The organism is Plantactinospora sp. B24E8, assembly GCF_039871735.1.
Taxonomy (GTDB): domain Bacteria; phylum Actinomycetota; class Actinomycetes; order Mycobacteriales; family Micromonosporaceae; genus Plantactinospora.
Genome location: NZ_JBDPMH010000014.1, coordinates 113,047 through 170,717 on the forward strand (window position 1 = coordinate 113,047; position 57,671 = coordinate 170,717).

General features: G+C 72.9%; 38 protein-coding genes (2 of these 38 only partly in view). 21 read left to right on the forward strand and 17 right to left on the reverse strand.

From position 1 onward, the window contains the following. Window positions 1-293, reverse strand: the beginning of a protein-coding gene (locus ABGB21_RS21095) for a LacI family DNA-binding transcriptional regulator (RefSeq protein WP_347679154.1). Its footprint begins 787 nt before the window's first position; 293 of the gene's 1,080 nt are visible here — the first part of the coding sequence; it begins with the start codon at window positions 291-293; its stop codon lies off the left edge, out of view. Window positions 294-693: 400 nt separating this feature from the next. On the opposite strand from ABGB21_RS21095, the gene ABGB21_RS21100 reads away from it, so the two are divergent. The 4 genes from ABGB21_RS21100 to ABGB21_RS21115 all read left to right on the forward strand — a co-directional run bounded on the left by ABGB21_RS21100 (window position 694) and on the right by ABGB21_RS21115 (window position 6,109). Continuing rightward, a complete protein-coding gene (locus tag ABGB21_RS21100) occupies window positions 694-1,692 on the forward strand; it encodes a sugar ABC transporter permease (RefSeq protein WP_347652591.1) in 999 nt (332 codons plus the stop codon). Next, window positions 1,685-2,551, forward strand: a complete 867-nt coding sequence (locus ABGB21_RS21105; protein WP_347679156.1) for a carbohydrate ABC transporter permease — start codon at window positions 1,685-1,687, stop codon at window positions 2,549-2,551. The genes ABGB21_RS21100 and ABGB21_RS21105 overlap by 8 nt, the downstream gene beginning before the upstream one ends. Before the next feature lie 61 nt (window positions 2,552-2,612). After that, window positions 2,613-3,905, forward strand: coding sequence for a sugar ABC transporter substrate-binding protein (locus ABGB21_RS21110; protein WP_347679158.1), 1,293 nt, complete (start codon window positions 2,613-2,615; stop codon window positions 3,903-3,905). Next, the gene (locus ABGB21_RS21115; protein ID WP_347679160.1) at window positions 3,902-6,109 is read left to right on the forward strand and encodes a hypothetical protein; all 2,208 of its coding nucleotides are present in this window, start codon (window positions 3,902-3,904) and stop codon (window positions 6,107-6,109) included. The genes ABGB21_RS21110 and ABGB21_RS21115 overlap by 4 nt, the downstream gene beginning before the upstream one ends. 27 nt (window positions 6,110-6,136) lie before the next feature. Here the strand turns inward: ABGB21_RS21115 and ABGB21_RS21120 are convergent, their stop codons facing one another. The 3 genes from ABGB21_RS21120 to ABGB21_RS21130 form a co-directional block, all read right to left on the reverse strand. Then, window positions 6,137-6,928: an ABC transporter ATP-binding protein gene (locus ABGB21_RS21120; RefSeq protein ID WP_347652647.1), complete on the reverse strand. Its 792-nt coding sequence runs from the start codon at window positions 6,926-6,928 to the stop codon at window positions 6,137-6,139. A 115-nt stretch (window positions 6,929-7,043) separates the two neighbouring features. Beyond that, window positions 7,044-8,108 carry an iron chelate uptake ABC transporter family permease subunit gene (locus tag ABGB21_RS21125; RefSeq protein ID WP_347679162.1) on the reverse strand — a complete coding sequence of 355 codons (1,065 nt, stop codon included), beginning with the start codon at window positions 8,106-8,108 and terminating at the stop codon, window positions 7,044-7,046. A gap of 5 nt (window positions 8,109-8,113) precedes the next feature. Next, window positions 8,114-9,184, reverse strand: coding sequence for an iron chelate uptake ABC transporter family permease subunit (locus tag ABGB21_RS21130; protein WP_347679164.1), 1,071 nt, complete (start codon window positions 9,182-9,184; stop codon window positions 8,114-8,116). A 436-nt stretch (window positions 9,185-9,620) separates the two neighbouring features. Between ABGB21_RS21130 and ABGB21_RS21135 the strand changes: the two genes are divergently transcribed. The 3 genes from ABGB21_RS21135 (at window position 9,621) to ABGB21_RS21145 (ending at window position 28,414) form a co-directional block, all read left to right on the forward strand. Continuing rightward, window positions 9,621-10,643 (forward strand): iron-siderophore ABC transporter substrate-binding protein, encoded by a 1,023-nt coding sequence (locus ABGB21_RS21135; protein WP_347652585.1) that lies wholly within the window; start codon window positions 9,621-9,623, stop codon window positions 10,641-10,643. Window positions 10,644-10,713: 70 nt separating this feature from the next. Further along, window positions 10,714-28,176 (forward strand): amino acid adenylation domain-containing protein, encoded by a 17,463-nt coding sequence (locus tag ABGB21_RS21140; RefSeq protein ID WP_347679166.1) that lies wholly within the window; start codon window positions 10,714-10,716, stop codon window positions 28,174-28,176. A 1-nt stretch (window position 28,177) separates the two neighbouring features. Continuing rightward, a complete protein-coding gene (locus tag ABGB21_RS21145; RefSeq protein ID WP_347652583.1) occupies window positions 28,178-28,414 on the forward strand; it encodes an MbtH family protein in 237 nt (78 codons plus the stop codon). A gap of 5 nt (window positions 28,415-28,419) precedes the next feature. On the opposite strand, the gene ABGB21_RS21150 is transcribed toward ABGB21_RS21145, so the two are convergent. From ABGB21_RS21150 to ABGB21_RS21170, 5 genes are all read right to left on the reverse strand, one after another. Next, a complete protein-coding gene (locus ABGB21_RS21150; RefSeq protein WP_347652582.1) occupies window positions 28,420-28,896 on the reverse strand; it encodes a macro domain-containing protein in 477 nt (158 codons plus the stop codon). Window positions 28,897-28,996: 100 nt separating this feature from the next. Continuing rightward, window positions 28,997-30,931 carry an ABC transporter ATP-binding protein gene (locus ABGB21_RS21155; protein WP_347679168.1) on the reverse strand — a complete coding sequence of 645 codons (1,935 nt, stop codon included), beginning with the start codon at window positions 30,929-30,931 and terminating at the stop codon, window positions 28,997-28,999. Continuing rightward, window positions 30,928-32,622: an ABC transporter ATP-binding protein gene (locus tag ABGB21_RS21160; protein ID WP_347679170.1), complete on the reverse strand. Its 1,695-nt coding sequence runs from the start codon at window positions 32,620-32,622 to the stop codon at window positions 30,928-30,930. Before ABGB21_RS21160 ends, ABGB21_RS21155 begins: the two co-directional genes overlap by 4 nt. Window positions 32,623-32,734: 112 nt before the next feature. After that, window positions 32,735-33,058 carry a hypothetical protein gene (locus ABGB21_RS21165; RefSeq protein ID WP_347679172.1) on the reverse strand — a complete coding sequence of 108 codons (324 nt, stop codon included), beginning with the start codon at window positions 33,056-33,058 and terminating at the stop codon, window positions 32,735-32,737. 48 nt (window positions 33,059-33,106) lie between these two features. Continuing rightward, window positions 33,107-34,105 (reverse strand): LLM class flavin-dependent oxidoreductase, encoded by a 999-nt coding sequence (locus ABGB21_RS21170; protein WP_347652578.1) that lies wholly within the window; start codon window positions 34,103-34,105, stop codon window positions 33,107-33,109. Window positions 34,106-34,295: 190 nt separating this feature from the next. Here ABGB21_RS21170 and ABGB21_RS21175 point away from each other — a divergent pair, with 190 nt between their 5' ends. From ABGB21_RS21175 to ABGB21_RS21185, 3 genes are all read left to right on the forward strand, one after another. Beyond that, the gene (locus ABGB21_RS21175; protein WP_347679174.1) at window positions 34,296-35,342 is read left to right on the forward strand and encodes a LacI family DNA-binding transcriptional regulator; all 1,047 of its coding nucleotides are present in this window, start codon (window positions 34,296-34,298) and stop codon (window positions 35,340-35,342) included. Window positions 35,343-35,574: 232 nt separating this feature from the next. Next, complete coding sequence (locus ABGB21_RS21180) at window positions 35,575-36,489, forward strand: SDR family NAD(P)-dependent oxidoreductase (RefSeq protein WP_347679176.1); 915 nt, start codon at window positions 35,575-35,577, stop codon at window positions 36,487-36,489. Window positions 36,490-36,499: 10 nt separating this feature from the next. Next, window positions 36,500-36,997 (forward strand): MerR family transcriptional regulator, encoded by a 498-nt coding sequence (locus ABGB21_RS21185; protein WP_347652575.1) that lies wholly within the window; start codon window positions 36,500-36,502, stop codon window positions 36,995-36,997. An 86-nt stretch (window positions 36,998-37,083) separates the two neighbouring features. Here the strand turns inward: ABGB21_RS21185 and ABGB21_RS21190 are convergent, their stop codons facing one another. Then, window positions 37,084-37,680 (reverse strand): TetR/AcrR family transcriptional regulator, encoded by a 597-nt coding sequence (locus ABGB21_RS21190; RefSeq protein WP_347652574.1) that lies wholly within the window; start codon window positions 37,678-37,680, stop codon window positions 37,084-37,086. A gap of 309 nt (window positions 37,681-37,989) precedes the next feature. Here ABGB21_RS21190 and ABGB21_RS21195 point away from each other — a divergent pair, with 309 nt between their 5' ends. After that, a complete protein-coding gene (locus ABGB21_RS21195) occupies window positions 37,990-38,550 on the forward strand; it encodes a hypothetical protein (RefSeq protein WP_347679178.1) in 561 nt (186 codons plus the stop codon). 1 nt (window position 38,551) lies between these two features. Next, window positions 38,552-39,988 carry an NAD(P)/FAD-dependent oxidoreductase gene (locus ABGB21_RS21200; protein WP_347652572.1) on the forward strand — a complete coding sequence of 479 codons (1,437 nt, stop codon included), beginning with the start codon at window positions 38,552-38,554 and terminating at the stop codon, window positions 39,986-39,988. A 301-nt stretch (window positions 39,989-40,289) separates the two neighbouring features. Here ABGB21_RS21200 and ABGB21_RS21205 read toward each other — a convergent pair whose 3' ends face one another. Continuing rightward, complete coding sequence (locus ABGB21_RS21205; protein ID WP_347652571.1) at window positions 40,290-41,669, reverse strand: endo-1,4-beta-xylanase; 1,380 nt, start codon at window positions 41,667-41,669, stop codon at window positions 40,290-40,292. A gap of 344 nt (window positions 41,670-42,013) precedes the next feature. After that, entirely contained in the window at window positions 42,014-43,192 is a 1,179-nt protein-coding gene (locus ABGB21_RS21210) for a low temperature requirement protein A (protein WP_347652570.1), read from the reverse strand. Between the two features lie 309 nt (window positions 43,193-43,501). On the opposite strand from ABGB21_RS21210, the gene ABGB21_RS21215 reads away from it, so the two are divergent. Next, window positions 43,502-43,669, forward strand: a complete 168-nt coding sequence (locus tag ABGB21_RS21215) for a hypothetical protein (RefSeq protein ID WP_347652569.1) — start codon at window positions 43,502-43,504, stop codon at window positions 43,667-43,669. Window positions 43,670-43,769: 100 nt separating this feature from the next. Here ABGB21_RS21215 and ABGB21_RS21220 read toward each other — a convergent pair whose 3' ends face one another. Beyond that, entirely contained in the window at window positions 43,770-44,906 is a 1,137-nt protein-coding gene (locus ABGB21_RS21220; RefSeq protein ID WP_347652568.1) for an acetate kinase, read from the reverse strand. Window positions 44,907-45,108: 202 nt separating this feature from the next. On the opposite strand from ABGB21_RS21220, the gene ABGB21_RS21225 reads away from it, so the two are divergent. Further along, window positions 45,109-45,507: a helix-turn-helix domain-containing protein gene (locus tag ABGB21_RS21225; protein WP_347652646.1), complete on the forward strand. Its 399-nt coding sequence runs from the start codon at window positions 45,109-45,111 to the stop codon at window positions 45,505-45,507. A 51-nt stretch (window positions 45,508-45,558) separates the two neighbouring features. Here the strand turns inward: ABGB21_RS21225 and ABGB21_RS21230 are convergent, their stop codons facing one another. Beyond that, entirely contained in the window at window positions 45,559-47,154 is a 1,596-nt protein-coding gene (locus ABGB21_RS21230) for a restriction endonuclease (RefSeq protein ID WP_347679180.1), read from the reverse strand. A gap of 417 nt (window positions 47,155-47,571) precedes the next feature. Between ABGB21_RS21230 and ABGB21_RS21235 the strand changes: the two genes are divergently transcribed. Then, on the forward strand, window positions 47,572-48,069 hold the full coding sequence (locus ABGB21_RS21235; RefSeq protein WP_347652566.1) for a hypothetical protein: 498 nt from the start codon (window positions 47,572-47,574) through the stop codon (window positions 48,067-48,069). Between the two features lie 118 nt (window positions 48,070-48,187). Here the strand turns inward: ABGB21_RS21235 and ABGB21_RS21240 are convergent, their stop codons facing one another. Beyond that, entirely contained in the window at window positions 48,188-49,057 is an 870-nt protein-coding gene (locus ABGB21_RS21240; RefSeq protein WP_347652565.1) for a YcnI family protein, read from the reverse strand. A 204-nt stretch (window positions 49,058-49,261) separates the two neighbouring features. Between ABGB21_RS21240 and ABGB21_RS21245 the strand changes: the two genes are divergently transcribed. The 3 genes from ABGB21_RS21245 (at window position 49,262) to ABGB21_RS21255 (ending at window position 52,630) form a co-directional block, all read left to right on the forward strand. Next, window positions 49,262-50,443 (forward strand): monooxygenase, encoded by a 1,182-nt coding sequence (locus ABGB21_RS21245; RefSeq protein WP_347652564.1) that lies wholly within the window; start codon window positions 49,262-49,264, stop codon window positions 50,441-50,443. Between the two features lie 163 nt (window positions 50,444-50,606). Beyond that, complete coding sequence (locus tag ABGB21_RS21250; protein WP_347652563.1) at window positions 50,607-51,518, forward strand: DUF2726 domain-containing protein; 912 nt, start codon at window positions 50,607-50,609, stop codon at window positions 51,516-51,518. A gap of 20 nt (window positions 51,519-51,538) precedes the next feature. Further along, the gene (locus tag ABGB21_RS21255) at window positions 51,539-52,630 is read left to right on the forward strand and encodes a PIN domain-containing protein (protein ID WP_347652562.1); all 1,092 of its coding nucleotides are present in this window, start codon (window positions 51,539-51,541) and stop codon (window positions 52,628-52,630) included. A gap of 40 nt (window positions 52,631-52,670) precedes the next feature. Here the strand turns inward: ABGB21_RS21255 and ABGB21_RS21260 are convergent, their stop codons facing one another. Next, window positions 52,671-53,072, reverse strand: coding sequence for an NUDIX domain-containing protein (locus ABGB21_RS21260; RefSeq protein ID WP_347652561.1), 402 nt, complete (start codon window positions 53,070-53,072; stop codon window positions 52,671-52,673). Window positions 53,073-53,173: 101 nt separating this feature from the next. Between ABGB21_RS21260 and ABGB21_RS21265 the strand changes: the two genes are divergently transcribed. Continuing rightward, complete coding sequence (locus tag ABGB21_RS21265; RefSeq protein ID WP_347652560.1) at window positions 53,174-54,328, forward strand: low temperature requirement protein A; 1,155 nt, start codon at window positions 53,174-53,176, stop codon at window positions 54,326-54,328. Between the two features lie 20 nt (window positions 54,329-54,348). Here the strand turns inward: ABGB21_RS21265 and ABGB21_RS21270 are convergent, their stop codons facing one another. Then, window positions 54,349-55,473: a lytic polysaccharide monooxygenase gene (locus tag ABGB21_RS21270; protein WP_347652559.1), complete on the reverse strand. Its 1,125-nt coding sequence runs from the start codon at window positions 55,471-55,473 to the stop codon at window positions 54,349-54,351. Window positions 55,474-55,678: 205 nt separating this feature from the next. Between ABGB21_RS21270 and ABGB21_RS21275 the strand changes: the two genes are divergently transcribed. Both ABGB21_RS21275 and ABGB21_RS21280 read left to right on the forward strand, forming a co-directional pair. Beyond that, entirely contained in the window at window positions 55,679-56,671 is a 993-nt protein-coding gene (locus tag ABGB21_RS21275; protein WP_347652558.1) for a LysR family transcriptional regulator, read from the forward strand. A 103-nt stretch (window positions 56,672-56,774) separates the two neighbouring features. Beyond that, window positions 56,775-57,671, forward strand: partial view of a condensation domain-containing protein gene (locus ABGB21_RS21280; protein WP_347652557.1) — the 5' portion only. Its footprint extends 489 nt past the window's final position; the window shows 897 of its 1,386 coding nt (coding positions 1-897); its start codon is at window positions 56,775-56,777; its stop codon lies off the right edge, out of view.

Here is a 57,671-nt window from a genome sequence, read left to right on the forward strand (position 1 = left end):
AGATCCGGCACGATCAGCGACACCGTACTGGTCCGGCCGAGGGCCAGGCTGCGGGCAACCGGACTGGGCTGGTAGTCCATCGCCTCCGCGACCGCTCGGACCCGGGCGGCGAGGTCGGGGGCGACGGTGGGGCTGCCGTTCATCACCCGGGACACCGTCGCCCGGGACACCCCGGCCGCCTCGGCGACCCGGCCGATCGTCGCCGGGGCACGGTCCGCGCCGGTGCGGCCCCGGCCGGACGTACGCGGCACCGGCCGGTCCGATCCGGTGGGACGTTTGCCGGTCAGGCTCATCTCGACTCTCCCCATGCGCCGGCACGTCGCCTGCCACCCGGTCAGCCGGGGACCCGGTGCGGGCGTGGGTCACCACCGGCCCGGCCTCCGGCGCGACGGATCCGGTGCCCGGCGGTGACACAGGTCTGGTCGGTGGCCCGGGTGGTGGCCCTCGGCGTCTTGCGGAACGCCGTGCGGCCACCGAAGATACCGGTTACCCGATCTTGGTGGCAACCGGTTTCCTGTGCCCTTTCCGGGCTGCTGTCACGACGTTTTCACAGCTAGTCGACTTGTGGTCGAGTCGTTGACAGTTGATGTTGGCTTTGTTAGAAACTGGTTACTCAGCCCGGGTGTGGGCCCTGCGGGTACGACGCGCGCACGGTCGATCCTCCACTCGCGACATATCCCGAAGGGTGCTCTGATGAGCGATCGCATGGGCACACGTCTCTCCGATCCGGTGTCGGAACCCGTACCTCCGACGCCGTCCCCGGCGGCCGGTGCGGCGGTCCGGCTCCGGCGGTCGGACGGAGCACGGCAGGCCGGTCTCCGGCGCCACGAGAACCGGGTGGCGTACGGCTTCCTCGCGCCGTGGATCGTCGGCATGGTGGTCTTCACCATCGGACCGATCCTGGCCTCGCTGTACCTCTCCTTCACCGACTACACGCTGCTGAGTCCGCCGCAGTGGCGGGGGTGGGAGAACTACCAGCGGATGCTGGAGGATCCCCGGCTGCACAAGTCGCTGCTGGTCACCTTCCAGTACGTCTTCGTCTCGGTGCCGCTGCAGCTGGCGTTGGCCCTCGGGTTGGCGCTGCTGCTCAACCGGGGCGTCCGGGGCCTGAGCTTCTACCGGTCGGTGTACTACCTGCCGTCGCTGCTGGCCGGAAGCGTCTCGATCGCGATCCTGTGGCGGCAGATCTTCGGCAGCGACGGACTGATCAACCAGGTGCTCGGGCTGTTCGGCATCGAGGGCACCAGTTGGGTGGCGCATCCGGACTTCGCCCTCGGCACCCTGGTGGTGCTGAACGCCTGGACGTTCGGCGCGCCGATGGTGATCTTCCTGGCCGGGCTCCGCCAGATCCCGGGCATGTACTACGAGGCGGCGTCGGTCGACGGGGCCGGCACACTGTCGCAGTTCTTCCGGATCACCATCCCGCTGCTGACCCCGATCATCTTCTTCAACATGATCCTGCAGATGATCGGCGCCTTCCAGAGCTTCACCCAGGCGTTCGTGGTCAGTGGCGGTTCCGGCGGACCGGCCGACTCGACCCTGCTCTACACGCTCTACCTGTACGACCGGGGCTTCGGCTCCTTCGAGATGGGCTACGCCTCGGCGATGGCCTGGGTCCTGCTGGTCATCATCGCCGTGCTGACCGGTCTCAACTTCCTCTTCGCCAAGCGATGGGTCTTCTATGGTGACTGACACGACGACCTCGGACGCCGTACGGCCGGGGGGCGGTGGCTCGGCGACGCGTCGGGTCGCCAAGCACGCACTGCTGATCGTCTGTGGCGTGGTGATGATCTACCCGTTGCTCTGGATGCTCTCCAGTTCGTTCAAGCCGACGGAGGTCATCTTCCGCGACCCGTCGCTCTGGCCCGGGGAGTTCGACCTGACGAACTACACCGAGGGCTGGACCGCGCTGGGCAAGCCGTTCCAGCACTACCTGTGGAACTCGGCGGTGGTCGCGATCGCCTCGATCGTCGGCAACCTGCTCTCCTGCTCGCTGGCGGCGTACGCGTTCGCCCGGCTGGAGTTCCGGGGGCGGAGGATCCTGTTCGCCGCCATGCTCGCCACGCTGATGCTGCCGATCCACGTGCTGATCGTCCCGCAGTACGTGCTCTTCTCCCAGCTCGACTGGATCAACACCACGCTGCCGTTGATCGTGCCGAAGTTCCTCGCCACCGACGCGTTTTTCATCTTCCTGATGGTGCAGTTCATCCGGGGTCTGCCCCGGGAGTTGGACGAGGCGGCCCGGTTGGACGGCTGCGGACACCTCGGGATCTACTGGCGGATCATCATGCCGCTCTCCGTGCCGGCGCTGGCCACGTCGGCCCTGTTCACCTTCATCTGGACCTGGAACGATTTTTTCAGCCAGCTCATCTTCCTGACCAACCCGGACCTGTACACCGTCCCTGTCGCGCTGCGGTCGTTCATCGACGGCCAGGGCGAGAGTGCCTGGGGTCAGCTCTTCGCCATGTCCGTCGTCGGGCTCGCGCCGATCTTCGGCTTCTTCCTCGCCGGGCAGCGCTACCTGACCCAGGGCTGGCGACGACCGGCCTGAAGTGAACCGCTTGTTGTCCGTGACTGAACCGTTTCAACCCACCATCCCCCAAGGAGTTCCGATGAGTGCCAGATCGTTCCGACACCGCCTCGCGGCGGTCTGCGTCTCGGCCGTGACACTGTTGGCCACCGCCGCCTGTGGCGACTCGGGCGGCGACGGCGGCCCCGTCCAGTTGCGCTTCTCCTGGTGGGGCAACAACGACCGGGCGGCGACCACCCAGAAGATCATCGAGGCGTTCCAGGCGCAGCATCCCGACATCAGGGTCACCGGCTCCACATCCGACTTCAACGCGTACTTCGACAAGCTCGCCACCGAGGTCGCCGCCGGTGACGCGCCGGACGTGATCACCCTTGGCGGCGCCTACCCCCGAGAGTACGGCGGCCGGGGCGCCCTGCTCGACCTGGCCAGGGTCGGCGACGTCCTGAAGACCGACAAGATCGACGCCGCCGCACTCGGCAACGGGAAGTTCGACAACAAGCAGTTCGGGGTGCCGACCGGCGTCAACAGCTTCGCGGTCGTGGTCAACCCGGCGGTCTTCGAGGCCGCCGGCGTGCCACTGCCCGACGACAGCACCTGGACCTGGCAGGACTTCGTCCGGATCGCCAACGAGATCAAGGCGAAGGCGCCGAAGGACACCTACGCGGTCGCCGACCCGACCAAGCCGGACACCCTCGACCTCTACTCCCGGCAGCGTGGCGAAGGGCTCTACACCCCGGACGGCGCAGTCGCGATCACCAAACAGACCCTGGTCGACTGGTGGACCATGACCACCGGGCTGCGCGACTCCGGCGCCGCCCCGCCGGCCTCGCTCACCACCGAACTGGAGGGCCAGCCGGCGCCGGAGCAGACCCTGATGGGCCGTGGCCTCGCCGCCATGCAGTTCGACTGGAGCAACCAGCTCGGCGCCCTGCGCAAGGCCTCCGGCAAGCCGCTGGAACTGCTCCGGGCACCGGGGGAGAGCGCCGGCCGCCCCGGCATGTGGCTGCAGGCGTCGCAGATCTACACCATCAACGCCCGGACCAAGCACCCGAAGGAGGCGGCGAAGTTCGTCGACTTCCTGATCAACAGCCCGGAGGCCGGGAAACTCGTCCGCACCGACCGGGGTATCCCGGCCAACCACGACGTGCTCGCCGCGGTGACCCCCGAACTCGACCCCGACCAGGCCGCCCAGGCGACGTTCATCGAGAAGATCGGCCCGCTGGCCGGCCCGCCGCTGGTGATCGGGCCGACCGGTTCGACCGACACGCTCGGCATCCTGCAGCGGCTCAACGCCGAGGTGCTGTTCAACCGGCAGCCGGTGGGCAAGGCGGCGGACGAGTTCATCAAGCAGGTGGCGGCGGCGATCCGCAGGTGAGCGACGCCGGGGAGAGGTCCGGAATCGACCGGCGCGCGCTGGTCGACCGGCACGCGGTCGAGGTCACCCGCATCCTGCCGGCCGCGCCGCTGTCGGTGGGCAATGGCGAGTTGTGTTACACCGTCGACGTCACCGGGCTGCAGACCCTGCCGGACCTCTACCCGGTGGCCGGGCACGGCGACGCCGCGCCCGGCACGCTGCTCGCCACCCAGTCCCAGTGGGGCTGGCACAGCGTGCCGGGCGCCCGGCGGTACGACCTCGCGGAGACCGTCCGCGAATACCACACCCCACGCGGTCCGGTGTCGTACGTCGACATGCGCGGCGAGGTCACCGGCACCGGCGAGGCGCCGGAGTCGGCCGCCGAGTCCTGGCTGCGTAACAACCCGCACCGACTCGACCTCGGCCGGATCGGGCTGGTGCTGACCGGCCGGGCCGCCGACCCGACCCGGGCCGGCGCCGGAACCGCCGACGGTGTTGCCCCGGCCGGGCCGGTACGGGCTCCCCGGGCCGACGAGCTGACCGACCTTCACCAGCGGCTGGACCTCTGGAGCGGCACCATCACCAGCCGGTTCCGGCTGGCCGGCGCGCCGGTACGGGTCGAGACGCTCTGCCACCCGGACCGGGACGTCCTCGCGGTGCGGATCGAGTCCGGGCTGCTCGCCGACGGCCTCGCGATCCGGATCGCCTTCCCGTACGGCGCCGAGGCGTGGAACAACGCCGCGGACTGGTCCCGGCCGGAGGCGCACACGTCGACGTCGTACCCCACCGGCCGGGGGCACCTGGTGCGCCGGGTGCTGGACGACACGACGTACGAGGTGGGAGTCGAAGCCTCGGCCGAGGCCCGGTTCGTCCGGACCGACCGACACGAGTTCCTGGTCAGCACTGGTCGGAGCGTCCTGGAACTGGTCATCGGCTTCACGCCCGGCGCTGGAGGCGTTCCGGTCGGTGTCGGCCCGGCTGGCGAGGGAGCCGCCGGCACCCGTCCGACCGAACTGCCGTCCTGGGACGCGGTGGCGGCGGCGTCCCGGCGGCACTGGCCCGGCTTCTGGTCCCGGGGCGGCGCCGTCGACCTGGCCGACAGCCACGACGGGCGCGCCCCCGAACTGGAGCGGCGGGTGGTGCTCTCCCAGTACCTCACCGCGGTGCACTGCGCTGGATCCCTGCCGCCGCAGGAGACCGGCCTGATGGTGAACAGCTGGCGTGGCCGGTTCCACCTGGAGATGCACTGGTGGCACGGCGCGCACTTCCCGCTCTGGGGTCGGGCCGACCTGCTGGAACGCAGCCTCGGCTGGTACGCCCGGATCCTGCCCCGGGCCCGGGAGACCGCCCGGAGCCAGGGCTGCGCCGGGGCCCGGTGGCCGAAACAGGTCGGTCCCGACGGCCGGGAGAGCCCCAGCCCGATCGGGACGTTCCTGATCTGGCAGCAGCCGCACCCGATCTACCTCGCCGAACTGGTCCGCCGCACCACGGACTCGGCGACCGCGCTCCGCCGCTACGCCGACGTGGTGCTGGAGTCGGCGGCCTTCATGGCCGACTACCCGGTCCGCGGCGTTCGCGGATACCAGCTTGGGCCGCCGCTGGTCCCGGCCCAGGAGTCGTACGCCTCGCTGCGGGCGACGGCCACCAACCCGACGTTCGAGCTGGCGTACTGGGCGTGGGGACTGCGGGTCGCCCAGCGTTGGCGCCGACTGCTCGGCCTGCCGCCCGAGCCGGCCTGGGAGAAGGTCGCCGCCAACCTGGTCCGCCCGCACGTCCGGGACGGCGTCTACACCGCGATCGACGTGCCCCCGTACACCGTCCGGGACGACCACCCGTCGATGCTCTACGCGCTCGGCGTGGTGCCGCCGACGGACCTGGTCGACCCGGAGATCATGCGGGCCACCCTGCACGCCGTGCTGGCGGACTGGAACTGGGACTCCACCTGGGGCTGGGACTACCCGGCCATCGCGATGACCGCGACCCGGCTCGGTGAGCCGGCGACCGCGCTGGACGCCCTGCTGCACCCGGCGGAGAAGAACGGGTACCTGCCCAACGGACACAACCGGCAGACCGACCTGCTGCCGATCTACCTGCCCGGCAACGGCGGGCTGCTCGCCGCGGTCGCGCTGATGACTCGGGGCGCCGACGCCGGCCGCCCCACGCCGGGTTTTCCCACCGACGGCAGCTGGACGGTACGCCACGAGGGGCTGCACCCGATGCCGTGACCGGGCCGGACGAGCACCCGCCGCCGGTCATCCCGCCGAAGCGGTGTGGTGCCGGCTGGTCGGGATGACCAGGGGAGTACCGGTCAGCGGGTCGACGGTCACCGCGCAGCGGACGTCGAAGACCTCCTCGACGAGGTCCGCGGTGACCACGTCCGCCGGAGCCCCCTGGGCGACGATCCGCCCGGCCTTCATCGCGATGACGTGGTCGGCGTACCGGCACGCCTGGTTCAGGTCGTGCAGCACCATCACCACGGTCCGGCCGTCCCGCCGGTTCAGGTCCACCACGAGGTCGAGCACGTCGATCTGGTGCGACAGGTCGAGGAAGGTGGTCGGCTCGTCCAGCAGCAGCACCGGGGTCTGCTGGGCGACCGCCATCGCGATCCAGGCCCGCTGCCGCTGCCCGCCGGAGAGTTCGTCGACCGGACGGTCGGCCAGGTCGGTGACGCCGGTGGCGGCCAGCGCCTCGGCGACCGCCGTCTCGTCCGCCGTGGACCACTGCCGCCACCAGGTCTGGTGCGGGGACCGGCCGCGACCGACCAGGTCGAGCACGGTCAGCCCGTCCGGGGCGACCGGTGCCTGCGGCAGGATGCCGACCTGGCGGGCCACCTGCCGGGTGGGCAGGGTGTGGATCGCCCGGCCGTCGAGCCGTACGCTGCCGGCGGTCGGGTCGAGCAGCCGGGCCAGAGCCCGGAGCAGCGTCGACTTGCCGCAGGCGTTGGCGCCGACGATCACACTGATCTTCCCGGGTGGGACCACCAGGTCGAGGTCGTCGACGACGACCCGGTCGCCGTACGCCAGGCGTAGGCCCTCAGCCCGCAGTTCGGGGTGTGCTCCGGCCGGCACCGTGGCGGCGGGGGTGGGCGGGGGAGCGGTCAGCGACGCGGGCGTGGCCGGGTCGGTCCCGGTCCCGGTCAGCAGCGGATGAAGGGTCACGTCAACCTCCAGAACCGGCACGGTTGGTCCGGACGAGCAGCCAGAGCAGGAACGTGGCGCCGAGCGCCCCGGTGACCACCCCGACCGGCAGGTCCACGTCGGGAATGAGCCACCGGGCTACCAGGTCGCTGGCGGAGACCATCAGCGCGCCGGTCAGCGCGCTGGCGACCACCGGGGGTGCGGGCAGCCCGGCGAGCCGTTGGGCGATCTGCGGCGCGGCGAGGGCGACGAAGAGCACCGGACCGGTCGCCGCGGTGGCGAACGCGACCAGCGCGACGCCGACCAGCACCAGGCAGAGCCGGGCGAGTTGGACCGGGGTGCCGAGGCCGCGGGCGACGTCGTCGCCGAGGTGCAGGGTGCGGGTCCACCGGCCGAGCAGGATCGCCGCCGGCAGCAGGACGACCACCGCGACGGTCAGCGGGCGTACGCTCTCCCAGCCCCGGCCGTTGAGGTTGCCGACCAGCCAGCCGACCGCGCTCTGCGCCTCGGTCAGTTGGGCCCGGGTCAGCAGGTAGTCGGTCGCGCTGGCGCACATCCAGGAGACCGCGATGCCGACCAGGACGATCCGGTATCCGGTCGCGCCGCGTCGCCAGGCGAGCAGGTAGATGAGTCCGGCGGTGGCCAGCCCGCCGGCCAGGCCGAGTGGCGGCAGGGCCAGTCCGCCCCCGCCGAGCACGATTCCGGCCACCACGGCGGTGGTGGCGCCGGCGTTGATGCCGATCATGTCCGGGCTGGCCAGCGGGTTGCGGGTGATGGTCTGGAAGATCGCGCCGGAGACCCCGAACGCGGCTCCGGCCAGCACCGCGGTCAGTGCCCGGGGCAGGCGCAGCTCCTGGACGATGAAGACCTGTCCGGCGTCGCCGGCGCCGAACAGCGCCGGTACGACCCGCAGCGGGCTGACCGGGTAGTCCCCGGTGGCGATGCCGACGCAGCAGAGCACGAAGAGCAGCGCGGTGAGGCCGACGCAGCAGAGCAGCAGCCGGGGCCGGACCACGCCGGAGACCGCGGGCCGGGCGAGCCGGAACGTGGTGCGTCCGGCGGTCCGGGACAGTTCGAGCAGACCCATCCGGCTCACAGCTCCGCCAGCCGGCGCCGACGGACCAGCGCGATGAAGAACGGCCCACCGATGAACGCGGCGATGATGCCGACACCGACCTCGCCCGGCCGGGCGACCACCCGGCCGACCACGTCGGCCAGCATCAGCAGGCTCGGGGCCAGCACCATGGTGAGCGGCAGCAGCCAGCGGTGGTCGGGGCCGGTGATCAGGCGGGCCACGTGCGGGACGACGAGTCCGACGAAGACGATCGGGCCGGCGACCGCGACCGCCGCCCCGGCCAGCAGGGTCACCGCCAGGGTGCCCTGGAGGCGGACCAGCCGGACCCGGCGGCCCAGCGCGGTCGCGACGTCGTCGCCGAGCGCGAGGCTGTTCAGGGCGGGGGCGGTGGCCAGGGCCAGGACCGTGCCGATCGCGAGGAACGGCAGCACCTGGAGCACCGTCGTGCCGTCCGGTCCGGCGAGCGAACCGGCCGCCCAGAACCGGTAGCGGTTGAGCGACTCCGGATCGCGCAGCACCACGGCGTTGGTCACCGAGTTGAGCAGGAAGGTGACCGCCACCCCGGCCAGCGCGACCTTGACCGGGGTGGAGCCGCCCCGCCCGAGGCCACCCAGGAAGTAGACGACGAGGCTGGCGACGAGTGCGCCGACGAAGGCGAACCAGATGTAGCCGTAGATCGCGGCGATGCCGAAGCCGCCCACCGCGACGACGATGCCGAGCGCGGCGCCGGCGCTCACCCCGAGCAGGCCCGGGTCGGCGAGCGGGTTGCGGGTCAGCCCCTGCATCAGCGCCCCGGAGAGCCCGAGCGCCGCGCCGACCAGCAGGCCGAGCAGGGTGCGGGGGAGTCGTACGCCCCAGATGATCGCCTCGATCTGCGGGTCGATCCCGGGAGCGTGCCGGTCGACCAGGGCCCGGACCACCTCGTCGAGCGGGATGGACCGGCTGCCGACCGCGATGGAGACCAGTGACAGGACGACCAGGACGGCGGTGGCGACCAGCAGCATGGCCAGCGGGCCGGTGGGTCTGCGGGCCGACGGGCCGGGCCGGGGCGGGCCGAGGCCGGTCGGGGCTGCCTGGTCAGTTGTCACGCGGTCCTCACGTTGGCTCAGGGGTCTGTTGTGCTCAGGGGTAGGACCGACCGGAGGGGCGATCTTATTAGGGTAGGTATACCTTAGTTCGCCGCTCGGACGGGTCCTGCTGTGCGGAAATCCGAATCGGTTGAGGTTAGGTAAGGATTACCTTACTATCACCCGGAGCGGGCTCGCCGACCCTGGTCGACCCGGCGCCGGGTCGACGTCGACCCGGCGTGTCCGCAGCCCGATCCGACGCTTCCGCACCGGGCCCCGGGGGACCACGCGCCGGTCCGGGTGACCGCACACCAGACCGGGTGACCACCCGGGCCCGGCGACCCACGCCGGCGCCGGTCGCCGCTCACCACGCTCGCCTGTCGTTGTCCCCCGGCGCCCTCGGTCGCGCCGACCGTCGGTCCCGGACGTCCACCAGCCGACCCTCGAAGAGGAGCCGATGTCCAGCACACCCGCCCGCCCGATCCACCGCCGGCCGGTCGGCCGGTTGGCCGCGGCCCTGGTTGCCCTCACCCTCGGCCTCGTCGGCTGCGGCGGCGACACCAGGAAAGACGAACCCGGGCCCGCCCCGGCCCCCGGTGCCTTCCCCGTGACGGTGGACCACAAGTACGGCAGCACCGAGATAACCCGCCAGCCGACCCGGGTGGTGACACTCGGGCTCAGCGACCAGGATCCGGTGCTCGCCCTCGGGACCGTGCCGGTCGGCGCCGTCGACTGGTTCCTGGAACGGCCGTACGGGAAGTGGCCCTGGGCGCAGCAGCTGTGGGGCGGCACCCCACCCGAGATCGTCGGCGAACGGGACGACTACAACCTGGAGAAGATCGCCGCGCTCCGGCCGGACCTGATCATCGGTCTCTACTCCGGCATGACCGAGCAGCAGTACCAGCAGCTGTCCCGGATCGCGCCCACGGTCGCACAGCCGAAGGGCCACGCCGACTACGCCGCGCCGTGGCAGGAGCTGACCCGGCAGGCCGGCCGGGCCCTCGGCAGGGCGGACCGGGCCGAGCAGTTGATCGCCGACGTCGACGCGCGGTTCGCCAGAGCCCGCCAGGAACATCCGGAACTCGCCGGGAAGACCGTCGCGGTGGTCGAGCCGTACGAGCCGGGCAAGTACGCGGTCTTCGCGCCGAGCGACCCGAAGGTGGTCTTCATGACCCAGCTCGGCCTCACCGTGCCGCAGACCATCGTGCAGGCCGCCGGCGACGAGTACGCCGCCGAGATCGGCTCCGAACGGCTCGACCTGGTCGACGTCGACCGGCTCTTCTTCCTTACCTCGGACGCCTCCGCCGAGCCCCGGGTCAGGGCCGACCGGGTGTACGCCACCCTCGACGTCGCCAAGCAGAACCGGGCGGTGTTCCTGCCGTACGAGAATCCACCGCTCGGCGCCGCGCTCTCCTTCAGCACCGTGCTGAGCGTCCCGTACGCGCTGGACCAGATTCTGCCGCTGCTCGGTACCGCCTGAGCCGCCCGCCAGGTCTCCACCTCGTCCACCCGGTCTCCGGCCACCCGCTCCCGAGAGGCGGTACCTCGTCGTGCCCACGATCGACCTGAACAGCACCGACGACGAACTGAACACGGTGGAACGACACCGGATCCTGGTGGAGTGGAACGAGACCGTGACACCGGCGCCCCCGACAACCTGGCCGCAACTCTTCGAGGAGCAGGTCCGCCGGGCGCCGGAGGCGGTGGCGCTGGTCTTCGAGGAGACCGAGTTGACGTACGCCGAACTGAACCGGCGGGCGAACCGGCTGGCCCACGCGCTGATCGTCCGGGGGGTGGGGCCGGAACGGGTGGTCGCGCTCTGCCTGCCCCGCTCGATCGGGATGATCGTCGCCGAGGTGGCGGTGCTCAAGGCCGGCGGCGCCTACCTGCCGCTGGACCAGGACTATCCGGCCGAGCGGATCGGCTACATGCTGGCCGATGCCCGCCCGGTCTGCCTGGTCACCACCGTCGAACTCGCCGCCACCCTGCCGGCGACGCCGGATCTGCCCCGCCTGGTCCTGCCGGACGAGGCGGAACCTGGTCCGGCCGCCGGTCCGGTCGACGGTGCCGTGACCGGCACCGGTTCGACCGATGTGGACCCGGACCGGACCGAGGACCCGACCGACGCCGACCGGGGTGTGCCGCTGACACCGGAGAACACGGCCTACGTCATCTACACCTCCGGCTCCACCGGCCGGCCCAAGGGCGTCGTGCTGTCACATGCCGGGGTCACCCAGCTGGTCGCCACCCAGCGCGCCCGGCTCGGCGTCGGCCCGGAGAGCCGGGTGCTGCAGTTCGCCTCGCCCAGTTTCGACGTCGCGTTCTGGGACCTCTGCCTCGGCCTGCTCTCCGGCGGGCGGCTGATCGTCGTACCGGCGGAGCGTCGGGTGCCCGGCCCGGCGTTGACCAGCTACGCGCACCGGCACGGCGCGACCTTCATGATCCTGCCGCCGGCGCTGCTCGCCGCCCTGCCCCGGGACTGCACACTGCCGGCCGGCGCGACCCTGCTCGCCGGCACCGAGCGGGTCTCCCCGGAGCTGGTCGCCCGCTGGGCGGTCGACCGGCCCATGTTCAACGCCTACGGGCCGACCGAGGCGACGGTGAACTCGACCCTCGGCGAGTGTGATCCGCGGACCCCGCCCGGCGGGGTGGTGCCGATCGGCCGGCCCGACCCCGGTACCCGGTGCTACGTGCTCGACGCGGCACTGCGCCCGGTGCCGGTCGGCCAGACCGGCGAGCTGTACCTCGGTGGTCCGGGGCTGGCCCGCGGTTATCTCGGCCGGCCCGGACTGACCGCCGAGCGGTTCGTCGCCGACCCGTACGGGCCGGCGGGTGGGCGCCTCTACCGCACCGGTGACCTGGTCCGGTGGCTGCCGGACGGGCGGTTGGAGTTCCTCGGTCGGGCCGACGACCAGGTGAAGATCCGTGGTTACCGGATCGAGCCGGGCGAGGTCGAGTCGGTGCTCGCCCAGCATCCGGCGGTCGGCCAGGTGGCGGTGGTGGCCCGCCCGGGACCGACCGGTGAGCAGCGGCTCGCCGCGTACGTCGTACCGGCGTTGGAGCGCGGGGACCGACCCGTCCCGGTCACCGGACACTCCCCGGGGCGGGACGTCGAGGTCGAGTCCGACCGGGTCGCGGACTGGGAGCGGCTGCACGAGCTGCTCTACGCCGCCGGGCGTACCGAGGAGTTCGGCGAGAACTTCACCGGCTGGCACAGCAGCTACGACGGGTTGCCGATCCCGCTCGCCGAGATGCGGGAGTGGCGGGACGCCACCGTGGAGCGGATCCTGGCGCTGCGCCCGCGTCGGGTCCTGGAGATCGGGGTCGGCAGCGGGTTGCTGTTGGCCGGGGTGGCGCCCCGGGTCGAGGCGTACTGGGGCACCGACCTGTCCCGGGCGGCGGTCGAGGCGGTGCGGGCGCAGGTGGCGGGCCGGCCCGAGCTGGCCGGGCGGGTGGAGTTGCGTACCCAGCCGGCCGACGTGCGCGACGGGCTGCCCGCCGGGTTCTTCGACACCGTCGTGCTCAACTCCGTCGTGCAGTACTTTCCCAGCGCCGACTACCTGCTCGACGTCCTTCGTGGACTGACCAGCCTGCTCGTCCCGGGCGGGGCGCTGTTCGTCGGCGACGTCCGCAACCTGCGGACGCACCGGTTCCTGCGAGCCGCCGTCGAGATCGCCCGGCGGCGGCCGGACGAGGCCGGCCGGACCGCCGCCCGGGCCGCCGTCGAACAGGGCCTGGCCTGGGAGGGGGAGCTGCTGCTCGACCCCGACTTCTTCCCCGCGCTGGTCGGGGCGGTACCCGGGATCGACGTCGTCGACCTGCGGGTCAAGCGCGGCCGGGCGCACAACGAGCTGACCCGCCACCGGTACGACGTCGTGCTGCGCACCGGATCCGACGTCGTGCTGCGTACCGGTTCGACCGCCGGCGCCCCGGCTCCCGCCGCGTCGCCCGGCACCGTCGCCGTCCGGGAGGTCACCTGGTCCGAGGTGGTCGGCGGGCTGGCCGGCCTGGCGGAACTGCTCGACCGCGTCGACCTGACCGACGCGACAATCGACGGACTGCGGGTCACCGGCGTGCCCAACGCCCGGCTGACCGCCGACCGGCACGCGCTGCGGAGCCTCACCGACCCGGACCCGGTCACCGGGCCCGCACCCGCTGCCGCCGGCCCGGCCGTCGACCCGGAGGCGGTGCACGAGCTGGCCGGCCGGTACGGCCACGAGGTGGTGGTGACCTGGTCGGGCGACGGTACCGAGGGCGAACTCGAGCTGCTCTTCACCCCGCTCGGGACGGTGCCCCCGCCGGCGTACCGGCCGGGGCGGGAACTGACCGCCGACCCGACCCGGTACGCCAACCGCCCGGCCCCGTTCCGGGACGTCACCGCTCTGATGGCGGAGCTGCGCACGTACGCCCGGGGTTGGTTGCCGGAACACATGGTGCCGGCGGCGTTCGTGCCGCTGCACCGGCTGCCGGTCACGCCGAGCGGCAAGCTGGACCGGGCCGCGTTGCCGGCCCCCGACTTCGCCGCCCTGACCGGCGGCACCCGCCCCCGGGACGCCCGGGAGGAACTGCTCTGCGCGCTCTGTGCTGAGGTGCTCGGGCTGCCCGAGGTCGGGGTGGACGACGACTTCTTCGCGCTCGGCGGGGACAGCATCGTCTCCATCCAGCTGGTCATCCGGGCCCGGCAGGCGGGTCTGGTGCTGACCCCGCGTCAGGTCTTCCAGCTGCGTACCGTCGCCGAGCTGGCCCCGGTCGCCACCTCGGCGCCGGGGCGGGCCGGCGACGACCCCGAGGCCGGCGTCGGTTCGCTGCCGCTCACCCCGATCCTGCGCTGGCTGGACGAGTGCGGTGGTGAGATCGACGCGTTCAACCAGTGGCTGCTGGTCAGGGTTCCCGCCGAGGTGACCGCCGACGGGCTGGTCGCCGCGCTGCAGGCGGTCGCCGACCGGCACGACGTCCTGCGGTCCCGGTTGGTCCGATCCACACCGGATGGTGCCGGTCGGCTGGAGGTGCCGCCGCCCGGCACCGTCCGGGCCGCCGACTGGCTGCACCGGATCGAGGTCGGCGAGCTGGCCGGGGCGGCACTGCGGGCCCGGGCCGAGGACGCCGCCCGGCAGGCCGGGCGACGACTGGCCCCGGAGTCCGGCCTGATGGTCCAGGTGGTCTGGCTCGACGCCGGCCCGGAACGGCCCGGACACCTGGTGGTGCTGGTGCACCACGCGGTGGTCGACGGCGTCTCCTGGCGGATCCTGCTGCCCGATCTCGCCGCCGCCTGGGCCGACGTCTCCACCGGCCGTACGCCCCGCCCGGCACCGGTCGGTACGCCGCTGCGGCGCTGGTCCGAGCTGCTGCACGCGGACGCCCACTCGGCGCGGCGGCTGGCCGAGCTGCCGCTCTGGACCCGGACGCTGCGCGGCCCCGACCCGGCCCTGGCGGCGCGTCCCCTCGACCCGGTCGGCGACCTGGCGAGCGTGTCCCGGCTGACCCTGCGGCTGCCGGCCGACCGGACCGCTCCGCTGCTCGGCACCGTGCCTGCGGTGTTCCACGCCGGCGTCAACGACGTCCTGCTGACCGCGTTCGCCCTGGCCCTGGCCGACTGGCGGCGTCGCCGGGGCGTGACCGAGCCGGTGCCCGCCCTGGTCGCCCTGGAGGGACACGGCCGGGAGGAACAGGTCGCCGACGGCGTGGACCTGTCCCGGACCCTCGGCTGGTTCACCAGCGTCTTCCCGGTGCGACTGGAGACCGGGCCGATCGACCTGGACCGGGCGCTGGCCGGCGGCCCGGACGCCGGCACCGCGCTGAAGCGGGTCAAGGAACGGCTCCGGGAGATCCCCGACCACGGGCTCGGCTACGGCCTGCTGCGCCACCTCAACCCGGAGTCCGCCGCCCTCCTCGCCGCGCTGCCCACGCCGCAGATCAGCTTCAACTACCTCGGCCGGTTCGCCGTGCCGGCCGACCCGGACACCACCTGGAGTCCGCTGCCCGGGATCGGGCTACTGGCCGGCGGCTTCGACGACGCGATGCCGGTGGCGCCGTACACCCTGGAGGTCAACGCCTTCACCGAGGACGGCCCGGACGGGCCCGGGCTCGGGGTGACCTGGGCCTGGCCGGCGACCCTGCTCGGCGAGGCGGACGTCCGGGAACTCGCGAAGGGCTGGTTCACCGCGCTGGACGCGATCGTCCGGCACGCCGCCGCGCCGGGCGCCGGTGGGCACACCCCGTCGGACTTCCCGCTGGTCCGACTCGACCAGCCACAACTCGACGCGCTGGCCGCCGCCGTACCGGGGCTGGTCGAGGTGCTGCCGCTGACCCCGTTGCAGGAGGGGTTCTACTTCCACGCGGTCGCCGACGGCCCGGACGCCGGGGCGGACCCGTACCGGGTGCAGCAGGTGATCGAGCTGACCGGCCGGCTCGACGCCGCCGCGCTGCGGCGGGCACTGCGCGGCGTACTCGACCGGCACGCCCCGTTGCGGGCCGCGTTTCCGCAGCTCGCCGACGGGCGACCGGTGCAGGTGGTGGCGGACCGGCTCGACCCGCCGTGGCGCGAGGTCGACCTGACCGGGTACGCCGCCGACGAGCGCGACGCCGCGTTCGCGGCGCTGGCGGACGCGGAGCGGGCCGCCCCGTTCGACCTCGCCCGCCCGCCGCTGCTGCGCGGCGTACTGGTCCGGTACGCCGGTGACCGGCACCTCCTGCTGCTCACCCACCACCACATTGTGACCGACGGCTGGTCCGCCGGACTGACCCTGCGGGATCTGCTCGCCGGCTACGCACCGGACGGCGAGCCGGACCGCCTGCCGCCGGTCGCCCCCTACCGGCGGTACCTGGAGTGGCTGGCCGGCCGGGACGACACGGCGGCCCGGGAGGCCTGGCGGGTGGCGCTGGCCGGGCTCGACGACCCGACCCGGCTCGCCACCGGTGCCGGCTGCGCCGACGCCGCCACCGGTGCCGGCGACCCGGTTCGGCCCGGCGGCGCCGCCCGGTCCGACGTGGCACTGCCGGCCGAGGTCGCGACCGGACTGCGGACGCGGGCCCGGGACGCCGGACTGACCCTCGGCAGCGTTGTCCACGCCGCCTGGGGACTGCTGCTCGGCCAGCACACCCGGCGGCGGGACGTCGTCTTCGGCAGTACGGTCGCCGGCCGGCCGGCCGAGGTGGACGGTGTCGAGGCGATGGTCGGCCTCTTCATCAACACCCTGCCGGTTCGGCTGCGCTGGAATCCGGCCGAGCCACTCGCCGAACTCGTCGCCCGACTCCAGCGCGAGCAGGCCGAACTCCTCGACCACCAGCACCTCGGGCTGCCCGCGATCCAGCGGCTGGCCGGGATCGGGGAGCTCTTCGACACCCTCGTCGTGGTGGAGAACTATCCGCCGACCGGCGACCTGCGGGACCGGTCCGGCCTCGTCGAGCTCAACGGCGTCGAGTTCCGGGAGGCCACCCACTATCCGGCGACCCTGCTGGTGTCGGCGGCCGACCAGCTCAGCCTGACCATCGAGTACGACCCGGCCAGGATCGGCGCGGCGACCGTACGGCGGCTCGGCGCCGGACTGGCCCGCATCCTCGACACACTCGTCACCGACCCGACCCGGCCGGTCGGCCGGATCGACCTGCTGCCGGCGGAGGAACGGTCCGCCGTCCTCGCCCGGCTGGCCGGGCCGACCGCCCCGCTGCCGGGGCTGACCCTGGACGCGGTCGTCGCGGCCCAGGCCGCCGCCACCCCGGACGCGGTGGCGCTGATCGACGGCGGGCGGGAGCTGAGCTACGCCGACCTGCACCGCCGGGCCGCCGCGTTGGCCGGACGACTCGTCGGCCGGGGAGTCCGACCGGGCGACGTGGTCGCGGTGGCGGTGCCCCGATCGGCGGAACTGGTGGTCGGGATGCTCGCCGTGCTGCGGGCCGGGGCCGCGTACCTGCCGGTCAACCTGGCGGACCCGCCCGGCCGGCTCGCCGCCGTGCTCGCCGACTCCGGCGCCCGGGCGGTGGTGGCCACCGTGGACAACCTCGACCGGGTGTCGGGCCCGGCGGACCTGACACGCCTGCTGGTCGACGGGGACGTGACGCCGGGCCGGGACGACCTCCGTCCGGCCCCGCCGAGGGATCCGGAGCTGCCCGCGTACCTGATCTACACCTCGGGCTCGACCGGACGCCCGAAGGGGGCGCTGGTCAGCCACCGGGCGATCGTCAACCAGCTGACCTGGTCGCAACGCGAGTTCCGGCTCGGCACCGCCGACCGGATGCTGCAGCTCGCGCCCCCGCACTTCGACACCTCGGTCTGGGAGATCTTCTGGCCGCTGACCGCCGGCGCCGCCGTCGTCCTGCCGGGTGCGGACGACCTGCGTGACCCGGCCCGGCTGGCCGGACTGGTCCGGCGGCACCGGGTCACCGCGGTCACCTTCGTACCGTCGATGGTGGAGGCGTTCCTGCTCGACGACGAGGTCGCCGCCGATCCCGGCTGGGCGGCCAGTCTGCGCTGGGTCTCCAGCGGAGGCGAGGCGCTCACCCCGGAACTCGCCCGGCGGTGGCGGACCCGGACCGGCACCGCGCTGGACAACTTCTACGGGCCGACCGAGACGGCGGTGCAGGTCACCTGGTGGGCGAACGACGGCGAACCCGGGCCGACGGTACCGATCGGCCGGGCGGTCGCCAACACCCGGCTGTACGTGCTGGACGACTGTCTGCGGCCGGTCCCCGCCGGTGTGCCCGGTGAGCTGTACGTCGCCGGGGCGCAGCTCGGGCATGGCTACCACCGGCGACCGGCGATCACCGCGGAACGCTTCGTCGCCGATCCGTTCGGGACGGCCGGGGAGCGGATGTACCGTACCGGCGACCTGGTGCGGTGGCGGGCCGACGGCGTCCTGGAGTACGTCGGTCGTACCGACCACCAGATCAAGATCCGTGGTCACCGGGTCGACCCCGGCGAGATCGAGGCGGTGCTGTCGGCACAGCCCGGGGTCGGCCGGGTGGTGGTGACCGTACCGGCCGGGGCCGGACCGTCCCGTCTGGTGGCCTACATCGTCCCGCTGCCGGGCGCCCGGCCGGCGATCGGGGCGCTGCGGGAGGCGGCCCGGGCCGGGCTGCCGGATGCCCTGGTGCCGGCCGCGTTCGTGCTGCTCGACGCGCTGCCGCTGACGCCGAGTGGCAAGCTCGACCGGGCGGCGCTGCCGCCGCCGGCCGAGCCGGACGGGTCGCTGCCGCCGCCGGTCGTCGCGCCGGACCGGGCGGGCCGGGGCGGGCCGGTGCCGCCCGAGCCCGTCGAGTCGGGCGGGTCGGCGGCGGATCCGGCGGTCGGGCAGCTCGCCACGATCTTCGCCGAGGTGCTGGGCCGTTCCGGGGTCGACGCCGACGACGACTTTTTCGCGCTCGGTGGCGACAGCATCCTCAGCATCGCGGTGGCGAGCCGGGCCCGGCGGCGCGGACTGGAGATCCGTCCCGGCGACCTCTTCCGGCACCGTACGCCGCGTACCCTCGCCGCCGCAGTTCCGTCCGGCCCGGCAGTCTCCTCCGGTTCGGCGGTGTCCTCCGGCCCGGCGGCGGCCGGACACCAATCGGTGGCCCCGCCGGCCGGTGCCCCGGAGATGTCGGTGCAGACCGGTGGCGGGATCGGCCCGGTTCCGCCGCTGCCGATCGTGCACTGGCTGCGGGAGACCGGCCAGCCGATCGACCGGTTCACCCTGCCGGCGCTGCTCGTCACGCCCGCCCGGTCGACGATGGACACACTGGTCGCGGTGCTGCGGGCGGTGCTCGACCGGCACGACGGGCTCCGTCTGCGGCTGCGCCGGATCGCCGGGGTGCTCTGGTCGCTGGAGGTCCCGCCGGCCGGGCAGGTGGATCCGGCCGGACTGCTGCGCCGGGTCGACGTCGCCGGTCTGGACGACGCCGAACTGCGGGCCACCATCACCCGGGAGTCCGAGGCCGCGACCGGGCGGCTCGCGCCGGACGCCGGGACGATGCTCCAGGCGGTCTGGTTCGACGCCGGGACGCGGCCCGGACGCCTGCTCCTCGCCACCCACCACCTGCTGGTCGACGGCGTCTCGTGGCGGATCCTGCTCGCGGATCTGGCCGAGGCGGCCCGGGCGGCCACCACCGGCCAGTCGCCGGCACTCGCCCCGGTCGGCACCTCGCTGCGGCACTACGCCCAGCTGCTGACCGAGCAGGCGCAGCGCCCGGAGCGGCTGACCGAACTGGCCTACTGGGCGGAAACCCTGGCGCCCGGCGCCGAACTGTGCGCGGACCCGGTCGAGGTGTCGGATCGACCCGGGCGCCAGCATGTCGTACGACTCGGGCCGGCCGGGACCGCGCCGCTGCTCACCGCCGTACCGGCGGCGGTCGGCGCGGACGTCACCGAGATCCTGCTCGCCGCGCTGGCGCTGGCGGTGAACCGGTGGCGTGGCCGCAACGACGACCTGCTGGTCGAGCTGGAGCGGCACGGTCGCGAGGAGATCAACCCCGGAGTCGACCTCTCCCGCACCGTCGGCTGGTTCACCAGCGTGCAGCCGGTCCGGCTGCCGGCCGGCGCCGACCCGTTCGACGTGCTCCGGGGCGTACGGGAGCGGTTGCGGGCCGTCCCGGACAACGGCCTCGGGTACGGGCTGCTGCGTCACCTCAACGCGCAGACCGCGCCGATCCTCGCCGGACTGTCGACGGCGCAGGTGCTGTTCAACTACTACGGGCGGGTCCCGGGTGAGTCCGAGCGGGACTGGGCGCCGGCACCGGAGTCGGCGGCCGTCGCCACCCTCAACGGGGGCCTGGCCCTGTCCCATCCGCTGCAGGTCGACGTGGTCTGTGCCGACACCGCCGACGGCCCGGTGCTGACCGCGACCTGGACCTGGCCGGACGGGGTGCTCACCGAGTCCGACGTCAGCACGCTGGGCGCCGGGTGGATCACCGCGCTGGCCCAGCTGACCGCCGCCACGGCAACCGCCGCCACGACTTCCGACGCCGGGTCGGTGGCGGTGCCCGTCGCGGCGGGTACCGGCGCCACGGGTTCCGGGCCGGTCAGGAGCGGGTCGACCGACGGCCCGGTGTCCGGGGCGACGGTCGACCTCAGCCCGGCGGAGGTCGACCAGGTCGCGCGGACCAGCGGGACCCCGGTGGCGGAGATCTGGCCGCTGTCGCCACTGCAGGAAGGGCTCTTCTTCCACGCCAGCTACGACACCGGCGCCCTCGACGTCTACACCGCACAGGACGTCTTCGACCTCGACCACCGGGTGGACCTGGCGCGGTTGCGTCGGGCCGGCGCGGTGCTGCTGGCCCGCAACTCGAGCATGCGGGCGGGTTTCACCGGCGAGGGACTGTCCCGGCCGGTGCAGTTCGTCACGGCGGCGGCCGAACTGCCGGTGACCGAGGTGGACCTCTCCGGACTGGATCCGCAGGTCGCCCGGGAGCGGATCACCGAACTGCTGGCCGTGGACCGGCGCCGTCGCTTCGACCTGACCCGGCCACCGCTGTGCCGACTGCTGCTGATCCGGCTCGCCGACAACCGGGACCGGCTGGTGGTCAGCCACCACCTGGTGCTCTGGGACGGCTGGTCCGAGCAGCTCTTCGTCGAGCAACTGTTCACCCTCTACGAGCGCGACGGTGACGACCGGGCGTTGCCGGCGGCCGGGTCGTACCGGGACCACCTCGACTGGCTCGCCGCCCAACCCTCCGCGCCCGCGGTCCGGGCCTGGCGGGACGCGCTCGCCGGGCTGGCCGAACCGTCGCTGGTCGCGCCGGAGGCGACGCTGGCCCCGGTGGTCCCGCAACGCCGCCGGACCGAGCTGCCGGCACCGCTGGGCGAGCGGTTGCGGGCGGCGGTACGCCGACAGGGCCTCACCCTGAACACGGTGCTCACCGCGACCTGGGGACTGGTGCTCGGCGGCTACCTCGGCCGGACCGACGTGGTCTTCGGCATGACCGTCTCCGGCCGGAACCCGGAGGTCCCGCACGTCGAGCAGATCATCGGACTGTTCCTCAACACCGTGCCGGTACGGGTCGCCGTCGACCCGTACGAGTCGGTGCCGGGGCTGCTGCGTCGCCTGCAGGAGCAGCGGGCCGAACTGATGCCGTACGACCACCTCGGTCTCGGCGAGGTGCAGCGGGCGGTCGGACAGACCCGGCTCTTCGACACCCTCTACGTGCTGCAGAACTTCGTCGACGAGGAGGAGTCGGCCCGGCTGCGGGAACGGCACGGCATCGTGGCGGCGGCCGGGGTGGACGCCACCCACTACCCGCTGACCCTGGTGGTCACCCCGGCGCCGCGGATCCGGGTCGCGCTCGACCACCGGCCGGACGTCGTACCGGGCCCGGTGGCCGGGATCCTGCTCGACCGGTTCGTCGCGGTACTGGACCGGATCGTCGACGCACTCGACGAAGCCGGTGACCCGGGTGGTGTCCGCGACGCGGCCGGTGACCCGGCGCCGCCGGTGGGCCGGCTGGACCTGCTCACCGAGCCGGAACGTGCCGAGCTGGCGGCGGAGTGGGCGTCGACCCGGCGTCCGGTGGGCACCGAGTCCGTCGCCGACCTGCTGGCCGTCCAGGCCGCCCGGACGCCGGACGCCGTGGCGCTGGTCTTCGCCGGCGGCCGTGGCCGGACCGCCGGCCGCCGCGACGGGGAGGAGGGTGCGGGCGACCTCCGTGCCGCCGCCGGCCGCGAAACCGGCGGCGACGGAACGGGAACCGCGACCCTGACCTACGCCGAACTCGACGCCCGGATCAACCAGCTGGCCCGGCTGCTGATCGCCCGGGGCGCCGGACCGGAGCGGGTGGTGGCACTCGCGCTGCCGCGCTCGACCGACATGGTGGTGGCGCTCTTCGCGGTACTGCGCACCGGAGCCGCGTACCTGCCGCTGGAGCTGGACCATCCGGCCGAGCGGCTGGCGTTCGTGCTCGCCGACACCGAGCCGACGGTCCTGCTCTCGGTCACCTCCGTGCTGCCCGACCTTCCGTCGAACCTGCCGCCGACGGTACTGCCGCTCGACGGTCCGGCGGTCGCCGCCGAGCTGGCGGCGCTGCCCGGTGCCGCCCTCGACGACACCGAACTGCCGGCCGGGTTCGCCCGGACCGATCCGGAGCGGCTGGCACACCCCGCGTACCTGATCTACACCTCGGGGTCGACCGGCCGTCCGAAGGGCGTGGTGACGCCGTACCAGGGGTTGACGAACATGCAGCTCAACCACCGGGAGGCCATCTTCGGCCCGACGGTGGCGGCGGCCGGTGGTCGGCGGCTGCGGATCGCGCACACCGTCTCGTTCGCCTTCGACATGTCGTGGGAGGAACTGCTCTGGCTGGTCGAGGGGCACGAGGTGCACGTCTGCGACGAGGAACTGCGTCGTGACGCCCGGGCCCTGGTCGGCTACTGCGACCGGCACCGGATCGACGTGGTCAACGTCACCCCGAGCTACGCCCAACTGCTACTCGAGGAGGGCCTGCTCGACCGGGACGAACCGACCGACCTTGGCGTGGGGCGACGGCATCGACCGGTGCTCGTCCTGCTCGGCGGCGAGGCGGTCGCCGAGACGGTCTGGGACCGGCTGCGGGACACCGACGGCACGGCCGGCTACAACCTGTACGGGCCGACCGAGTACACCATCAACACGCTCGGCGGCGGCACGGCCGACAGTGCCACCCCGACCGTCGGCCGGGCGATCTGGAACACCCGCGCCTACGTACTCGACCCGCACCTGCGGCCGACCCCGCCCGGCGCGCCCGGCGAGCTCTACATCGCCGGCATCGGGCTGGCCCGTGGCTACCACCGTCGGCCGGGACTGACCGCGCAGCGGTTCGTCGCCGACCCGTACGGCGCGCCCGGGGAGCGGATGTACCGCACCGGGGACCTGGTCCGCCGCCGCCCGGACGGGTTGCTGGACTTCCTCGGCCGTACCGACGACCAGGTGAAGATCCGGGGCTACCGGGTCGAACTCGGTGAGATCGAGGCGGCGCTGCTCGGGCATCCGCAGGTCGCGCACGCCGCCGTGCTGGTGGCCCCCACGGCCGGTGTCGGGGTACGTCGCCTCGCCGGTTACGTCGTCCGGTCGGCCGGCTGGCGGGACTCCGACGAGACGGTGCTGGCCGAGCTGCGGACGTACCTGCGCAAGCGGCTGCCCGACTACATGGTTCCGGCGGTGCTGGTCCCGATCGACCGACTGCCGTTGACCGTCAACGGCAAGCTCGACGTCGCGGCGTTGCCCGCCCCGACGGTCCGGGCCGGCGACGCCGCCCGGCCGCCCCGTTCGGCCCGGGAGCAGACGCTCTGCGGCATCTTCGCCGACCTGCTCGGCGTACCCGGGGTCGGGACCGACGACAACTTCTTCGACCTCGGCGGACATTCGCTGCTGGCGATCCGGCTGGTCAGCCGGGTCCGGGCGGTGCTCGGGGTGGAGGTGGCGATCCGTGACCTCTTCGAGGCGCCGACCGTCGCCGAGCTCGCCGCGCGGATCGGCGGGCCGGTGGAGCCGGCGAACCCGGCAGCAGGGGAGCCGGCTTCGGCAGACCCGGCAGCGGAGCCGGCCCCGGGGGACCGGGCGCTGGTGCCGGCGACCCGCCCCGCCGAGCTGCCACTCTCCTTCGCCCAGCAGCGGCTCTGGATGATCCAGCGGATGGTCCCGACGTCGGCGGCGTACCACTTCCCGATCGTGCTGCGGCTGCGCGGCGCACTCGACGTGGCCGCGTTGCGGGCCGCCCTGGCCGACCTGACCGACCGGCACGAGACCCTGCGTACCGTCTTCGAGGAGCGCGACGGTCAACCCGGCCAGCGGATCCTGCCGTCCGCCGGGGTCCGACCGGAGCTGGTGGTTGTCGGCGCCGCGCCGGACGAGGTCGCGGCGATCGTCCGGACCGCCGTACGACGTCCGTTCGACCTCGCCGTCGAGCCACCGGTGCGGGCGACCCTGATCGCGGTCGACGGCGACCCGGATCCGGTCGAGCACGTGCTCGTCCTGTCGCTGCACCACATCGCCACCGACGAGTGGTCGGACCGGCCCTTCCTGCGGGACCTCTCCACCGCGTACGCGGCCCGCCGGGCGGGACGGGCACCGGACTGGTCACCCCTGCCCGTCCAGTACGCCGACTACACCCTGTGGCAGCGCCGCCTGCTCGGCGACCCGGCGGATCCGGGCAGTCTGGCCGCCCGGCAACTGGACTACTGGCGTACCGCCCTGGCCGGAATGCCGGAGGAACTGGACCTGCCCACCGACCGGGCCCGGTCCGGCCGGCCCGCCCCGACCGCCGCCGAACTCCCCGTGCCACTGCCCGACGAGGTCGCCGCCGGGCTTCGGCGGCTCGCCCGGGACACCGGGACCAGCCTGTTCATGGTGGTGCACGCACTGGTGGCGACCCTGCTGCACCGGCTCGGTGCCGGCACCGACATCCCGCTCGGGGCGCCGATCGCCGGACGCGCCGACGCGGCGTTGGACGAGCTGGTCGGGTTCTTCGTCAACACGCTCGTGCTCCGTACCGACCTCTCCGGTGACCCGACCTTCGTCGACCTGCTGGCCCGGGTCCGGGAAACCGACCTGGCCGCGTACTCGCACCAGGACGTGCCGTTCGAGACGGTGGTGGAGGCGGTCAACCCGACCCGGTCGCTGTCCCGCAATCCGCTGTTCCAGGTGATGGTGGTGCACCGGCCTCGGGGTGCGGACTGGCCCGGCCTGGTCGGGCTGACCGCCGTCGACGAGCCGGTCGACCCGCCGGCGGCCAAGTTCGACCTGGTCTTCGACGTGGTCGAGGGGGCGGGCGGGCCCTCCCTCACCTGCGTGCTGAAGTACCGGACGGACCTGTTCGACCCCGGTACGGTCGAGCGGCTGGGTGAGCGGCTGACGCGGCTCGCCGCGACGGTCGCCAGCGAGCCCGGGGTGCCGGTGAGCCGGATCGACGTCCTGCTGCCGGGCGAGCGGGACCGGGTGCTGCACGACTTCACCGCGACCGCGCGGGAGGTGCCGGAGGAAACCCTGCCGGTCCTGTTCGCCCGGCAGGTGGACCGGGCTCCGGACGCGGTCGCCGTGGTGGACCGGGAACGGGTGCTCTCGTACGCCGGACTGGACGCCGAGGCGGACCGGATGGCCCGGCTGCTGGCCGGCTACGGTGTCGGACCCGGGTCGGTGGTCGGGGTGGCGGTGCCCCGCTCGGCCGCGACCGTGGCCGTGGTGCTCGGGGTGCTCCGACTCGGCGCGGCGTTCCTGCCGCTGGAGCTGGCCCACCCGGCGGACCGGCTGGCCTTCATGATGACCGACGCCGGGATCGGGACGGTGCTGACCACCCGGGCCGCCGCCGCCCGACTGCCCGCGATTTCCGGGGTACGTCGACTGCTGGTCGACGACCCGGCGGACTTCGCTCCCGTACCCGGTCCGGTTCCGGCGTCATCCGTGCCGGGCGGGCTGGACCACGCCGCGTACGTCATCTACACCTCCGGCTCCACCGGACGTCCGAAGGGCGTGGTGCTGTCGCACGAGGGGATCGGCAGCCTGGTCGCCACCGCGGTCGACCGGCTCGGCGTGAACCCGGACTCCCGGGTGCTGCAGTTCGCCTCGACCGGCTTCGACGTCTTCGTCTTCGAGCTGGCCATGGCGTTGTGCGTCGGGGGTCGGCTGGTGATCGCGCCGGACGACACCCGGGCCCCCGGCCGGCCCCTGGCCGACCTGCTGGAACGGGAACGGGTGAGCCACGCGATCCTGCCACCGTCCCTGGTCGCGGCGCTGCCGGCGGACTGCCCGCTGCCGGACGGGCTGACGGTGCTGGTCGGTACCGAGACCGTGCCCCCGGACCTGATCGGCCGCTGGGCGGGCCGGCTGCGGCTGTACGCGGCGTACGGACTCACCGAGGCGACGGTCAACTCGACGCTCTGGCGTGCCGAACCCGACTGGACCGGTCCGGTGCCGATCGGTCGCCCGGACCCGAACACCCGGGTGTACGTCCTCGACGAGCGGCTCCGCCCGGTGCCGCCCGGCGTGGTGGGGGAGTTGTACGTCGCCGGGCGTGGCCTGGCCCGTGGTTACCTCGGTCGTCCCGGGTTGACCGCGCAGCGTTTCGTCGCCGACCCGTACGGCCCGGCCGGGGCCCGGATGTACCGCACCGGTGACCGGGCCCGCTGGCGCGCCGACGGGGTGCTGGACTTCCTCGGCCGGGTCGACGACCAGGTGAAGATTCGCGGCTTCCGGATCGAACTGGGCGAGGTCGAGGCGGTCCTCGCCGGCTGCCCGGGCGTGCGGCAGGCGGCGGTGACCGTGGACCGCGCCGGTGACCTGACCCGGCTGGTCGGGTACGTGGTGCCCGCCGACGCACCGGTCGACCCGGACGCGGTACGCGGGCACGCCGCCGGTCTGCTGCCGGACTACATGGTGCCGACCCTGGTGGTGGTGCTGCCCGGCCCGCTGCCGCTGACCCCGAACGGCAAACTGGACCGGCGGGGGCTGCCGGCACCGGACTGGTCGGTGCTGACCGGTGACGACCGGCCCGTCACCCCGGTCGAACGGACCCTCGCCGACCTCGTCGGGGAGATCCTCCGGCTGCCCCCGGTCGGCCGCTCCGACAACTTCTTCGTCCTCGGTGGACACTCGATGGCGGTGATGCGGCTGCTGGGTCGGATCCGCGCGGCGCTCGGCGTCGACCTGGCGGTCCGGGACGTCTTCGACGCCCCGACCGTGGCCGGAATCGCCGAACGGGTCGCCGGGGCGGCGGCCGGGCGACCCCCGCTGCGCCGGCTCGGCCCCGACCTGGCGCCGCTCGTCGCACCGGTGCAGCGGATCTGGTGGGACCGGCACCGGGCGGCGGTGCCGGCCGACCACTGGGACCTCGCCCTGCTGGTCCGGCCCGCCGACGAGGCCGGGCTGGACGTACCGGCGCTGGCGGCGGCACTGCGGGACCTGGTGGACCGGCATCCGCCGCTGGCCACCGTCTTCGCGGTCGGTGACGACGGCGAGCCGGTGCCGGTCCCGGTCGGCGACCGGCCGGTGCTGGAGACGCTGCCGGCGACCGGCGAACCACTCGACGCCCGGGTCGCCGTCCTGGTCCGGGAGACCGTCGACCTGACCGGGCAGCCGCCGATGCGGGCCCGACTGCTGGTCGGGGACGGGGGCGAGGCGGTGCTGCTGACCCTGCACTACCTGGGCGCGGACGAGTGGTCGGTGGTCCCGCTGGTCCGGGACCTCGACACCGCGTACGCGGCCCGCCGGGCCGGCCGGGCTCCGACGTGGTCCCCGTTGCCGGTCGGCTACCCGGACTACGCCCACTGGTCACGGGAACTGCTCGGCGACCCGACCGACCCCGCCAGCCGGTACGCCCGGCAACGGGACTACTGGCGGGGACGGCTGGCGGGCGTACCGGAGCGGCTGGCGCTGCCCACGGACCGGGTGCGCCCGGTGGTGCCCGGCCGACGTGGTGGCCGGGTCGGGTTCGTGCTCGACGAGCGGACCCACCGGGCCGTCGACGACCTGGCCCGGCAGACCGGTACCAGCATGTTCATGGTCTTCCAGGCGGTGCTCGCCACCCTGCTGCACCGGCTCGGTGCCGGCCCGGACGTCCCGGTCGGCACGCTGGTGGCGGGTCGGACCGAGGACGTGCTGACCGACCTGGTCGGCTGTTTTGTCAACCCGCTGGTGCTGCGCACCGACGTCGGCGGGGATCCGACCTTCGCCGGCCTGCTGGCCCGGATCCGGGCCGTCGACCTGGCCGCGTTCGACCACCAGGAGGTGCCGTTCGACGCGGTACGCGACGTGTCGCCGATCGGCCCCGGCCTGCCGCAGGTGCTCCTGGTGCACCACGAGGAGGCCCGACTGACCGGGGTGGACGGCTCCGACGACCTCGCCGGGCTGCGGGTCGAACCGGTGCCGACCGGCGCGGTCCGGGCCGAGCTGACGGTGAGCTTCTACGAGCCGCTCGGCGACGGACCCGTGCACACCGACCTGGAGTACGCGCTCGACGTTGTCGACCCGGCGACCGCCCACCGGTTGGCCGACCAGTTCCGTGCCCTGCTCGCGGCGGCACTCGCCGCCCCCGACACGCCGATCTCGGCGCTTGACCCGACGACGCCCCGAGGAGCCTGACATGACCACCAACCCGTTCGAGGACCCCGACGGCCGCTACCTGGTGCTGGTGAACAACGAGGGACAGCACTCGCTCTGGCCGTCCTTCGTGGCGGTGCCGGCCGGCTGGACGGTCGTCTTCGGCGCGGACGAGCCGCAACCCCGGGACGCCTGCCTCGGGTACGTCGAGACGAACTGGACCGACCTGCGGCCGCGCAGCCTGCGTGAGCGGATGGCCGACGCCGAGCGGGCGGGGTGACCCGGTCAGCTCACGTCGTAGACCGTGACGGGTACGTCCCGCGCGCAGAGGGCGTCGACGATGAGCGGCTCGATCCGCTGCCACCGGCCACCGGCCAGTCCGCAGCCGATCCGGGGAAGGTGGACCGAGGCGTCCAGCCGTTGGGCGTGCCCGGCCAGCGTCTCCAGGCAGCGCGCGACCGCGTCGTACCGGATCGGCGGGCCGGCCGACCCGTGCCGGATGCCGCGCTGCCCGACCATGTTGGCCACCCAGATGTCCGCACGGACCTGGACCAGGCGGACGGCGCCGAGCCCGAAGTCGTTGCCGGCGCGCTGCCGGTGCCACTGCCGGTAGTCGCGTTCGGGCTCGGGCCACCGCCGGGACAGCGCGAGCACAAAGCCCCTGCCCCATCCGCCGAGGTCGTTGCAGACGTGACCGATGATCTTCGGGCCCTTGGCCTGGGGGTTGGTCGCGTCACCCTTGACGAAGCGCAGCGGTGTCACCGGGGCAGCATGCCATCCGGGTACGACGGCCGACCGCGAGTTTTGCCGTCCACAGCGGACGGTTGGCGGGCCGGCCCGCCGGGGCGGGGAAGGAGCTCCCTCACCCTCGGGTGCCGGCCCAGGCGGACCAGAGGGCGGCGTACCGCCCCTGTGCGGCGACCAGGTCGTGATGGGTGCCGATCTCGGCCACCCGGCCGGCGTCCAGCACGATGATCCGGTCCGCCTCCGCGGCCTGGGTGAGCCGGTGTGCGACGACCAGCCCGGTACGCCCCCGCAGGGCCCGGGTGGCGGCGGTCTCCAGCAGGCGGGCGCCGACACTTCCGGCCTCGGCGGTGGCCTCGTCGAGGATGGCGATCGGCGGCGCGGCCAGGACCAGCCGGGCCAGGGCGAGCTGCTGCTCCTGGGCGGGTGTGAGCCGGTGCCCGCCGTCGCCGACGACGGTCGCCAGGCCGTCCGGCAGGGCCAGTACCCAGTCCAGGGCGTCGACCCGGTCGAGCGCCGCGTGGATCTGGTCCTCGCCGGCACCGGGACGGGCCAGCCGCAGGTCCTCGACCAGCGGCCCGGCGAAGACGTGCACCTCCTGGCTGATCAACGCCACGGTACGGCCGGCGACCCCGGTGTCGAGTTCGTCGACCGGCACCCCGCCGAGTCGGATGACACCGCTGTCCGGCTGATGGACACCGGCGATCAGTTTGGCCAGGGTCGTCTTGCCCGCGCCGCTGGTGCCGACCAGGGCGACGCGTTCGTTCGGTGCCACGCTGAAGCTGACGTCGTGCAGCACGTCGTGGCCGGGGGTGTAGGCGTAGCGCAGGCCCTTGACCTCGATCTGGAGGCCGGTCGCGCCCGGCGGGCCGACACGGTCCGGGACGCCGACCGGGTTACCGCCGTCCGGCACCTCGACCGGGCCGACGGTGTCCGGCGTGCCGGCCGGGTCGGTCACCTGGGCGGGACCGGACGTTCCGATGGCCTGGGCAGAGTCGGGTGAGTGGGTGACGGATCGGGCCGGTGACGCCAGCCGGCTGACGCCGACCAGCCGGAACAGGCTGGCCGCCGCCGACTGCGCGTCGTCGACCAGGCTGAGCGCGGCGTTGAGCGGGTTGAACAGGTTGTGGAAGTAGAGCGCCGCGGCGGCCGCCGTACCGACGCTCACCGCGTCGGCCCGGACCAGCAGGAACCCGGCGACGAGTACCGCGCTCAGGCCGATGAACTCGGCGAGGTTGAGCCGCCCGTAGAACCGGGTCACCAGCCCGATCCCGCGCAGGGTGAGGTCGACGGCGGCGGTGGAGCGTTCGGCGACCCGGGCCAGGTGCGGCTCGGTGAGCCGGAACGCGCGTACCGTACCCGCCCCGCCGATCGTGTCGAGCAGTTGCTGCTGCTGTGCGCCGAGCGCCACCCGCTGGCGGGCGTAGAGCGGCAGTGCCCGTCGCCCGTACCAGCGGACGGTGTGCAGTTGCACCGGTACGGCGAGCAGGGCGGCCAGCAGGAACCGCCAGTCCAGTACGGCGAGTCCGACCAGGGTCAGCAGGATGGTCAGCAGCGCGCGGGCGAGCTGCGGCAGCGCGGTCCGGACCGCCTCGGCGATGACCGTGACGTCGCCGGTGACCCGGGCGGTCAGATCGCCGGACCCGGCCCGTTCCACCTGCTCCAACGGCAGTGCCAGGACCCGGTCGACGAACCGTTCGCGCAGTTCGGCGAGCATGCCCTCGCCGAGCCGGGCGACCAGCGACAGGCCGAGGGCCAGCAGCACGCCCTGCCCGACCGCGACGGCGGCGAGCAGCAGCACCGGCCCGGTGACCGCACCGGGGGGCCGGCCGTCGACCGCGAGGTCCACGATGCGGCCGAGTAGCGGGGCGGTGAGCAGACCGACCGCGGTCGCGGCCAGGAGCAGCCCGAATCCGCGTATCGCGAGCAGCCGGCGGGGCCGGATCAGGTCACGCAGTGCGGCCCGGACCTGCGGTCCGGTGGCGGTCGGCAGCAGGGTGTCGGCTTCCGCGGCGCTCAGGTCGGCGCCGTTGTCCGGTCCGGCGGCGGTCACGTCAGCACCGCCGTCCGGTAGCCGGTGTCGTCCCGTAGAAGGTCCGGGTGACGGCCGTCGGCCCGGACCACCCCGGCCTCGAGCAGCACGACCCGGTCGGTGACGGCGAGCAGGGCCGGACTCGTGGTGACCAGCAGGGTGGTGCTGCCCCGGCGGAGTCTGCGTACGCCGTCGGCGATCCGGGCCTCGGTGGCGGCGTCGACCGCGGTTGTCGGATCGTGCAGGACCAGCACGGGGGTGCCGGCGGCGAGGGCCCGGGCCAGTGCCACCCGCTGCCGTTGACCGCCGGAGAGCGAACGTCCCCGTTCGGCGAGTCTGGTCCGTACGCCGTCGGGCAGCGCCCGGGCCACCTCGGCCACGTCGGCGGCGGCGAGTGCCGGCGCCACGGCGGCCGGGGCGGACGCGGCGGCGGTGACGTTGTCGAGCAGGCTGCCCTCGAACAGGTCCGCCTCGTGCGGGGCGACCAGGATCGCGGCCCGCAGCCGCCCGGGATCGAGGGTGGCCAGCGGGACGCCGTCCAGGTCGATCCGGCCGGCTTCCGGGTCGACCTCCCGGGCCAGGCAACGCAGCAGGTCGGCGGCGGTCACCGGGTCGGGTGCCACGATGCCGAGCAGTTCGCCGGGCGCGGCGTGCAGGCTGACCCCGCGCAGCGTGCCGTGCCGGACGTCGTACAGGGCGAGCTGACCGCGTACCGGGTCCGCCGGGTGGTCGGCGCCGCCCGTGGTGGCGGGCGGCGCGCCGAGCACCGTGGCGATCCGCGCGGCGGAGGCCCGGCCCTGGGCGAACTCGGCGTTGACCCAGCTGACGGTGGAGAGCGGACCGAGCAGAAAGAGAGCCAGGCCGACGGCGGCGACGAGTTGTCCGACGCTGATCTCGCCCTGGGTGGCGAGCCGGCCGCCGAGCAGGCCGACCGCGGCGACGAACAGCCCGGTGGCGACCAGCAGGATGCCGTCGTGCCAGGCCCGGGCCCGGGCGGCCCGGACGGTCGCGGCGAGGGAGTGCCGGCTGGCGAGCCGGTAGCGGTCCGCGGCCGCTGGTGCGGCGCCGAGCCCCTTGAGCACCCGCAGGCCGGCGACCAGGTCGGCGGCCAGTCCCGAGGCGTACGCCGCGTGTTCCTGCTCGGTGGAGCTGCGGTGCTCCAGTGGACGGCCGAGCAGCTGTGCCAACCACAGCAGCAGCGGCGCGCCGACCAGGACCAGCAGCCCGAGGGGGATCGAGACGACCAGCAGCGCCGTTCCGCCGACCAGGAGGCCGGCCAGCGCGCCGGTGCCGGCGGCGAGCGCCAGGTTGACCATGCCGACCCGTTCCGCGTCGCTGGTGGCGATCGACGCCAGCGCGCCGGGGAGGTGGCGGTGCTCGGCGCCGCCGCGATCGTCGAGTACCCGGCGGGCGACGCCGATCCGCAGCTGGTGCGCGGCCTGTTCGGCGGCGCGTTCCCCGCTGCGGGCGCCGTACCGGAAACCGGTGGAGAGCGCGGCGAACATGACCGCCACGACGCCGATCCAGAGGAGCAGGTCCACCGGGCCGCCCTGCCCGACCGCGCGGTCGATGACCACACCGATCAGTACCGGGATCAGCGCCTCGCCGCCCTGGTGGGCGGCGTTGAGTGCCGCGCTGGTGACGACGTGCCGCGCCTGCCCGGTGACGGCGCCGGTCAGGACGGTACGTGCCGTGGGTGGTCCGGTCCGCACGTTCGTATCCACTTCGTTCTGAGGTTAGGCTAACCTACACGAGCGGGTGGATGGCTGCCGGAGGGCGTGGCCGTCGACGCAGCGACCTGCTCCCGGACCTGCGGCGCACCGGTCAGTCCGGCGACACCAGGGCATCGAGGTAGTGGTCGACGAGCGGCTGTGGGGCGCCCGCTTCGAGCAGCAGGTCGACCGCGTGGATCGCGTACCAGGTGTCGGCGACGGCGTGCCGGGCCGCGGCCTCGGCGAGGACGTCGGGCGCCGCGGCCAGGTCGGCGAGCTCGGCCAGGGCGGCACTTCGGGTCAGCCCCTCCCGGTAGCCGCCCGCGTGGTCGGCGGCGATGTGGTGTGCCCGGGAGAGCAGTCGGTGTCGGTCGACGGGTCGGTGGGTGGGGGCGGAGACGTCCGGGTCACTGGTCTGGTCTCGGCTGTCGAACACCTCGACATTCTATCGAACATACGTTCGAATACGAATCCGCCACGCTGGTCAACGCCGACGCAGCCGGTCCGCCAGTTCGGCGAACCGGGCCACCGCCGCGGTCCCGTCCACCGCCGCCACCTGGAACGCCAGCACGTCGGGGCGGAGGCGGTCACGTATTCGCCGACAGAAGTCGAGCAGCTCTCCCGGGCTGGCGACCCGTCGGTAGCGGGGGAGGATCCACTCCGGACCGAGCCGGTCGGCGGTACGGCGCAGCCGGGCCGGATCCGTGGCCCGCAGTCGTCCGGGCGTACGCAGGCCACGCCACGGCCGCAGCGCCCGCCACGCCTCCTCGTCGCTCCCGGCCAGGACGACAAACGTGGTCAGCACCACGTCCGGCGCGGTACGACCAGCCGCCTCGGCGGCGGCCCGGGCCACGTCGACCACCCGCCGGCCGGTGTCGTCCGGGTCCTTCACCGAGGTGAGCACCCCGTCCGCGAACCGGCCCGCGGTGGCCGCCGAGCGGGGACCCGCCGCCGCCAGGTGGATCGGCACCCGGGTCGACGGTGGACTGAACAACCGGACCGCCGAGACCGGGTAGTAGGTGCCGTCCGGACGGTCCACCGGGTCGCCGTCGAGCAATTCTCGGAGCAGGCCGAGCGCCTCCGTCATCCGGGCCAGCCGTTCGGCGTACCGGGGAAACCGGCCGTGCGGCGGGAACCGCCCCAGGGCCGCCTCGTTGACGGCCTCGCCGGTGCCGACCCCGAGGGCGAACCGTCCCCCCGACAGTCGGTCGACGGTGGCCGCGGCCTGCGCGACCAGCACCGGGTGCTGTCGGAACAGGGGGCAGGCCACGGCGGAGAAGAGCGTGGCGTGCCGGGTGGCGACGGCCAGTGCGCCCAGTGTCGACCAACTGAAGCCGGCGGCCCCGGCGTCGTCGACCCAGGGTTGCAGATGGTCGGAGACGAGCAGCGCGTCGAAGCCCGCGCGCTCGGCGTCCCGGGCCCGTTCGACGAGCGACTCCGGCTGCCACTCCTCGTGGCCGAGGAACCAACCGTAGCGGGTCACGGGTCTCCTTCCGGTCGGTCGGTGTCACATGCCGCGATCGGACCGGACGGTCAGGACCGGAAGCGCGTATCGAGCTCTATCATCATCGAGGTAACCCCAATCTGGGCGGCATGTCGACGTGGTCCAGTGACGATCATGGGCCCTCCCGGCCACCCGTACCTGTTGATCGCCGCTGTCACCGGGAGCAGACATGAGAACCCAGCGCGGCCGGGCCGGCGGTCGCCCCACCCTGAGTGAGGTCGCGGCCCGGGCCGGCGTCGGACGGGGTACGGCGTCCCGGGTGGTGAACAACTCGTCCCAGGTCAGCCCCACGCTCCGGGCCGCCGTCTGGGCCGCTGTCCGGGAACTCGGGTACGTGCCGAACCGTGCCGCCCGCACCCTGGTCACCCAGCGGACCGACTCGGTGGCCCTGGTCATCTCGGAGTCGGGGGACCGGGCCTTCGGCGAACCGTTCTTCGCCGGTATCGCCCGGGGCGTCAGCGCCGGTCTGGCCGACACCCCGCTGCAACTCTGGCTGTCCTGGATCCAGTCGCCCGGCGGCCGGGAGAAGATGGAGCACCAGCTCACCGACCAGCACGTCGACGGCGTGATGCTGATCTCCCTGCATGACGCCGACCCGTTGCCGGGGCTGTTGGTGGAGCGTGGACTGCCGGTCGTACTGGGCGGGCGCCCCGCCCGGATGCTGGAGCCGGGCGCCCAGCCGGCGTACTTCGTGGACGTGGACAACGTCGGCGGGGCCCGGCAGGCGGTCGAGTATCTGGCGGCCACCGGGCACCGGACCATCGCCACCATCGCCGGACCGCAGGACATGGGGGTCGGGGTGCACCGGCTCGACGGCTACCGGGCGGCGCTCGCCGCGTACGGCCGCCCGGTCCAGGAGGACCTGATCGAGTACGGCGACTTCAGTGCGGAGAGCGGGATTGCCGCGATGCGCCGGTTACTGCTGGTCCGCGGTGACCTGGACGCGGTCTTCGCGGCCTCGGACCTGATGGCTCTCGGCGCGATGCAGGTGCTGCACGAGGCGGGCCGGCGCATTCCGGCGGACGTCGCGGTGGTCGGCTACGAGGACTCCTCGCTCGCCCTGCACTCCCATCCGCCGCTCACCTCCGTGCACCAGCCGGTCATCACGATGGGCCGGGAGATGGCCCGGTTGCTCGCCGCCCAGATCCGGGGCGACGAGATCGCCTCGCCTGCGGTGTTCCTGGCCACCCACCTGGTCCGGCGCGGTTCGGCCTGATCGGCGGCAGTCCGGTGGACGGCAGCCCGGGTAGAACGTTCGGTATTGCTGATGGAGGGCCGGCGCGCTAGCGTATGTACAGACAGAACGTTCGCTCTATCTGTGAGGGTCGGCAGATGGTGCCGACCCGCACATCGAGATGCAGCCGGTTCTTGACGCCCTTGCCCTCGGTGAAACGCGGGGGTGCTGCCCAAGACGCAGGACAGACGCTGCCCTTACGGCCGATCAGACGATGCGTCGCAGCGGGTTTGCGTTCGCGCGCGCTCAAAGCCATAGCGTTGCCGCCATGACGACACAGACCTGGATCATCACCGGCGCGTCCCGCGGTTTCGGGCGAGCACTGGCGGAGTCGGCGCTCGCGGCAGGCGACAACGTGGTGGCGGCGGTACGCCGGCCGGACAGTGTGGTCGACCTGGCGGCCAAGTACCCCGACAACTTTCTGATCGCGAACTTCGACGCCCGAGACATCGCCGCGGCGGAGTCGCTGGTGCGGGCCACTCTCGACCGCTTCGGTCAGCTCGACGTTCTGGTCAACAACGCGGGCCGGGCCGTGGTCGGAGCCGTCGAGGAGGTCAGCGACCTGCAGCTGCGCGGGCTGATGGATCTGCACCTGTTCGGCCCGGCCGCGCTCGTCCGCGCGGCGCTGCCGGCGATGCGTACCCGGGGCGCCGGGACGATCGTGCAGATGAGCAGCCAGGGCGGGCGGATGTCGTTCCCCGGCGTGTCGGCCTATTCCGCGTCGAAGTTCGCCCTCGAGGGCTGGTCCGAGGCCCTGGCCGGGGAGGTCGCACCGTTCGGGATCCGCGTGATGATCGTCGAACCGAGCCGGTTCCGGACCGACTTCAACGCCGCCGAGGTGCTCGAATTCGCCGAGGTGTCCGAAACCTACCGCGATCTGCTCGCCGCCGTCCGCGCGGACATGTCCGGGACCGACGGCTGCCAGGAAGGTGACCCGGCGCGGGCGGCCGAGATCATCGTGTCCCTCGCGCACAGTGACGAGGTGCCGCTGCGCCTGCCGCTCGGGCGCGAGGCGGTCGAGCGTATCTCGGGCGTGTACCGGCGTGGTCTGGACGAGGTCGATCGGTGGGCCGAGACCGCCCGCAGCGCCGACTTCGACGGCGTCCCGGCACCGGTCCGGCCGATCTAGGCTTGCTCTTATGTCCACCGACAATCTGATGGCCAGGGCCCTGGAAACGGTGGGGGACGACGGGCCGCTGTCGGTCGAGGCGATCCACCGTCTCACCAACCTGGCCGACGTCCCCGGGCCGATGACGATCGCCGAGGTCGCCGACCTGCTCGACATCACGCCTCACACGCTGCGCTACTACGAGCGGGCCGGGCTGGTCGAGGTGGCCCGCGACAGCTACGGTCATCGCGTTTACGACGCCGAAGCGGTGCGGCGCCTGGTGTTCCTCACCAGGATGCGGCTGTCCGGGATGCCGATGCGCGACCTACAGCACTACATTTCGCTCGTGGACGCCGGGCAGGGCACGGTGCCCGAGCGGCTCGACATGCTGCTCGAACATCGCGACATCATCCGTCGCCGGATTCGTGAACTGACCCTCTCCCTGGCGGCGACCGAGTACAAGATCGCCACGTATGGCGGCTCGACCGGACCGGACGTTGCGGTCCTCGACACCGCCACCCAACCGTAGGGCCCGACCCGCGCGAACAGGCGCCGATCGCTACGCCGGAACCGGGGCGGCCGGCGGGACGCCCCGGTCGGTGAGCGCCTGGTTGCTCAGGACGGCTGGCGTGCGGCGTGGGTCCGGATGAGTCCCTCGACGCCGCGGAGGAAGGTTTCGCAGATCAGGTCCGGATCGAAGAGGCAGCCGGCTGCCATGGCGCCGTCGCGGAGCATGACGAAGTGCTGTGCGGCGGGTTCGGCCTCGGCCTTCTGGATGCTCGCCATCAAGGTGTTGATCGTGTCGAGGAACCACTGGCGGTGCGCGAGGACGGCCTGGTGCACGGGATGGTCGGGATCGGGATACTCGGCCACGGCGTTCAGGAAGGCGCAGCCGCGGAAGTTGGCGGAGCGGATGCCGTGGGCGATGGATTCCGCAACGGCCCGGAGGGCGTCGGGTGCCGGTACGCCGGCGGTGACGGCCGTCTCCACCTGGTCACGGATGGCCTGGTCGGCTGCCTGCAGATAGGCAACGACAAGGTCCTCCTTGCCGGGGAAGTGCCGATAGAAAGTGGCCCGGGTGACTTTCGCCTCGGCGATGATCCGGTCGACACCGACCGAGTGGATGCCCTCTCCGTAGAAGATCCTGGTCGCGGTGTCGAGAAGTCGCTGTCGCGCCTCGGACGGCCGGACCCCAGTTTCGCTACGTGCCATGACTCCATGCTAACGGACAGAACGTTCGGTCACTACGCTCCGACCATGCGTGTCCAACCGTGCCTGGTGTCGGCCGTGGCCCGGTGGTCGGCCGTGTCGCAAAGCGGTGTCGGGTCCGGCTGGACGGACCTCCGCGGCGGGCCTCAGGATAGCCGGCGGCGCGCCAGGTGGGTAGAACGTTCGGTCTTGACAAGCTGCTGCGCGCTCGCTACCTTTGACGGCGGACAGAACGTTCGTTCTACTGGGGTGGCGCCCGGTGGGGTGTCCGCTGGTCGCGGTCCCTCTCCAATGGCCACCGAAAGGATGACCATGACCACCGTTGCCGTACCCGGCATCTCGACGACGGCGTCCGCCCTGCGGCGGCTGTACCTCGTCCGTTTCGTCTTCGCCATCGTCTGGGCGGGTGTGACGTTTGCGATCGCCGGAGACCTCAACCCACTCGCCGTCACGCTCTTCGTGATCTACCCGTTGTTCGATGTGGCCGCCGCCATCGTCGACGCCCGCGCGTCGCGCGTGACCGGATCACCCACCCTGCTGTACGTGAACGTTGCGGTCAGCCTCCTCGCCGCTGTCGGTCTGGGCATCGCCGGCACCTCCGGTATCGACGCGATGCTGCGGGTCTGGGGTGCCTGGGCGATCGTGGCCGGACTGGTGCAGTTGATCGTGGCTGTCACCCGCCGTCGGATGGGTGGCCAGTGGCCGATGATCTTCAGCGGTGGTCTTTCCGTGCTCGCCGGTGGGTCGTTCCTCGCGGCGGCCTCGGCGGAGAACCCGGCGCTGACCAACGCGATCGGTTACGCCATCCCCGGTGCGATCTTCTTCCTCATCTCCGCCATCCGCCTCGGCCGTGCGGCGAAGGCGACGAACTGACATGGAGAACGTCACGTACGACGTCGTTGTCATCGGTGCGGGCCCGGTCGGGGAGAACGTCGCCGACCGCATCGTGCAGGGTGGCCTGACCGCCGCGATCGTCGAGCGGGAACTCGTCGGTGGCGAGTGCTCGTACTGGGCCTGCATGCCGACCAAGGCGTTGCTGCGTAGCCCGGCCGCGCTGCGGGCGGTGCGCCGGCTACCGGGCGCGCGCGAGGCGGTGACCGGCGACCTGGACGCGGCCGCCGTGCTGCGCCGTCGCGACTCCTTCGCCTCGAACTGGTCGGACGACGGGCAGGTGTCGTGGTTGGAGTCGGCCGGGATCGCGCTGTACCGCGGCCAGGGTCGGATCAGTTCCGACCGGGTCGTCGAGGTGACCAACGGCGGGCAGACCGTCTCGCTCACCGCCCGGCACGCGGTTGTCGTGGCGACCGGCAGCGGTGCGCTGATCCCGGACGTCACCGGGCTGCGCGAGGCGGCACCGTGGACCAGCCGGGAGGCAGCCGCGGCGAGCGAGGTTCCCGGTCGACTCGCGATCATCGGTGGCGGCGTGGTGGCCTCGGAGATGGCGACCGCGTTCGCCAGTCTCGGCTCGACGGTGACGGTGTTGGCCCGGGACGGTGTGCTGCCGCTGGCGGAGCCGTTCGCGGCCGAGCAGGTCACGCGGTCGTTGTGGGAAGCCGGGGTGACCGTACGCCTCGGCGCCGAAGCCGCCTCGGTGCGCCGGGACGGCGACGGCACGGTACGCCTCACACTCACCGACGGCGAGCAGGTCGACGCTGACGAACTCCTGGTCGCGACGGGTCGTACGCCGAACACGCAGGACATCGGCCTCGACCGGATCGGTCTGAAGCCCGGGGCCTGGCTGACGGTCGACGACACGCTGCGGGTCGTCGACGACAACGGGGCGTTGATCGGCGACGGATGGCTCTACGCCGCCGGTGACGTCAACCGGCGCACCCTTCTGACCCACCAGGGTAAGTACCAGGCGCGCGCGGTGGGTGACGTCATCGTGGCCCGGGCCGGCGGCGACAAGGTCGACGACGGTCGGTGGGGTCGGCACGTCGCCACCGCCGACGAGCGTGCCGTGCCGCAGGTCGTCTTCACCGACCCGGAGATCGCGTCGGTGGGGCTGACCGCGGCCGCCGCCGAGGCCGCCGGGCTGCGGATCCGGGTCGTGGACTACGACCTGGCCGCCGTCGCGGGAGCCGCCCTGCACGCCGACGGATACCAGGGCCACGCCCGGATGGTCGTCGACGAGGACCGGAAGGTGATCGTCGGTTTCACCCTCGTCGGCCCGGACGTCGCGGAGCTGCTGCACGCCGCGACGATCGCCATCGTCGGCGAGGTTCCGATCGACCGGCTGTGGCACGCCGTTCCCGCGTACCCCACCGTCAGCGAGGTCTGGCTACGCCTGCTCGAGGCGTACGGCCGCTGACGGCGGGCCGTGTGCGTCAACGCCCCGGAACCAGCCGTCGCGGTCGCGCAACCACCGGGTTGGACCTCACGGTCGAGAAGGGACAGCACCGCAATGAACCTCCGTTCTCCCGGCGCGCGGCCCTGGGCGGCGCCGCCGCGCTCACCCTGCTCGGTGCGTCGGCCGTCCCGACGCCGTGGCGGCGGTCCGCTCGATCCGGTCGAGCGGACCGCCGCTTTCGGCCGTCCCGGTGGCGGAATCACCCACTCCGTCGCCACGTGCGCCGGGGGGCACGTCGTCAGGGTGCGGACCGCCGTAGCCGCTAGGCTGCGGTGCAGGACCTGATCTGCGGTCGGGCGCTGGAGTTGCCGTTCATCATCGTGGTGAATCCGAAGGTGCTGTTGCCGTTGGACCGTACGGTCATGATGTTGCCGCTGCTGTCCCAGCTGAAGGTGCCGCTCCAGGTGGTCGAGACCCGTTGCGGCGGGGTGATCGCCACCACCACCGACCAGCTGCTGGCGCCGCTGACCGTCACCGAGGTGTTGTACCGGTCGCCCCAGACCGTGCCGGGCGTGATCGTCGCGGTGCAGCCGCCACCGGTCGGCGGCGGGGTGGTGGGGTTGCCGGTCGGCGGCGGGGTGGTCGGGTCGCCGCCACCGGGGTTGCCGCTGTTCAGCGCGGCGAGCACCGCGTCGTACGCGGGCTTCTTCTGGCCGCTGCCGTTGAACAGCAGCGGGCTCTCGCCGGACCGCCACGAGTCCGAGTCACGGATGCCCCACACCGTGATGCCCTTGCAGCGGGCCACCGCGAGACAGTCGTTGGTCACGTTGCGGTACGCGTCGGATGGCGCGTTGCGGATGTCCAACTCGGTGATGTGCACGTCGACACCGAGCGCGGCGAAGCTGGACAGCGTGGTGCGGTAGTTGCCCGGGTAGTTCGAGCCACCGGTGAAGTGCGACTGGAGGCCGACGCAGTCGATCGGCACACCGCGTTGCTTGAAGTCCTGGACCATCCGGTAGACGGCCTGGGTCTTCGCGTCGGTCCAGTTGTCGATGTTGTAGTCGTTGTAGCAGAGCTGGGCGTTCGGGTCCGCCGCGTCGGCGGCCCGGAACGCGACCTCGATCCAGTCGTTGCCGGTGCGCTGCAGGTTGGAGTCGCGGCGGGCGCCGCTGCCACCGTCGGCGAACGCCTCGTTCACCACGTCCCACCACGCGATCTGTCCGCGGAAGTGGGTGGCGACCTGGGTGACGTGGTTGACCATGGCCTGGCGCAGTGCGCTGCCGGACATGTTCTGCATCCAGCCGGGCTGCTGGGAGTGCCAGGCGAGGGTGTGGCCGCGTACCTGCATGCCCCGGCTGCGGGCGTACTGGACCATCTGGTCCGCGGTGCCGTACGAGAACTGGCCCTGCTGCGGTTGCAGGGCGTTGATCTTCATTTCGTTCTCGGCCGTGAGCTGGTTGAACTCGCGGTTCAGGATCGTCGTGTACGCGTTGTCGTTGAGCCGGTTCGCCGCGACCGCGGTGCCGAAGTACCGTCCTCGCTCGGCGGCGGAGGCGCCCAGCGTACTGGCGGCGCTGGCGGTGCCGGGCAACGTGACGACAGCGGTCGCGGCGAGCAGTCCGAGCGCACCGACAACGAGCGCGATCCGGGCCCGGACTGCTCGGCTCAGGCGTCTGGCGCCGTCGGTTGATTGCCTTGTCATGTGAGCCCCTTTTGGGAAGGGCCGGACGGACTCGTGGTGGTGGTTGCCGCCCGACGGGGGGTGGTGTGGCCGGTCGAGGTGCCGCCGGCAGGTTGGAGACTGTCGAAGCCCCTGACAGCGATCGACCAGAATGGATAGCAGTCTTGCATCGGCACTCGGTATGGTCAATCAGTTCCGGAAAACTTCCGAACCGTCGACTGGGTTCCAGGTCTCGAGATAACCATTTTCGACCTGCGCTTTCACCTGGAGGACGGCAGACATGGAAGCCTCGGTGGACTGTGCAGCCAGTCAGCAGCGGCTTGATATTCCGGAACCTTCTGGAGCGGAGACCTGGAATCCGATGATCACGTCCGGTGCCGGCGGCCGGCGTGGGCCGCGACGATCGTGCCGGCGACCGCCGTCGCCACCACCACCAGGGAGGCGAGGACGGAGAGGACCACCGGGTCGAGCACCAGACCGAGCGGGGCGAGCCCGACCAGTGCGAGCACCGCGACCAGGTGCGGCAGCGCGCGGGCCGCCAGGACCAACCTCTTGAAGACGAAGAACCCGGTCAGGAAGAGTGCGGGGCCACCGAGTACGCCGACGAGGAGGGCCGGGTGCACCGTACCCGTGGGGTGTTCGATGGTGAGTTCGTCGCCGACCGCGGTCAGGATGATGCCGGCCACGATCGGGATGTGCAGGTAGGTGTAGGCGGATCGACCCAGTCGACCCGGCTCCTCCGAGGCCTCTATCGCGGCCTGGGCCGCACCGGCGCTCCGGTCGAAGTAGATCCACCACAGTCCCACGGTGCCCAGGAAGTCGGCGGCGAGCGCGGTCAGCGTGCCCGGCCCCGGTCGGACCTGCTGCAGGGTCGCTCCGGTGACCAGGATGGACTCGCCCAGCGCGATGATGACGAACAGTCGGGCCCGTTCGGCGAGGTGGGCGCCGCTGATCGCCCAGTCGCCGACCCCGGACCGCCCCCACCCCGGTACCTGGAAGCCCCGGGCCGCGGCGGTCGTGTCCACCATCGCCGCCGCCGCCCACAGGGCGGTCCGGGCGGCGCCGGAGGTGACGCCGCCGGTCAGCCAGAGCGGCGCCGACACCACGCGCCAGACCAGTAGACGCTGGAAGTTGCGCCGGAGGGTCGGCTGCCCGGGCAGGGACACGGCGACAAACAGCGAGCGGCCGACCTCGAGCAGCACGTACGCCCCGGCGAACCAGATCCCCCGGGTGTCGTACGCCTCGGGGATCGCCGAGGACATCACCAGGCTGATCCCGGCCAGGATGATCAGCATCAGCCGGACGCGGTTCCGGTCCGGGTCCAGCCAGTTGGTGACCCAGGCGGTGTCGACCCAGGCCCACCAGACGGCGAGCAGCACCAGGGCGGTCTGCGCCGCGCCGAGCGGAGTCAGCCGGTCCAGCGCCAGTTCGGTCAGTTGGGTCACCGCGAGGACGTACACCACGTCGAAGAAGAGTTCGATCGAGGTCACCGGCCGGTCCTGCTCCCGCCGTAGCGGATCGGACCGGGTGCCTCGCCGGATCAACCTGGCCTCCACGGGGATCGTCGCGCCGGCCCTCGCCGGCTTCGAAGGCTCGGGCTGGCCGACGAACAGGAACGCAACGCACCATACCCGCCCCTAAGGCACGTAACTGTCGCTACCGTTCAACGGGTACGTCGGGGAACGGCACCGAACCCGCCGCCCGCCCGCCGGCTGGAGGTGCGGGCCGGTCCTGTTTGGGGACCGGGCGGGGCGGGGAAGCGAGCATCCGATCGTCGATCCGTTACGCCAGCTCTCGTGACACACCGAAACACCCGGGGCGGACGAGATGGGGACTTCCCCAGCGGAGGAGAGATGCCGATTCTTGCCAAGAAGGTCCTGACCTGGCTGTTCGTCGGGTTCCTGATCTTCTTCATCGCCTTCCGACCGGATGGCGCCGCCGACCTGGTCGAGACCATCGGCGCGGTCCTGATGGCCATCGCACAGGGCATCGGCGATTTCCTGACCCGGCTGATGGCCTGAGCCGGGCAGCCGTTCCGGCCCTCGGCAACCTCGACGGCCGGACCGCCAGTCCGCGCGGCGCGTCCGCCCCGGTCAGCTCAGCGCGGCGCGTTGGCTGCAGTCAGCCCAGCGCGGCGAGGGTCTCCGCCGCCACCTGCAGATCCTCCCGGGGCTCGACCACGAGCACCGGCACCGCCGCACCCGGAGCGGAGATGATCGAGTCGGTCTCCCGGTTGCCCTGCTCGGGCAGTCCGACCCCGAGCAGGCCCAGCCCGGCACAGACGTCGTGCCGCACCTCGGGCTGGTCCCAGCCGATCTCACCGGTGAAGACGAGGGCGTCCAGCCGATCCAGGCCGGTGGCGGCGGCGGCCAGTTCCCGGCGTACCCGATGGGCGAAGACCGCGAGCGCGAGCGCGGCGGCCGGGTCGTCCGGGGCGGCCGCGACCAGGTCGCGGGTGTCGCCGGACCGGTCGTCGGAGAGCCCGAGCAGGCCGGCCCGTCGGTTGAGCCCGTCGGTCAACTCGGTCAGACTGAGCCGGTTGTCGTCGAGCAGCCAGAGCAGCATTCCCGGATCGACGGCGCCGGAGCGCCTCGACATCGGCACCCCGTCCAGTGGGGTGAAGCCCATCGAGGTGTCGACGCTGTGGCCGTCCCGGACCGCGCAGACCGACGCGCCGCCACCCAGATGTGCCAGCAGCAGCCGCAGGTCGTCGGCCGGCCGGTCGAGCAGTTCGGCCGTCCGGCGCAGGGCGTAGGCGTAGGACAGACCGTGGAAGCCGTACCGGCGCAGCCCCCACCGGCGCCGCCAGTCGGCCGGCAGCGGATAGGTCGCCGCCACCTCCGGCAGCCGGGCGTGGAAGGCGGTGTCCGGGCAGAGCACCTGCGGTACGTCCGGCAGCTGCTCCCGGATCCGGTCGAGCAGGTGCAGCGCCGGCGGCAGGTGCAGCGGGGCCAGCGTGGCCAGCCCGTCCAGGTCGGCCCGGATCGTGTCGTCGAGGCGGGTCGGAGCCCGGACCAGATCGCCGCCGTGCACGAGCCGGTGACCGACGGCGTCGGGGCGGTCGTGCGCGGCGACGAACTCCCGGACGACCGTGTCCGCACGGGCGGAGCCGGGCGGTTCCGCCCGCTCCAGGCCGTCGACGAGGCGGCCGTCCCGGACGTAGCCCAGGCGCAGGCTGGACGAGCCGGCGTTGACGGTGAGCACGGTCCGGGGATCGGATCGTGGCCCTGCCGGGTCACTCGTCGTCGCGGCGGACATCCGGCCCCCTCGGTACGGTTCGTCGTCCGGTGTACGGCCTTACCCAGGCGGGGCGGATCCACTCCTCACCTGGCCGGCTCGGGGCCGGTCCGCCCCGGGAGCCCCCCGCGCTCCGTCGCGCCCCGGGCACCCTGCCATGGGTTACGATCTGTTACCGGCGTACGGCCGTGACCAGCGGCGGCGCGAGGAGGAGGCACCCGCGATGACCCAGCGGCACGGCGAGCCGCCGCCGACGTCGTCCGGGCCCGGGGACACGTGCACGTCCCGCGAGGTGCTCGACCGGGTGGGCGGCAAGTGGAGCATCGCCATCATCATCGAGGCCAGTCGGCGGCCGGTCCGGTTCACCGAGCTGGAGCGGGCGGTCGAGGGGATCAGCCGCCGGATGCTCGCCCTCACCCTGCGCAACCTGGAACGGGACGGGCTGCTGACCCGTACCGTCCACCCGACCGTGCCGCCCCGGGTGGTGTACGCCGCCACCGAGATCGCCCGGGAACTCTACGAGGCGCTGGTGATCCTCACCGGCTGGGCCGAACGGCACCGGGCCGCGGTCGCCGCCGCCCGGGAGGCGTACGACCGCCGGCAGGGGGAGCGCACGTGCTGACCGGACACCGGGCCGCCGCACCCGCCGGGTGAGGTCCCGGGGCGGCGGCGGTCAGCCCTGGCCGGGATCGATCCGGGCCCGTACGTCGGCGTGCTCGGCGAGCAGGTGCAGCAGGCTCGACCCGTCGATCAGTTCCAGCGGCTTGCCGGAGGCGAACTCGACCGAGTCCGGGCCGTAGCTGCTGGTCGTGACCAGGATGCCCTTGGTCGCGCCCTCGTCGAGCACGGTGCCGAACAGGTCCCGTACGGCGGAGACGTCCATCGTGCCCCGGTGCCGGCGGGCCTGGATGACCACCTTGCCGCCGAAGATCGGCCGGGGGTCGAACGCCACACAGTCGACACCGCCGTCCGGCGCGGCCCGGGTCGTCTTGGTCTCCAGACCCAGCTTGGCGAAGAGGTCGCGGATCACGCCCTCGAACTCGGTGACACTGAGCGCCAGCAGGTTGGGCCGCTGGTCCAGGTCGGCCAGGACATCCACCTCGTCGACAAAACGCTTGTCGACGACGTCGAACTCGAGCACCGGCCGGACCGGGACCAGGTCCTCGGGGCGGGACGAGACGGCCGCCCGCAGGTGCCGCAGGCAGGCCGTCGGCTCCACCTTGGCCAGGTTGATCGAGGTGAACGCCTCCCGGTCGGTGCGCAGCGTCACCAGGCAGGGGCGTACCGACTGCCCGGTGCCGGGGTGGACGGTCTCGACGATGCCGTTGAAGACGATCGTCTCCACCAGCCGGGTACGGTCCGCCTCGAAGAGTTCGTGCACCGTACGCAACGTCACCTGGGTGATCACCTCGACGTACCGCTGGTGGATCTCCTCGGCCGGCCGGGCGACGGTCAGCACCTCGTCGCGCGCCCTGACGTACCGGTACTCGCGGATCCGGGGGATGACCGCGACCGTCGGGAGCAGGTACTCCACCACGATGAGCCGGGAGTCGGGAACGTAGGCGAGCCGGTAGCGCTGCGGGAAGTCCTCCGGGTACACCGAGTTGCCCAGGACCAGACCGAAGTACTTGACCACGGCGTTCGGCTCGGCCGCGGCCAGGGCCGCGCCGAACTCGTCGATCTCGCGGTTGTGGCTGGTGACCTGCGCGTCGAGTTGCCGGCAGTGCTGCTCGTACCCGCGCCGGGCCTGGGCGAGCCGCTGCTGCCGGGTCGCCTCGGCCGCCGCGTGCTTCGCCTTCGCCTTCTCGAACGCCTGCTCCGCCTCGGCCCGCAGCCGTTGGTAGCGCGACTCGCCACCGAGCATCTTGTCCAGCGCGTTCGGGGCCGGCGGGGCGAACCGGCGCCAGTCCGGGGCCTTCGCCGGCACCCCGAGGTCGCCGGGGTCGAACGGCGGGTAGGTCGACGTCTTCTTGAGGCGTTCCAGGTCGATGTGGTCGTCGATGGCCAGCGTGGTGTGCAACAGGTTGTCGAGTTCGTCCAGTTGGGACTGGACGTTGGCGTTCGCCGCCGCAACCCGCTTCGACCGGGCCTCGGCGTAGAGCCGTTTACGCTCGCGTTCGTCGGCCTCGGCCGCGCGTTCGGCGGCCCGCCGGGCGTTCTCGGCCTCCCAGAGCATCTGCTGATGCTGCTGGTACGGCGTGGTCTGGGCGCGTTGCGCGGCGTGCACCTGCTGCGCGTGTGCCCGCTGCAGTTGCCCCATGATGCCCATGTGCGTCCCCGATCAGCGCTCGATCAGTGGTCCCCGGAAGGGACCGGTGCGACCTTGCCCCCGGCGTGATGTCCACCGCCCACCACCCGATGCCCGGCCACCGGTGTCTCCCGCACCCGTGTCCGCGCACCTGCCGCCTGTGCCGTCGTCCGGTATCCGTCCCATCCGATGCCTGCACATTCTGGTGCGACGTGACCGGTCCGTCCAGCGGGCTCCCAGGGTAGCCGGACGAAGCGACCCGACGGAGCCCACGCCCGACAGGTTTCCGCTCCGGACGGGCCTGCCCGCCGGCGGTCCGGCACGCCACGGGCGCCGGATCGCCCCCGCGCCGGGCGGACCGGAGCCGGGCCGGAACACCCTGGTCGTGGCCGGGGTCGCCGCGGTCGGCGCGATCCCGGCGGTGCTAATGTCCCGCGGGTGACCGACGCAGACGTGTACCTCGCCGCCCAGCCGCGCCTCGACACCGTCGTGACGGAGTTCCGGTCCGACGCACGCCGGCTCCGGAGCGACTACGCCGGGATGGCCTGGCTCGGTGACCAGCCGGACGCCGACACCGGCCTGCTGGGCCCGGACTACCAGCAGCGGGACGTGGACTCGCAACTCTTCCTGCCCGACACCCACTGGTACGACGTGGACGCGCTCGACGACGTCGAGGTGCAGGTCAGCGTAGGCCTGCTCCAGGTGGCCAGCACCACCCTGCGGACCCAGGGGCTGGTGGGCGCCCTCGCCGAACCGGTCGTCGAGTTCTTCGAGCACCCCGAGGGGGAGCCGGGGGTCGGCCTCTGCCTCGGACTGCGCGGTCGGATCTTCTCCAACCTGGGCGTCTCCTACCGGGTCACGGTGCTCTGTCCGCCGGAGGCGGTGCTGCGTCCGGGGGCGACCGCCGAGGCGGAGTCGGACGAGCCCGAGGAGTGAGCAGACCCGTCCCGGGACGGCAGGCGCGTGCGGGGACCGCGTTCCCCGGCTTCGGGGACGGTCGCTGACCGGCGTCCCGGGACGCCGGGGACGACCGGTGTCCCGGCGTCCGACGCGGTCACTCCCGTAGCCGCCACGCCCGGGCCGACCGACCCGCCCCGCCACTCGACACCGGCCCGGTATCCGCGCCCGCCTCGACCGGCGGTTCCGTCCCGTGGCCACCGCAGTCACCGTCACCGTGGCCACCGCAGTCACCGTCACCGTGGCTGGCGCCGTCACCGTCGCCATCGCCGCCGTCGGGCCGTCGACGGCGCAGGAACACCCAGGCGGTGACCGCCACCCCGCCAAGCAGCCCGGCGGCGGTCCCGACCACCAGCGGGCCGAATCCGCCCGGTTCGTCAGCGGTCGGCGCCGCGTCCCGGGTCTGCGGCCCGGGGGCCGCCCCGGCCGGTGCCGGGCCGGCGGGCAGCAGGGTGAGGACGGGGGCCGGCCGGCTGGCATCGGCCGCCGGCTGCTGGTCCCACCTCGTGACGACCCCGTCCGAGTACGTCTGCAGCACCGTGAACACCAGCTGCCCGACCTCCGGCAGCGGTCCGAGGGAGACGGTCAGTTCGACCGGCGCTCCCTCCTCGGCATCTTCGGCCCGGAACCAGGTGATCGCGGTGACCACCTCGCTGGTCCGGCCGTGGTGCATCCCCACGAGAGGCTGGTCCAGGGTCCGGGTGGCGACCCGGGGTGCCCAACCCGGCACCGACATCGGGGTGGTCTCCGCGATCGGCGTCGCGTCCGGCAGCCGCATCTCGACCCGGGTGGTGTGCGCGGGTGCCCGGTCCTCCGTCACCCGGAAGGTCAGCTTCACCGACTCCCCGCGTACCGCCTGGGTCGGGGTCAGGGTCACGTCCGCTGACGCGGGCCCCGCCCCGGATGCCGTACCGACGACGGCCGCCGCGACCATCCCGACCGTCCACCACACCGCTGCGCGACCCACCGAAAGCCCTCCGTCCGGCCGGCGTCGCCGGCCAACCTCGACACTCCAGATGGTTCGGCCGGGACGCGGAAAAGGTTCAACCCGGACGGTATCCGGTCCGCGTCCAGTGCCAACTCCGGCCCGCACCGTCGCCATTCCGACAGATTCTTCGGATAATTCGGGTGAGCCCGGATCCCGAAGCGGAGGCTGACAGTTATGCGGGACATGCATCGACGCGTATGGCGACTCTCCGCCGCGGCGGCCCTGCTCACCGCCCTCGTCCTGACCACCTCCTGCGACACCGGCCGGCAGACCCGTGCGGAGCCGGGGCCACCGACCCCGTCCAGCCCGCACGGCGGTCACGGTCAGCCGTTCGAGGCGCCGCCGGCCGCGCCGCTGCGCAGCGGTGAGCGGTTCGTCAACCTGTCCATGCCGGAGCCCTACCGCCCGGTGGCCCCGAACGGCGGCAGCGACGAGTACCGCTGCTTCCTCGTCGACCCGGAGCTGACCGGTCCGGCGTACCTGACCGGCAGCCAGTTCCTGCCGCAGAACGCGGAGATCGTGCACCACGCGATCTTCTTCCGGATCGAGCCCGCCGAGATCGAGTCGGTACGGCGGTTCGACGCGGAATCGCCGGGACCGGGCTGGACCTGCTTCGGCGACACCGGTGTGGGGCAGGCGGCCTGGGTCGCCCACTGGGCGCCCGGCGCCAACGAGACGCTGCTCGCGCCGGGCCTCGGCTACCCGATGCCGCCGGGCAGCCAACTCGCCATGCAGGTGCACTACAACCTGCTCGGCGCGCCGGACGGGACGACCGGGACCGACCAGTCCGGGATCCGGCTGCGGCTGGCCGACGGCGGCGCCGACGTCGACCCGCTCGCCACCGAACTGCTGCCGGCACCGGTCGAGCTGCCCTGCGCCGCCGGCGAGTCCGGGGAACTCTGCGACCGGGCGGCGGCGCTGCGCGACGTACACCGGCGATTCGGCACCGAGTCCGGCCGACGGGCCGACCAGCTCAACTCCTCCTGCAACCAGGGTCGGGCGCCGACACCGGGGAACACCCAGTACTGCGACCACCGGGTGACCCGGCCCGGACTGGTGCACGCCCTCGGCGGCCACATGCACCTGCTCGGCCGGGCCGTCAAGGTGGAACTGAACCCGGGGACGCCGGACGCCCGGACCCTGCTCGACGTGCCCGCGTACAACTTCGACGAGCAGGCGATCCGTCCGCTGGCCGAACCGGTCGCGGTGCAGCCCGGCGACGTCTACCGGGTCACCTGCACCCACGACGCCACGCTGCGCGCCCGACTGCCACAGCTGCGTGACTCGTTACCGCGGTACGTCGTCTGGGGTGAGGGCACCAGCGACGAGATGTGCCTCGGCCTGGTCATCTGGTCCGAGAAGTAAGAAGGGGCGTGCCGTCGCGGCTCGGCCCGCGGACCCGTCTCCGTCCCGATCAGACCCGGACCGGCGGCGGGCCACGCCCCACCGATCCCTAGCATGGGAGAGGCTCTCCACCCGACCGGCGGCGGAGGGCGGCGAACGGCGGATGTGACGGACCAGGGGACAGATGGTGAAGACCGGCAGCGACGGAAACCCGTCGGTGTACTCCAGCGGGCTCCCTGGCGACGTGGCGGCGGGCGGGCCGGACAGCGGCAGCTTCGAGCGGGCCGGCCGGGTCGCCCGACCGCACCAGCGGCTCGGTCAACTGGTGCCACGCCGTCCGGCGGGGATCACCGCCAACCAGTGGAACTCGGCCAGCCGGAGCGCCTTCGACTTCGTGGTCTCCGATCCGGACGGCCGGGTGGCGCCGTTCGCGGTCGAGTTCGTCGACCCGGAGACGCAGACCGCTCAGGTCCAGCGCGGCGAGCGGATGAAACTCGCGGTCTGCGAGGCGGTCGGGTTGGAGCTGGTCCGGATCGAGTCGCCGACGCTGCGGCCGGGACCACGGGCCCGTCGGATCGTGGAGTACCTGATCGACGCCAGCGCGTTCCACGCGGTGGCCGGGGATCCGGCCGACGTCGACGATCTGACGTCGACCGCGCCGTTGACCTACCGGGACATCGTCGGTCGGCTGCCGGACGGCCGGAGCGGGCACGTCAACGACCTCGGCGCGGTGGCGAAGGCGGCGGCCGTCGAGGCGTACGTCGACCGGGAACTCGTCGACCCGATCCTGCGTAGCCTGCAGCTCGACTGGAAGGACGGTCCGGCCGAGGGTTGGGCCTGGCTGCAGGTCCGTCCCGGTGGTTACCTCTTCGAGCGGGTCCGGATCTGGCAGCACCGGTTCACCTGCGGCATCGAACCGGCCCGGCTCGCGGAGGACCTCGCCACGATGGCGGTGGGGGAGCGGTTGCGGCTCCGGGAACTTGTCGCGTTCCCGCTGCGGGACCGGGACCGGTTGGCCGCCGAACTCGACGTACTGCGGCGGCGGCGGGATGAACTGGTCAACCCGTACGCCTTCGACCACGTCTCGTTCGAATAGGGCGGGCGTAGGCTGTCGCGGTGGAGCAAGAAGAGCGGATCGCCCTGTTTCTCGACTACGAGAACCTCGCGTTGGGGGCACGTGACCACCTCGGCGGGATGGCCTTCGACTTCCGCCCGATCGCCGACGCCCTCGCCGAGCGCGGCCGGGTGGTGGTCCGCCGGGCGTACGCCGACTGGTCGTTCTTCGACGAGGACCGGCGGATGCTCACCCGCTCGCACGTGGAGCTCATCGAGATACCGCAACGGATGGGCGCCTCCCGCAAGAACGCGGCCGACATCAAGATGGCCGTCGACGCGGTGGAACTGGCGTTCGAGCGGAGCTATCTCTCGACGTTCGTGATCTGCACCGGCGACAGTGACTTCACGCCGCTGGTCCACAAGCTCCGGGAGCTCAACAAGCGGGTCATCGGGGTCGGTGTCGAGCAGTCGACCTCGGCGTTGCTGCCGCCGGCCTGCGACGAGTTCCTCTACTACGACCGGTTGGAGGGCGTGGACGTACCGGCGGCGCGGGGCCGTCGCGGCCGCGCCGTGGCGGCGGCCGGGCCCGAGCGGCGGCCGGCGGAGCCGGAGCGGCAGCCAACGGTGGAGGAGCCGGAGCCCGCGGTGGAGGAGCCGGTCCGGGACGTCGACGCGCTCGCCGTCCTCGTCGCCCAGACCGTCGCCGGTCTGCAGGGCAGCTCCAGCGGGGCGGTGACCGCCTCGACGCTGAAGCGCACCCTGCTGCGCAAGGACCCGACCTTCAGCGAGTCCGACTTCGGGTTCCGGGCCTTCGGTGAACTCCTGCGGCACCTCGCCGACCACAACGTGATCGAGCTGGCGGACGGCCCGGCCAAGGGCGACCCGGAGGTCACCCTGCCCGAGCACGGCGACCGTGAGGTGGCGTTCGCGCTGCTGCGTACCGTGGTGCTCGACGTCGCCGGCGGCGACGGCACGGTGGCCCTGTCCGGGTTGAAGAACCAGCTGCGGCGGGCCCGACCCGAGTTCAGCGAGAAGAAGCTCGGCTACCGCAGCTTCCTGCAGTTCTGCCGGGCGGCCGCCACCGGCGGTGCGGTGCAGCTGGCGTGGAGCCCGGAGGCCGACGACTACCTGCTCACCGCCCACGCCTCCTGACCGACCGGTTCGCCGCTGACCGCCGGTCGACCGAGCCGCTTCACCGCAGCCGGTCGGCGGCGCGCAGCTCGTCGAAGATCACCTGGTCGACCGGGGAGACCCGGTCGCGGTCGGCGTAGCCGAGCCAGACCACCTCGGCGATCTCCGAACTCGGTGTCAGGGTGCCCCGGTAGTCGCCGGTGTAGCAGGTCATCCGGACCCGTACGCCGGCCGGGTGGCCGTGTGCCGGCGCCTCGAAGACCCCGGCGGGCCGGGCGGTCTCGGCCAGGACGGAGACGGTCAACTCCTCCTCGACCTCGCGGAGCAGGGTCTCGATGTCGCTCTCGCCCGGTTCCCGCTTGCCGCCGGGCAGGTAGTAGACGTCCTTGCCCCGCGAACGGGTGCTGAGGATCCGGCCGTCCTCGATCCTGATCCAGGCCACCTTGTCGATCACCCTGGTCATCGTCCCGCCCCTTCTGTCGCGTCTGCGGAAGTCGTCTGTCGTATCGGCGGAAGACAGCATTCCACCTCTCGGCCGTGCCCCGATCACTAGGCTGACCTGCGATGCTAGCCAGGGAACGGGAGGAGGGGTCGGGCGACCTGCGGCCCGACCGGGTGACGCAGGCGGAGATCTTCTTCGACCTGGTCTTCGTCTTCACCCTGACCCAGCTCACCCGGGTGCTGGAGGCGGATCTGACCCTGGGCGGTGCCGGTCGGGTCCTGCTGCTCTTCGGTGTGCTGTGGTGGCTCTACGACGGGTACGTCTGGCTGACCAACCACGTGCCGCCGCGCCCGGCCGTCCGGAGGCTTCTGATCTTCGCCGGTATGGCCGGGTCGCTGATCGCGGCGGTGGGGGTGCCGGAAGCCTTCGGGGACACCGCGCTGGTCTTCGCCGTCGGCCTGCTGGTGGCGACCGCCGTGCACCTGCTGATGTTCCTGCGGTCCGGGGTCCGGTCGGCCATCTACCGGCTGGCGCCGTTCAGTCTCGGCGGGGTGGCGCTGATCATCGGGGCCGCGTTTGTCGACCCGCCGCTGAACTACCTGCTCTGGGTGGCGGCGTTTGTCGTCCAGGCGGTGCTTCCGCAGGTCCTGCCGGCAAACAGTTGGGCCGGCGGCATCCGACAGGTCAACATCGTGGCACCGCACTTCGTCGAACGGCACGGCCTGCTGCTGATCCTGGCGCTCGGCGAGTCGGTCGTGGCGATCGGGATGGGGGTCGAGAGCCGGCACCTCACCTCCGCGACCGTCGGCATGGTCGTGCTGGCATTGGCGCTGCCGGCCGCGTTGTGGTGGAACTACTTCACCGGGATCCGGACGGCCGAACACACCCTGGCCGAGGCCGATCCGGTCCGCCGTACCCGGCTCGCCGAGAAGGCGTACCTCTACGCGCACATTCCGATCGTGCTCGGCATCCTCAGCTCGGCGGCCGCCGTCCACGCGATGGTCAGGCGTCCGGGCGAGCCGGTGGGCTGGTCGGCGGCGATCACCCTGGGCTGCGGGGTAGGGCTCTTCCTGCTCGGTCTCGCCGGGTTCCGGGCTACCCTGCGCATCCGCCCGCCCTCGAGCTGTCTGGTCGCGGCGGCGGTGGTCCTGGCCACGATGCCGGTGGGACGCCTGGTCGACGCCACGCTCGAACTCGGCCTGGTGATCGCCGCGGTCACGGCACTGGCGGTGTTCGACAACGTGCGGACGGGGCCCATCCCACCTCGAGAGCGATAGGAAGGGCCCTCCCGCACGGCTCAGGCCGCGGTGCAGCTCAGTGCCGGTACGGCGTTGCTGCCGGTCCAGGAACCGAGGAAGCCGAACGTGGTGCTGGCGGCCGCGCCGAGGCTGCCGTTGTACCCGGTGTTGCGGGCGGTGACGGCGGATCCGCTGGCGCTGATGGTGGCACCCCAGCTGTTACTGATCTGCTGGCCGTTGGCGAAGGTCCAGTTCACCGTCCAACCGTTGATCGCGGCGTTGCCGGCGGTGACCCGGACGTCGGCCTGGAAGCCACCGGACCAACTGCCGGTCACCGTGTACGTCGCCGAGCAACTCCCGGAGCCGCCGGCCGGCGGGGTGGTGGCCGGCGGGGTGCTGGTCGGCGCCGGGGTGGTCGGCCGGGGAGTCGGCGGGGTGGTCGGATTCGGGTTGCCGCCCGAGCCGCCGAAGGTGACGTCGCTGCACCAGTAGTACGTCTGGTCGGAGTGGCTCGCCTTCCAGATCGTGTAGACCACGTGTCGCCCGGTACGCCCCGGCGCGCTGACGTTGATCGTGTTGGAGACGCCGTTGAGTACCGGGTCGTTCTCCCGGGTGCCGGCGCCCGGGGCGTACCGCCCGGTTTCTCGAACCAGTTCGACGTCGTTCCAGGTAAGCCGCTGGGTGAGCGGGTTGAAGCCCTGCCGGGTCACGTAGATCCGGAAGTAGTCCGCGCCGTGCAGGGCCTGGTCGTGCACGGTGACGCCGAAGTTGCTGCCGACCGGGGTGGCCTGCCAGGCGCCCGGGTTGTCCAGTGCGGCGTACCGTACGCCACCGGTCTGGCCGGCGCTGCAGAGCTGTCCGTTCGGCACCGCCGCCTGGTGGTTGCCGGCGACGCCGTCGCGGTAGAGGCCGTTCCAGTTCCACATGGCGTTCGGGTCGGCCTGCCAGGCCTGCCAGCACATCGGGTCCTCGGTGGCCATCCGGGGGTTCTGGAAGTCGCCGCCCCAGCGCTTCCAGCAGCCGTAGTTGCGGGACGCCGGGTTGATCGTCGAACCGTGTGCTTCGGCGGTGTCGGCGAGGGCGGTGGCGAGCAGGACGATCGCGGCCGCGGCGACCGCGAGGATCCGCAGCAGCGTCGTCGGGACGCGTCGGGCGGGGGTGGGGTGTTGGGCGAATGAGAACATGGGGGCTCCCCAGACGTTGACGAACGATCGGGTACGAACGCGGGAGCTGCCCGGTGCCCCGCACGACCGCCCGGCTCGGCGGCGCTGCCCTGCGCTGAGGTTCACACCTGGCCCACCTGCCTGTCAATAGTTTGGTATGCCAACAAAGAAGTTCGGTCGGCCTGATCGGGCGGTGACCGTCACCGGGTCCCGATAACCTCGACGGGTGTCCATCTCCTCCGCCTGGCGCGACGACCAGACCCTGCCCGCGCCTTTTGATCTCGCCTGGTTGGACACGCTCGCCGTGGTCGCCGAGACGGGCTCGTTCACCCAGGCCGGACTGCGGCTCCACCTGACGCAGTCGGCGGTCTCCCAGCAGGTCGCCGCGCTGGAACGGTGGGCGGGCACGCCGCTGCTGCACCGCCGGCCGGTGGCGCTCACCGACGCCGGGCAACTGGTCCTGGCCCACCACCAGACGCTGCGGGCACGGGTGGGCCGGCTCGGCGAGGACCTCGTCGACCTGCGGCAGGGACTACTGGGGACGGTCCGGATCGCCGCGTTCCTGTCCGCCTGCCGCACCCTCGTCCCGGCCGCGCTGGCCGCGTTCCGCCACGAGACACCCCGGGTGCGGGTGGTGCTGTCCCAGTTGGAGACCGGTCCGGCGCTGACCGCCCTCCGGCACGGCGACGTGGATCTCGCGGTCGTCTTCGGTTACGGCCCCGTGGAGATGGGCACCGAGTTGACCACCACGCCGCTCTACGACGAGCCGGTCGTGCTGGCCGTGCCGGTCGGGCATCCGCTGACCACCGGGCCGGCGGTCGACCTGGCCACCCTCGACCCGGCCGAGGTGATCGTGGCGCCGGACGCCTCCATGCCCTCGGTCCGGTCCGGGTCCGCCGCCCAGGTCCGCTATCTCGGCGACGACTTCTCCGTGCTGCTCGCCCTGGTCGCGGCCGGGCTCGGCGTGGCACCGGTACCCCGGCTGGCCGTCACCCCCTGCCCGGCGGGGGTGGCGCTGGTCCCACTGGCCGGTCCGGAGCAGCCGCGCCGGCGGGTCTGGGCGGTCTGGTCCGCCGGCCCGGAGCAGCGTCCGGCGGTCGCCGCCGCGGTGCGGGCCCTGGTGACCGCAGGCGCTGCCGTCACTCCCGGTGAGAGCCGGCCAGCCGGCGGCGGCCCCTCCGCAAAGCACTCCCAAAACACTCCTATACGGGAAATATAGGTGGCACCGGCAGACTGATCCGGCGCGCCTGCCGTGCGCGTGGTTCCGCATGACCACGGTCGCCCCTCCGACGGGCCCGTGACCGCCCGGCGAAGGGGAGTGGATGAGCAGCGACGGTGACCGGCGGCTGTCGATGGGTCAGGAGGCGCTCTGGTTCCTGTACCGGATGGCGCCGGAGAGCGCGGCCTACAACGTCCTCCTGGCGGTGCGGATCCGGACCGCCGTCGATCCGCCCCGACTCCAACGCGCGCTGACCGCCGTCGCCGAGCGGCACGACGTTCTCCGGTCGACCATCGTGGACCAGGCCGGAACGCCGGTCCGGCGGATCGGCCCGGCGGACCGGGTACGGCTGGTGGTCCGGCCCACCCCCGCCGAGGAGTTCACCACCGCGGCCCGGACGGTGGCGGCGGAGCCGTTCCGGCTGGACCGGGAGGTGCCGCTGCGGGCGGTACTGCTCCGGGACGGGCCCGCCGACGCGGTGCTGGTGCTGGTCACCCACCACATCGCCAGCGACGCCACGTCACAGTGGCTGCTGGCCCGCGACCTGTTCCGGGCGTACGAATCCGACGGCGCGCTCCCGCCACTGCCCGGCGGCGGCTTCGAGGCGGCGGTGGCCGCCGAACGTGCGCTGCTGGACTCCGACCGCCGACCGGTCCTGGAACGCTACTGGCGGGACCTCTGTGCCGGAGTGCCGGCCGCCGAACTCCCCGCCGACCGTCCCCGCCCGGCGACACCGGTGTTCCGGGGCGCCTCGCACACCGTCTGGTTTCCCGACCCACTCGCCGACCGGGTACGGGTCGCCGCCCGGGACTGCGGGGTGACCCCGTTCGCGCTGCTGCTCGGGGCCCTGCAGGCGGTGCTGCACCGCTACACCGGCCTGACGGACTTCCTGATCGGCTGCCCGGTCAGCGTCCGGTTCCGCCGGGAGCTGCGGGACGTGGTCGGTTACCTGGCCAACTCGACGGTGCTGCGGGCCCACTTCGACCGGGAGGCGACCTTC

Coding starts and splice junctions, on each gene's coding strand:
- ABGB21_RS21100 (WP_347652591.1), top strand. CDS start 694: ATGAGCGATCGCATGGGCACACGTCTCTCCGATCCGGTGTCGGAACCC.
- ABGB21_RS21110 (WP_347679158.1), top strand. CDS start 2,613: ATGAGTGCCAGATCGTTCCGACACCGCCTCGCGGCGGTCTGCGTCTCG.
- ABGB21_RS21125 (WP_347679162.1), bottom strand. CDS start 8,108: ATGGGTCTGCTCGAACTGTCCCGGACCGCCGGACGCACCACGTTCCGG.
- ABGB21_RS21135 (WP_347652585.1), top strand. CDS start 9,621: ATGTCCAGCACACCCGCCCGCCCGATCCACCGCCGGCCGGTCGGCCGG.
- ABGB21_RS21145 (WP_347652583.1), top strand. CDS start 28,178: ATGACCACCAACCCGTTCGAGGACCCCGACGGCCGCTACCTGGTGCTG.
- ABGB21_RS21175 (WP_347679174.1), top strand. CDS start 34,296: ATGAGAACCCAGCGCGGCCGGGCCGGCGGTCGCCCCACCCTGAGTGAG.
- ABGB21_RS21180 (WP_347679176.1), top strand. CDS start 35,575: ATGCGTCGCAGCGGGTTTGCGTTCGCGCGCGCTCAAAGCCATAGCGTT.
- ABGB21_RS21185 (WP_347652575.1), top strand. CDS start 36,500: ATGTCCACCGACAATCTGATGGCCAGGGCCCTGGAAACGGTGGGGGAC.
- ABGB21_RS21190 (WP_347652574.1), bottom strand. CDS start 37,680: ATGGCACGTAGCGAAACTGGGGTCCGGCCGTCCGAGGCGCGACAGCGA.
- ABGB21_RS21195 (WP_347679178.1), top strand. CDS start 37,990: ATGACCACCGTTGCCGTACCCGGCATCTCGACGACGGCGTCCGCCCTG.
- ABGB21_RS21200 (WP_347652572.1), top strand. CDS start 38,552: ATGGAGAACGTCACGTACGACGTCGTTGTCATCGGTGCGGGCCCGGTC.
- ABGB21_RS21205 (WP_347652571.1), bottom strand. CDS start 41,669: ATGACAAGGCAATCAACCGACGGCGCCAGACGCCTGAGCCGAGCAGTC.
- ABGB21_RS21215 (WP_347652569.1), top strand. CDS start 43,502: ATGCCGATTCTTGCCAAGAAGGTCCTGACCTGGCTGTTCGTCGGGTTC.
- ABGB21_RS21220 (WP_347652568.1), bottom strand. CDS start 44,906: ATGTCCGCCGCGACGACGAGTGACCCGGCAGGGCCACGATCCGATCCC.
- ABGB21_RS21225 (WP_347652646.1), top strand. CDS start 45,109: ATGACCCAGCGGCACGGCGAGCCGCCGCCGACGTCGTCCGGGCCCGGG.
- ABGB21_RS21230 (WP_347679180.1), bottom strand. CDS start 47,154: ATGGGCATCATGGGGCAACTGCAGCGGGCACACGCGCAGCAGGTGCAC.
- ABGB21_RS21245 (WP_347652564.1), top strand. CDS start 49,262: ATGCATCGACGCGTATGGCGACTCTCCGCCGCGGCGGCCCTGCTCACC.
- ABGB21_RS21250 (WP_347652563.1), top strand. CDS start 50,607: ATGGTGAAGACCGGCAGCGACGGAAACCCGTCGGTGTACTCCAGCGGG.
- ABGB21_RS21260 (WP_347652561.1), bottom strand. CDS start 53,072: ATGACCAGGGTGATCGACAAGGTGGCCTGGATCAGGATCGAGGACGGC.
- ABGB21_RS21265 (WP_347652560.1), top strand. CDS start 53,174: ATGCTAGCCAGGGAACGGGAGGAGGGGTCGGGCGACCTGCGGCCCGAC.
- ABGB21_RS21270 (WP_347652559.1), bottom strand. CDS start 55,473: ATGTTCTCATTCGCCCAACACCCCACCCCCGCCCGACGCGTCCCGACG.